64 protein-coding genes (1 of these 64 cut by a window edge) are annotated in these 55,468 nt (G+C 67.1%); 50 read left to right on the top strand and 14 right to left on the bottom strand.

Going from position 1 to position 55,468, the window contains the following annotated elements:
- The 33 genes from BGO46_RS10820 to BGO46_RS10660 all read left to right on the top strand — a co-directional run.
- On the top strand, positions 1-16 hold the 3' end of the coding sequence (locus BGO46_RS10820; protein ID WP_292897942.1) for a VanZ family protein. Its footprint begins 503 nt before the window's first position; 16 of the gene's 519 nt are visible here — the last part of the coding sequence; its start codon lies off the left edge, out of view; it ends in the stop codon at positions 14-16.
- A 54-nt stretch (positions 17-70) separates the two neighbouring features.
- The gene (locus BGO46_RS10815) at positions 71-283 is read left to right on the top strand and encodes an Rv0909 family putative TA system antitoxin (RefSeq protein ID WP_292897936.1); all 213 of its coding nucleotides are present in this window, start codon (positions 71-73) and stop codon (positions 281-283) included.
- A gap of 427 nt (positions 284-710) precedes the next feature.
- A complete protein-coding gene (gene rpsJ / locus BGO46_RS10810; RefSeq protein ID WP_005050520.1) occupies positions 711-1,019 on the top strand; it encodes a 30S ribosomal protein S10 in 309 nt (102 codons plus the stop codon).
- Positions 1,020-1,030: 11 nt separating this feature from the next.
- The gene (gene rplC, locus BGO46_RS10805; protein WP_292897934.1) at positions 1,031-1,690 is read left to right on the top strand and encodes a 50S ribosomal protein L3; all 660 of its coding nucleotides are present in this window, start codon (positions 1,031-1,033) and stop codon (positions 1,688-1,690) included.
- Positions 1,691-1,692: 2 nt separating this feature from the next.
- Complete coding sequence (rplD, locus tag BGO46_RS10800) at positions 1,693-2,355, top strand: 50S ribosomal protein L4 (protein ID WP_292897932.1); 663 nt, start codon at positions 1,693-1,695, stop codon at positions 2,353-2,355.
- Positions 2,352-2,660: a 50S ribosomal protein L23 gene (gene rplW, locus BGO46_RS10795; protein ID WP_292897930.1), complete on the top strand. Its 309-nt coding sequence runs from the start codon at positions 2,352-2,354 to the stop codon at positions 2,658-2,660. Before rplD ends, rplW begins: the two co-directional genes overlap by 4 nt.
- Before the next feature lie 24 nt (positions 2,661-2,684).
- On the top strand, positions 2,685-3,524 hold the full coding sequence (gene rplB / locus BGO46_RS10790; RefSeq protein ID WP_298044559.1) for a 50S ribosomal protein L2: 840 nt from the start codon (positions 2,685-2,687) through the stop codon (positions 3,522-3,524).
- Positions 3,525-3,536: 12 nt separating this feature from the next.
- The gene (gene rpsS, locus BGO46_RS10785) at positions 3,537-3,818 is read left to right on the top strand and encodes a 30S ribosomal protein S19 (RefSeq protein WP_045275479.1); all 282 of its coding nucleotides are present in this window, start codon (positions 3,537-3,539) and stop codon (positions 3,816-3,818) included.
- 39 nt (positions 3,819-3,857) lie between these two features.
- Positions 3,858-4,250, top strand: coding sequence for a 50S ribosomal protein L22 (rplV, locus tag BGO46_RS10780; protein ID WP_292897928.1), 393 nt, complete (start codon positions 3,858-3,860; stop codon positions 4,248-4,250).
- Positions 4,250-5,011 carry a 30S ribosomal protein S3 gene (gene rpsC / locus BGO46_RS10775; protein WP_292897926.1) on the top strand — a complete coding sequence of 254 codons (762 nt, stop codon included), beginning with the start codon at positions 4,250-4,252 and terminating at the stop codon, positions 5,009-5,011. The genes rplV and rpsC overlap by 1 nt, the downstream gene beginning before the upstream one ends.
- On the top strand, positions 5,011-5,430 hold the full coding sequence (rplP, locus tag BGO46_RS10770; protein WP_215486825.1) for a 50S ribosomal protein L16: 420 nt from the start codon (positions 5,011-5,013) through the stop codon (positions 5,428-5,430). Before rpsC ends, rplP begins: the two co-directional genes overlap by 1 nt.
- Positions 5,430-5,747 carry a 50S ribosomal protein L29 gene (gene rpmC, locus BGO46_RS10765; protein WP_292897924.1) on the top strand — a complete coding sequence of 106 codons (318 nt, stop codon included), beginning with the start codon at positions 5,430-5,432 and terminating at the stop codon, positions 5,745-5,747. Before rplP ends, rpmC begins: the two co-directional genes overlap by 1 nt.
- A complete protein-coding gene (gene rpsQ, locus BGO46_RS10760) occupies positions 5,747-6,073 on the top strand; it encodes a 30S ribosomal protein S17 (RefSeq protein WP_292897922.1) in 327 nt (108 codons plus the stop codon). Before rpmC ends, rpsQ begins: the two co-directional genes overlap by 1 nt.
- Positions 6,070-6,438 (top strand): 50S ribosomal protein L14, encoded by a 369-nt coding sequence (rplN, locus tag BGO46_RS10755; RefSeq protein ID WP_292897920.1) that lies wholly within the window; start codon positions 6,070-6,072, stop codon positions 6,436-6,438. Before rpsQ ends, rplN begins: the two co-directional genes overlap by 4 nt.
- Positions 6,439-6,442: 4 nt before the next feature.
- Positions 6,443-6,802 (top strand): 50S ribosomal protein L24, encoded by a 360-nt coding sequence (gene rplX / locus BGO46_RS10750; RefSeq protein ID WP_292897918.1) that lies wholly within the window; start codon positions 6,443-6,445, stop codon positions 6,800-6,802.
- Positions 6,802-7,389: a 50S ribosomal protein L5 gene (rplE, locus tag BGO46_RS10745; RefSeq protein WP_292678498.1), complete on the top strand. Its 588-nt coding sequence runs from the start codon at positions 6,802-6,804 to the stop codon at positions 7,387-7,389. The genes rplX and rplE overlap by 1 nt, the downstream gene beginning before the upstream one ends.
- Before the next feature lie 82 nt (positions 7,390-7,471).
- A complete protein-coding gene (gene rpsH, locus BGO46_RS10740; RefSeq protein WP_292897916.1) occupies positions 7,472-7,870 on the top strand; it encodes a 30S ribosomal protein S8 in 399 nt (132 codons plus the stop codon).
- Between the two features lie 6 nt (positions 7,871-7,876).
- Positions 7,877-8,413, top strand: a complete 537-nt coding sequence (rplF, locus tag BGO46_RS10735; protein WP_292678491.1) for a 50S ribosomal protein L6 — start codon at positions 7,877-7,879, stop codon at positions 8,411-8,413.
- A 2-nt stretch (positions 8,414-8,415) separates the two neighbouring features.
- Positions 8,416-8,775, top strand: coding sequence for a 50S ribosomal protein L18 (rplR, locus tag BGO46_RS10730; RefSeq protein WP_292678488.1), 360 nt, complete (start codon positions 8,416-8,418; stop codon positions 8,773-8,775).
- A 20-nt stretch (positions 8,776-8,795) separates the two neighbouring features.
- Positions 8,796-9,455, top strand: a complete 660-nt coding sequence (gene rpsE, locus BGO46_RS10725) for a 30S ribosomal protein S5 (RefSeq protein ID WP_292678485.1) — start codon at positions 8,796-8,798, stop codon at positions 9,453-9,455.
- Positions 9,455-9,640 carry a 50S ribosomal protein L30 gene (rpmD, locus tag BGO46_RS10720; RefSeq protein WP_292678483.1) on the top strand — a complete coding sequence of 62 codons (186 nt, stop codon included), beginning with the start codon at positions 9,455-9,457 and terminating at the stop codon, positions 9,638-9,640. Before rpsE ends, rpmD begins: the two co-directional genes overlap by 1 nt.
- Positions 9,640-10,209 (top strand): 50S ribosomal protein L15, encoded by a 570-nt coding sequence (gene rplO / locus BGO46_RS10715; protein ID WP_292678481.1) that lies wholly within the window; start codon positions 9,640-9,642, stop codon positions 10,207-10,209. The genes rpmD and rplO overlap by 1 nt, the downstream gene beginning before the upstream one ends.
- 132 nt (positions 10,210-10,341) lie before the next feature.
- Positions 10,342-11,670: a preprotein translocase subunit SecY gene (gene secY / locus BGO46_RS10710; RefSeq protein ID WP_292678479.1), complete on the top strand. Its 1,329-nt coding sequence runs from the start codon at positions 10,342-10,344 to the stop codon at positions 11,668-11,670.
- Entirely contained in the window at positions 11,667-12,260 is a 594-nt protein-coding gene (locus BGO46_RS10705; RefSeq protein ID WP_292678477.1) for an adenylate kinase, read from the top strand. The genes secY and BGO46_RS10705 overlap by 4 nt, the downstream gene beginning before the upstream one ends.
- A gap of 10 nt (positions 12,261-12,270) precedes the next feature.
- A complete protein-coding gene (gene map / locus BGO46_RS10700) occupies positions 12,271-13,113 on the top strand; it encodes a type I methionyl aminopeptidase (RefSeq protein ID WP_292678474.1) in 843 nt (280 codons plus the stop codon).
- A 354-nt stretch (positions 13,114-13,467) separates the two neighbouring features.
- Positions 13,468-14,148, top strand: a complete 681-nt coding sequence (locus BGO46_RS10695; protein WP_292678472.1) for a thioredoxin domain-containing protein — start codon at positions 13,468-13,470, stop codon at positions 14,146-14,148.
- 746 nt (positions 14,149-14,894) lie between these two features.
- Positions 14,895-15,116: a translation initiation factor IF-1 gene (gene infA, locus BGO46_RS10690; protein WP_005050493.1), complete on the top strand. Its 222-nt coding sequence runs from the start codon at positions 14,895-14,897 to the stop codon at positions 15,114-15,116.
- 72 nt (positions 15,117-15,188) lie between these two features.
- A complete protein-coding gene (gene rpmJ / locus BGO46_RS10685; RefSeq protein WP_005050492.1) occupies positions 15,189-15,305 on the top strand; it encodes a 50S ribosomal protein L36 in 117 nt (38 codons plus the stop codon).
- A 144-nt stretch (positions 15,306-15,449) separates the two neighbouring features.
- On the top strand, positions 15,450-15,824 hold the full coding sequence (gene rpsM / locus BGO46_RS10680; RefSeq protein WP_193596792.1) for a 30S ribosomal protein S13: 375 nt from the start codon (positions 15,450-15,452) through the stop codon (positions 15,822-15,824).
- A gap of 34 nt (positions 15,825-15,858) precedes the next feature.
- Positions 15,859-16,257, top strand: a complete 399-nt coding sequence (rpsK, locus tag BGO46_RS10675; RefSeq protein WP_292678471.1) for a 30S ribosomal protein S11 — start codon at positions 15,859-15,861, stop codon at positions 16,255-16,257.
- A 116-nt stretch (positions 16,258-16,373) separates the two neighbouring features.
- A complete protein-coding gene (locus BGO46_RS10670) occupies positions 16,374-17,363 on the top strand; it encodes a DNA-directed RNA polymerase subunit alpha (protein ID WP_292678469.1) in 990 nt (329 codons plus the stop codon).
- 42 nt (positions 17,364-17,405) lie between these two features.
- Complete coding sequence (gene rplQ / locus BGO46_RS10665) at positions 17,406-17,951, top strand: 50S ribosomal protein L17 (RefSeq protein ID WP_292678467.1); 546 nt, start codon at positions 17,406-17,408, stop codon at positions 17,949-17,951.
- A gap of 307 nt (positions 17,952-18,258) precedes the next feature.
- Positions 18,259-19,389 carry a GNAT family N-acetyltransferase gene (locus BGO46_RS10660; protein ID WP_292678464.1) on the top strand — a complete coding sequence of 377 codons (1,131 nt, stop codon included), beginning with the start codon at positions 18,259-18,261 and terminating at the stop codon, positions 19,387-19,389.
- A 6-nt stretch (positions 19,390-19,395) separates the two neighbouring features.
- Here BGO46_RS10660 and BGO46_RS10655 read toward each other — a convergent pair whose 3' ends face one another.
- Positions 19,396-21,540: an acyltransferase family protein gene (locus tag BGO46_RS10655; protein ID WP_292678461.1), complete on the bottom strand. Its 2,145-nt coding sequence runs from the start codon at positions 21,538-21,540 to the stop codon at positions 19,396-19,398.
- 94 nt (positions 21,541-21,634) lie between these two features.
- Here BGO46_RS10655 and BGO46_RS10650 point away from each other — a divergent pair, with 94 nt between their 5' ends.
- The 3 genes from BGO46_RS10650 to BGO46_RS10640 all read left to right on the top strand — a co-directional run bounded on the left by BGO46_RS10650 (position 21,635) and on the right by BGO46_RS10640 (position 24,265).
- The gene (locus tag BGO46_RS10650; RefSeq protein WP_292678459.1) at positions 21,635-22,651 is read left to right on the top strand and encodes a PfkB family carbohydrate kinase; all 1,017 of its coding nucleotides are present in this window, start codon (positions 21,635-21,637) and stop codon (positions 22,649-22,651) included.
- 30 nt (positions 22,652-22,681) lie between these two features.
- Complete coding sequence (gene truA, locus BGO46_RS10645; protein WP_292678457.1) at positions 22,682-23,515, top strand: tRNA pseudouridine(38-40) synthase TruA; 834 nt, start codon at positions 22,682-22,684, stop codon at positions 23,513-23,515.
- 66 nt (positions 23,516-23,581) lie between these two features.
- Complete coding sequence (locus BGO46_RS10640; protein ID WP_292678455.1) at positions 23,582-24,265, top strand: endonuclease/exonuclease/phosphatase family protein; 684 nt, start codon at positions 23,582-23,584, stop codon at positions 24,263-24,265.
- 366 nt (positions 24,266-24,631) lie between these two features.
- Here BGO46_RS10640 and BGO46_RS10635 read toward each other — a convergent pair whose 3' ends face one another.
- Together BGO46_RS10635 and BGO46_RS10630 are read right to left on the bottom strand one after the other, a co-directional pair.
- Positions 24,632-25,291 (bottom strand): peptidase M23, encoded by a 660-nt coding sequence (locus tag BGO46_RS10635; protein ID WP_292678453.1) that lies wholly within the window; start codon positions 25,289-25,291, stop codon positions 24,632-24,634.
- 846 nt (positions 25,292-26,137) lie between these two features.
- Positions 26,138-26,686 (bottom strand): LPXTG cell wall anchor domain-containing protein, encoded by a 549-nt coding sequence (locus tag BGO46_RS10630; protein ID WP_292678451.1) that lies wholly within the window; start codon positions 26,684-26,686, stop codon positions 26,138-26,140.
- 287 nt (positions 26,687-26,973) lie between these two features.
- On the opposite strand from BGO46_RS10630, the gene BGO46_RS10625 reads away from it, so the two are divergent.
- From BGO46_RS10625 to BGO46_RS10615, 3 genes are all read left to right on the top strand, one after another.
- A complete protein-coding gene (locus tag BGO46_RS10625; RefSeq protein ID WP_292678450.1) occupies positions 26,974-27,600 on the top strand; it encodes a hypothetical protein in 627 nt (208 codons plus the stop codon).
- Positions 27,601-27,856: 256 nt separating this feature from the next.
- The gene (locus BGO46_RS10620) at positions 27,857-28,579 is read left to right on the top strand and encodes a fructose 1,6-bisphosphatase (protein ID WP_292678448.1); all 723 of its coding nucleotides are present in this window, start codon (positions 27,857-27,859) and stop codon (positions 28,577-28,579) included.
- A 167-nt stretch (positions 28,580-28,746) separates the two neighbouring features.
- Positions 28,747-30,150 carry a glycosyltransferase family 2 protein gene (locus BGO46_RS10615; protein WP_292678446.1) on the top strand — a complete coding sequence of 468 codons (1,404 nt, stop codon included), beginning with the start codon at positions 28,747-28,749 and terminating at the stop codon, positions 30,148-30,150.
- Positions 30,151-30,191: 41 nt separating this feature from the next.
- Here BGO46_RS10615 and BGO46_RS10610 read toward each other — a convergent pair whose 3' ends face one another.
- The 7 genes from BGO46_RS10610 to BGO46_RS10580 all read right to left on the bottom strand — a co-directional run bounded on the left by BGO46_RS10610 (position 30,192) and on the right by BGO46_RS10580 (position 39,311).
- A complete protein-coding gene (locus BGO46_RS10610; protein ID WP_292678444.1) occupies positions 30,192-31,235 on the bottom strand; it encodes a response regulator in 1,044 nt (347 codons plus the stop codon).
- A 92-nt stretch (positions 31,236-31,327) separates the two neighbouring features.
- Positions 31,328-32,335, bottom strand: a complete 1,008-nt coding sequence (locus BGO46_RS10605; protein ID WP_292678442.1) for a glycoside hydrolase family 6 protein — start codon at positions 32,333-32,335, stop codon at positions 31,328-31,330.
- A gap of 43 nt (positions 32,336-32,378) precedes the next feature.
- Positions 32,379-32,939 (bottom strand): cell wall protein, encoded by a 561-nt coding sequence (locus BGO46_RS10600; protein ID WP_292678440.1) that lies wholly within the window; start codon positions 32,937-32,939, stop codon positions 32,379-32,381.
- 27 nt (positions 32,940-32,966) lie between these two features.
- On the bottom strand, positions 32,967-34,790 hold the full coding sequence (locus tag BGO46_RS10595) for a DUF4012 domain-containing protein (protein ID WP_292678437.1): 1,824 nt from the start codon (positions 34,788-34,790) through the stop codon (positions 32,967-32,969).
- A gap of 10 nt (positions 34,791-34,800) precedes the next feature.
- Complete coding sequence (locus BGO46_RS10590; RefSeq protein ID WP_292678436.1) at positions 34,801-35,946, bottom strand: hypothetical protein; 1,146 nt, start codon at positions 35,944-35,946, stop codon at positions 34,801-34,803.
- Complete coding sequence (locus BGO46_RS10585; RefSeq protein ID WP_292678434.1) at positions 35,943-37,598, bottom strand: PAS domain-containing sensor histidine kinase; 1,656 nt, start codon at positions 37,596-37,598, stop codon at positions 35,943-35,945. Before BGO46_RS10585 ends, BGO46_RS10590 begins: the two co-directional genes overlap by 4 nt.
- Before the next feature lie 21 nt (positions 37,599-37,619).
- On the bottom strand, positions 37,620-39,311 hold the full coding sequence (locus BGO46_RS10580; protein ID WP_292678432.1) for an ATP-binding protein: 1,692 nt from the start codon (positions 39,309-39,311) through the stop codon (positions 37,620-37,622).
- A 75-nt stretch (positions 39,312-39,386) separates the two neighbouring features.
- On the opposite strand from BGO46_RS10580, the gene BGO46_RS10575 reads away from it, so the two are divergent.
- Complete coding sequence (locus BGO46_RS10575) at positions 39,387-39,749, top strand: response regulator (protein ID WP_292678430.1); 363 nt, start codon at positions 39,387-39,389, stop codon at positions 39,747-39,749.
- 29 nt (positions 39,750-39,778) lie between these two features.
- Here the strand turns inward: BGO46_RS10575 and BGO46_RS10570 are convergent, their stop codons facing one another.
- From BGO46_RS10570 to BGO46_RS10555, 4 genes are all read right to left on the bottom strand, one after another.
- Positions 39,779-41,254 (bottom strand): sugar transferase, encoded by a 1,476-nt coding sequence (locus BGO46_RS10570; RefSeq protein ID WP_292678428.1) that lies wholly within the window; start codon positions 41,252-41,254, stop codon positions 39,779-39,781.
- A gap of 128 nt (positions 41,255-41,382) precedes the next feature.
- Positions 41,383-42,276: a hypothetical protein gene (locus BGO46_RS10565; RefSeq protein WP_292678426.1), complete on the bottom strand. Its 894-nt coding sequence runs from the start codon at positions 42,274-42,276 to the stop codon at positions 41,383-41,385.
- A 3-nt stretch (positions 42,277-42,279) separates the two neighbouring features.
- The gene (locus BGO46_RS10560; RefSeq protein WP_292678424.1) at positions 42,280-43,797 is read right to left on the bottom strand and encodes a polysaccharide biosynthesis tyrosine autokinase; all 1,518 of its coding nucleotides are present in this window, start codon (positions 43,795-43,797) and stop codon (positions 42,280-42,282) included.
- 49 nt (positions 43,798-43,846) lie between these two features.
- Positions 43,847-44,461, bottom strand: a complete 615-nt coding sequence (locus BGO46_RS10555) for a low molecular weight phosphatase family protein (protein WP_292678423.1) — start codon at positions 44,459-44,461, stop codon at positions 43,847-43,849.
- Between the two features lie 73 nt (positions 44,462-44,534).
- Between BGO46_RS10555 and BGO46_RS10550 the strand changes: the two genes are divergently transcribed.
- The 10 genes from BGO46_RS10550 (at position 44,535) to BGO46_RS10510 (ending at position 55,403) form a co-directional block, all read left to right on the top strand.
- On the top strand, positions 44,535-45,293 hold the full coding sequence (locus BGO46_RS10550) for a CPBP family intramembrane glutamic endopeptidase (protein ID WP_292678421.1): 759 nt from the start codon (positions 44,535-44,537) through the stop codon (positions 45,291-45,293).
- 395 nt (positions 45,294-45,688) lie between these two features.
- Positions 45,689-47,224 (top strand): sugar transferase, encoded by a 1,536-nt coding sequence (locus BGO46_RS10545; RefSeq protein WP_292678419.1) that lies wholly within the window; start codon positions 45,689-45,691, stop codon positions 47,222-47,224.
- Positions 47,225-47,311: 87 nt separating this feature from the next.
- Positions 47,312-48,343, top strand: coding sequence for a hypothetical protein (locus BGO46_RS14655; RefSeq protein ID WP_366246824.1), 1,032 nt, complete (start codon positions 47,312-47,314; stop codon positions 48,341-48,343).
- Positions 48,340-48,900: a sugar transferase gene (locus BGO46_RS14650; RefSeq protein WP_366246823.1), complete on the top strand. Its 561-nt coding sequence runs from the start codon at positions 48,340-48,342 to the stop codon at positions 48,898-48,900. The genes BGO46_RS14655 and BGO46_RS14650 overlap by 4 nt, the downstream gene beginning before the upstream one ends.
- Before the next feature lie 16 nt (positions 48,901-48,916).
- Positions 48,917-50,023 carry a glycosyltransferase gene (locus tag BGO46_RS10535; protein ID WP_292678417.1) on the top strand — a complete coding sequence of 369 codons (1,107 nt, stop codon included), beginning with the start codon at positions 48,917-48,919 and terminating at the stop codon, positions 50,021-50,023.
- Between the two features lie 246 nt (positions 50,024-50,269).
- A complete protein-coding gene (locus tag BGO46_RS10530) occupies positions 50,270-51,112 on the top strand; it encodes a nitroreductase family protein (protein ID WP_292678416.1) in 843 nt (280 codons plus the stop codon).
- A 2-nt stretch (positions 51,113-51,114) separates the two neighbouring features.
- Positions 51,115-52,350, top strand: a complete 1,236-nt coding sequence (locus BGO46_RS10525; protein WP_292678414.1) for a polysaccharide pyruvyl transferase family protein — start codon at positions 51,115-51,117, stop codon at positions 52,348-52,350.
- Positions 52,347-53,630: an oligosaccharide flippase family protein gene (locus BGO46_RS10520; RefSeq protein ID WP_292678411.1), complete on the top strand. Its 1,284-nt coding sequence runs from the start codon at positions 52,347-52,349 to the stop codon at positions 53,628-53,630. The genes BGO46_RS10525 and BGO46_RS10520 overlap by 4 nt, the downstream gene beginning before the upstream one ends.
- A gap of 220 nt (positions 53,631-53,850) precedes the next feature.
- Positions 53,851-54,828: a glycosyltransferase gene (locus BGO46_RS10515; RefSeq protein WP_292678409.1), complete on the top strand. Its 978-nt coding sequence runs from the start codon at positions 53,851-53,853 to the stop codon at positions 54,826-54,828.
- Positions 54,829-55,163: 335 nt separating this feature from the next.
- A complete protein-coding gene (locus BGO46_RS10510) occupies positions 55,164-55,403 on the top strand; it encodes a hypothetical protein (protein WP_292678407.1) in 240 nt (79 codons plus the stop codon).
- The last annotated feature ends 65 nt before the right edge of the window (positions 55,404-55,468 follow it).

The following is a 55,468-nucleotide window of genomic DNA, read 5'->3' as shown; positions in this document are numbered from 1 at the left end:
GCACGACGCACCATGATGGAGAACGGAGCGGCGCGGTGTCGCTCCGACCACCCACGGAGGGACAACGCGCATGGGTATCGACGACATCGTCAACAAGGGCAAGGAACTGTTCGAGGACGCCAAGGACAAGGCCGAAGAGGTCTTCGGCAGTGACAAGGTCGAGGAAGTCAGCGACAAGGTCCTCGACGGCGCAGCCGACGTTGCCAAGAAGGTCGCGCCCGAGCAGTTCCACGAGCAGATCGACCAGGTGCGCGACAACGTCGACGGCGCCATCGGTCAGTAACCACCAGATCTCCACAAGCGGGTCGGATGCCATCAGGCATCCGACCCGCTTCTGTGCGCAAGTCACGCCGATATACATCCCGCGACACGCCCGGGTTTGCGACACGCCCGGGCGACACGTAGACTAGTCAGGTTCCACATTCCTGCGCGCGCAGATCTGAGAAGAGAAGCGCCCGCGCGGGATCACTGCCAGGGCAGTGCATAGGACGTGCAGACGCACAGAGCCTAGGCCGCGGGCAGCAGAACAAACGACAACCCGATCCTCCTGGAAACAGGATTCGCGCGCGTGCGCGCGAAGGATCGGGACTGACATCAGAACAGCGGTGCAGCATCCATCGCAACAGCGATGTGAAGTGCCCAGGCGCCACCAGCGCCGTGTGCGTCCAATGCCCCCGAGGTAAGACGCGAGAAAAGAGAGTGAGCAGACAATGGCGGGACAGAAGATCCGCATTCGCCTGAAGTCGTACGACCACGAGGTCATCGACACGTCGGCACGCAAGATCGTCGACACCGTGACCCGTGCGGGCGCGACCGTCGTCGGCCCCGTGCCGCTTCCGACCGAGAAGAACGTCGTGTGCGTCATCCGGTCGCCCCACAAGTACAAGGACAGCCGCGAGCACTTCGAGATGCGCACCCACAAGCGTCTGATCGACATCATCGACCCGACGCCCAAGGCCGTCGACTCGCTGATGCGCCTTGACCTGCCGGCCGACGTCAACATCGAGATCAAGCTCTGAGGACGACGACCATGGCAAACATCAACGAAAAGGTTTCCAAGGGCCTGCTCGGCACCAAGCTGGGCATGACCCAGGTTTGGGACGAGAACGGCAAGCTCGTTCCCGTCACCGTCATCGAGGTCGCCCCCAACGTGGTGACCCAGGTGCGCACCCCCGAGCGCGACGGCTACAACGCCGTGCAGATCGGCTACGGCCAGATCGACCCGCGCAAGGTCAACCAGCCCCTCACGGCCCACTTCGAGGCTGCGGGCGTGACCCCCCGTCGTCACCTCACCGAGGTGCGCACGGCGGATGCCTCTGACTACTCACTCGGTCAGGAGCTCACGGTCGACGCCACGTTCGAGGCCGGCCAGCTGGTCGACGTCGTCGGCACCAGCAAGGGCAAGGGCACCGCGGGTGTCATGAAGCGCCACAACTTCAAGGGTGTCTCCGCTTCGCACGGTGCACACCGCAACCACCGCAAGCCCGGTTCGATCGGCGCATCGTCGACCCCGAGCCGCGTCTTCAAGGGCATGCGCATGGCCGGCCGTATGGGTGGCGAGCGCGTGACCGTTCTCAACCTCACGGTGCACGCCATCGACGCCGAGAAGGGTCTGCTGCTCGTCAAGGGCGCCGTCCCCGGTGCGCGTGGCCGCATTGTCTACGTCCGCAACGCAGTGAAGGGTGCCTGAACATGGCTGACTCGACTCTCGCGCTCGACGTCGTGAAGTCCGACGGCAAGAAGGCCGGCTCCGTCGAGCTGCCCGCCGCCATCTTCGACGTCAAGACGAACATCCCCCTCATCCACCAGGTCGTCGTCGCGCAGCTCGCGGCGGCTCGCCAGGGCACCCACTCGACCAAGCGTCGCGGTGAGGTCTCGGGCGCCGGCCGCAAGCCCTTCAAGCAGAAGGGCACGGGTAACGCCCGTCAGGGTTCGATCCGCGCGCCGCACATGACCGGTGGTGGCATCGTCCACGGCCCCAAGCCGCGTGACTACTCGCAGCGCACCCCCAAGAAGATGATCGCCGCCGCCCTGCTGGGCGCGCTCAGCGACCGTGCTCGTGGTGGCCGTCTGCACGTCGTCGACTCGTTCGGCATCGAGGGTGCGCCCTCGACGAAGGCCGCTGCCGCGGTTCTGACGCAGCTCGCTCCGACCAAGAACGTCATGGTCGTCATCGAGCGCGGCGACGAGCTGACCCTGAAGAGCGTCCGCAACCTCGGTTACGTCCACGCCATCGAGGTCGGCCAGCTCAACGCTTACGACGTGCTCGTCTCCGACGACATCGTCTTCACCAAGGCCGCCTACGACGCGTTCGTCGCGTCGAAGGCTGCAGCGACCGAGGAGGTCTCGGCATGACCGCGAACATTGCCGTGAACAAGGACCCGCGCGACATCATCCTGAAGCCGGTGGTTTCGGAGAAGAGCTACGGCCTGATCGACGAGGGCAAGTACACCTTCCTGGTTGACCCGCGCGCCTCCAAGACCGAGATCAAGCTCGCCATCGAGAAGATCTTCGGCGTCAAGGTCGCCGCGGTCAACACGCTCAACCGCGCGGGCAAGTCCCGTCGCACCCGCTTCGGCACCGGCAAGCGCAAGGACACCAAGCGCGCCATCGTCACGCTGAAGTCGGGCACCATCGACATCTTCACGGCCGTCGGCTGACAGCTGGGATAGAGGACAACCAACATGGCTATTCGCAAGTACAAGCCCACGACCCCGGGTCTGCGCGGTTCGTCGGTGGCCGACTTCGCCGAGATCACGCGATCGACGCCCGAGAAGTCGCTGCTGCGCCCGCTGTCGAAGACCGGTGGTCGCAACAACCAGGGTCGCATCACGACGCGTCACATCGGTGGTGGCCACAAGCGCCAGTACCGTGTCATCGACTTCCGTCGCAACGACAAGGACGGCGTCAACGCCAAGGTCGCGCACATCGAGTACGACCCCAACCGCACCGCGCGCATCGCGCTGCTGCACTACTTCGACGGCGAGAAGCGCTACATCCTCGCGCCGAACAAGCTGGCGCAGGGCGACATCGTCGAGTCGGGTCCGTCGGCTGACATCAAGCCCGGCAACAACCTGCCGCTGAAGAACATCCCCACCGGTACGGTCATCCACGCGATCGAGCTCCGCCCCGGCGGCGGCGCGAAGATCGCCCGTTCGGCGGGTGTCTCCGTGCGCCTCGTCGCGAAGGACGGCCCCTACGCCCAGCTGCGTCTGCCCTCGGGCGAGATCCGCAACGTGGATGCCCGGTGCCGCGCGACGATCGGCGAGGTCGGCAACGCCGAGCAGTCGAACATCAACTGGGGCAAGGCCGGCCGCATGCGCTGGAAGGGCGTCCGCCCGACCGTCCGTGGTGTCGCGATGAACCCGGTCGACCACCCGCACGGTGGTGGTGAGGGTAAGACCTCCGGTGGTCGTCACCCTGTCACTCCTTGGGGCCAGGCTGAGGGTCGTACCCGCCACCCCAACAAGGAAAGCGACAAGTACATCGTCCGTCGTCGCAACGCCGGCAAGAAGCGCAAGTAGGAGTAGAGGAAGATGCCTCGCAGCCTTAAGAAGGGCCCCTTCGTCGACGAGCACCTGCTCCGCAAGGTCGTCGTCCAGAATGAAGCCGGCACCAAGAACGTCATCAAGACCTGGTCGCGCCGTTCGATGATCATCCCCGCCATGCTGGGACACACCATCGCCGTGCACGACGGACGCAAGCACATCCCCGTGTTCGTGTCCGAGACCATGGTCGGCCACAAGCTGGGCGAGTTCGCGCCCACCCGCACCTTCCGCGGCCACGTGAAGGACGACAAGAAGGGCCGCCGCCGCTGACGCGGTGGTGATCCTGGAGAGGACTAGAGGAGGAGAGACATGGTGGATTCCATCGCACGCGTCAAGCACATTCGCGTGACCCCTCAGAAGGCTCGTCGTGTCGTCGCGCTCATCAAGGGCAAGCAGGCTCAGGAGGCCCTGGCCATCCTGAAGTTCGCCCCGCAGAGCGCCAGCGAGCCGATCTACAAGCTCGTTGAGTCCGCGGTTGCCAACGCACGCGTGAAGGCGGACCGCGACGGCGAGTACCTGGACGAGCAGGACCTGTACGTGCGCAACGCGTACGTCGACGAGGGCACGACGCTCAAGCGTTTCCAGCCCCGTGCCCAGGGCCGCGCGTTCCAGATCAAGAAGCGCACGAGCCACATCACCGTCGAGCTCGCGACCCCCGAGGTCGCCGCTGCCGGTACCGAGACCAAGAAGGCGAGCAAGTAATGGGACAGAAGGTCAACCCGTACGGCTTCCGCCTCGGCATCACCACGGACCACGTGTCGCGTTGGTTCTCCGACTCGACCAAGCCGGGCCAGCGTTACGCCGACTACGTCGCCGAGGATGTCAAGATCCGCAAGCTCCTGCAGACGCAGCTCGACCGTGCCGGCGTGTCCAGCATCGAGATCGAGCGCACGCGTGACCGCGTCCGCGTCGACATCCACACCGCCCGTCCGGGCATCGTGATCGGTCGCCGTGGCGCCGAGGCCGAGCGCATCCGCGCCGACCTCGAGAAGCTCACCGGCAAGCAGATCCAGCTGAACATCCTCGAGGTCAAGAACCCCGAGGCTGACGCTCAGCTGGTCGCGCAGGGCATCGCCGAGCAGCTCACCGCACGTGTGGCGTTCCGCCGCGCGATGCGCAAGGGCCTGCAGGGCGCCCAGCGTGCCGGTGCCAAGGGCATCCGCATCCAGGTCTCCGGCCGCCTCGGCGGCGCCGAGATGAGCCGTTCGGAGTTCTACCGCGAAGGCCGTGTGCCCCTGCACACGCTGCGCGCGAACATCGACTACGGCTTCTACGAGGCCAAGACCACCTTCGGCCGCATCGGCGTGAAGGTCTGGATCTACAAGGGCGACCTGACGGCCAAGGAGCTCGCTCGCGAGCAGGCCAACGCCCCGAAGCAGCCCCGCGGTCGCGATGACCGTGGCGGCGACCGTCGTCGCGGCCCGCGCAGCGAGGCCCCCGTCGCAGAAGGAGCGTCTGCCTGATGCTTATTCCCCGCAAGGTCAAGTACCGCAAGCAGCACCACCCGGGTCGCTCGGGTGCCGCCACCGGTGGCACGAAGGTGTCGTTCGGTGAGTTCGGCATCCAGGCCCTGACGCCCGCTTACGTGACCAACCGTCAGATCGAGTCCGCTCGTATCGCCATGACGCGTCACATCAAGCGTGGCGGCAAGGTGTGGATCAACATCTACCCCGACCGTCCGCTGACCAAGAAGCCGGCCGAAACCCGCATGGGTTCCGGTAAGGGTTCGCCGGAGTGGTGGGTCGCCAACGTCAAGCCCGGTCGCGTCCTGTTCGAGGTCGCGGGCGTGAACGAGGAGCTCGCACGCGAGGCCCTCACCCGGGCAATCCACAAGCTGCCGCTGAAGGCACGCATCATCAAGCGCGAGGAGGGCGACGCGTAATGGCTGTCGGAACCAAGACGCTCGCACCGAGCGAGCTCGACACGTTCGAGGACCAGCGCCTCGTCGAGGAGCTGCGCAAGGCCAAGGAAGAGCTGTTCAACCTGCGCTTCCAGTCGGCCACCGGCCAGCTCGAGAGCCACGGCCGCATCCGTGCGGTCAAGCGCGACATCGCGCGGCTCTACACCGTGATCCGTGAGCGCGAGCTCGGCATCCGTGCCACGCCCGCGCCCGCCGAGGTCGCGACCAAGGCGAAGAAGAAGGCGACGAAGAAGGCGGATGCCGCCGACGACGCCGCTGCGAAGGAAGAGGCTGAGTGATGGCCACCAAGAAGACTGAAGAAGTAGTCGTCGACGGTCACGAGCACGCTGCACACGACGTGCGTGACGCGGATGCCCGTGGCTACCGCAAGTCCCGCCGCGGTTACGTGGTCAGCGACAAGATGGACAAGACGATCGTCGTCGAGGTCGAGGACCGCGTGAAGCACCCCCTCTACGGTAAGGTCATCCGGCGCACGTCGAAGGTGAAGGCTCACGACGAGCTGAACACCGCCGGCATCGGCGACCTGGTCGTCATCGATGAGACCCGTCCGCTCAGCGCCACCAAGCGCTGGCGTCTGGTCGAGATCCTGGAGAAGGCCAAGTGATCCAGACAGAGTCCCGCCTCAAGGTCGCCGACAACACCGGTGCCAAGGAGCTGCTCACCATCCGCGTCCTCGGCGGCTCGAACCGCCGCTACGCGGGTCTCGGTGACATCATCGTGGCCACCGTCAAGGACGCGATCCCCGGTGGAAACGTCAAGAAGGGCGACGTCGTCAAGGCGGTCGTCGTCCGCACCAAGAAGCAGGTCCGTCGTCAGGACGGTTCCTACATCAAGTTCGACGAGAACGCCGCCGTCATCCTGAAGAACGACGGGGAGCCCCGTGGCACCCGTATCTTCGGCCCGGTCGGCCGTGAGCTTCGCGACAAGAAGTTCATGAAGATCGTCTCGCTCGCTCCGGAGGTGATCTGACCTCATGGCCAAGATCAAGAAGGGTGACCTCGTTCAGGTCATCACTGGCAAGAAGCAGGACAAGGGCGGCGACCGCGGCAAGCAGGGCAAGGTCCTCGACGTTCTCGTCGAGCAGAACCGTGTCATCGTCGAGGGCGTCAACTACGTCACGAAGCACACCCGCGTGGGCCAGTCCCAGCGCGGCACCAAGACGGGCGGCATCGAAACGATGGAAGCCCCGATCCACATCTCGAACGTCGCCCTCGTCGACCCCTCGACCAAGAAGCCGACCAAGGTCGGTCACCGCGTCGAGGAGCAGACGAAGGATGGCGTGAAGCGCACCGTTCGCGTGCGCTTTGCGAAGAAGAGCGGTAAGGACCTCTGATGAGCACCACCACTGCCGCGGCGGCTGGCAAGATCCAGCCCCGCCTGAAGCAGAAGTACAACGCCGAGATCAAGAAGGCGCTGCAGGACGAGTTCGGCTACGAGAACGTCATGCAGATCCCCGGACTGGTCAAGGTCGTCGTCAACACCGGTGTCGGTGAGGCTGCGCGTGACTCCAAGGTGATCGATGGTGCGGTCGACGACCTCACCAAGATCACCGGCCAGAAGCCGATCGTCACCAAGGCCCGCAAGTCCATCGCGCAGTTCAAGCTGCGTGAGGGTCAGCCCATCGGTGCGCACGTCACGCTGCGTGGCGACCGCGCCTGGGAGTTCCTGGACCGCCTCGTGAACCTCGCGCTGCCCCGCATCCGCGACTTCCGTGGCCTGTCCGGTGAGCAGTTCGACGGTCACGGCAACTACACGTTCGGTCTTCAGGAGCAGTCCGTGTTCCACGAGATCAACCAGGACCGCATCGACCGCGTCCGCGGCTTCGACATCACGGTCGTCACGACCGCGAAGACGGATGCCGAGGGTCGTTCGCTGCTGCGCCAGCTGGGCTTCCCGTTCCAGACTGCTGACGAGAAGTAACACCCCCGGACGGAAACGTCCATCAAGAAGGTCGGCTGTCTTGTAAAGGCATCCGAAACCACTGAACAAAGGAAACCAAGAAATGACGATGACAGACCCGGTCGCAGACATGCTGACCCGTCTGCGCAACGCGAACTCGGCGCACCACGACACCGTCGCGCTGCCGAGCTCGAAGCTCAAGACCAACATCGCCGAGATCCTCAAGCAGGAGGGCTACATCTCCTCCTGGGAGGTCTCGGACGCCCGCGTCGGCCAGACCCTGACGCTCACGCTGAAGTACGGCCCGAACCGCGAGCGGTCTATCGCCGGCATCAAGCGCGTCTCCAAGCCGGGTCTGCGTGTCTACGCGCGCTCGACCGAGCTGCCCACCGTCCTCGGTGGCCTCGGCGTCGCGATCCTGTCCACCTCCTCCGGTCTTCTCACCGACCGTCAGGCCGAGCAGAAGGGCGTGGGTGGGGAAGTCCTCGCCTACGTGTGGTGATCTGACATGTCGCGTATTGGACGTCTTCCCATCGACATCCCGGCCGGCGTCACCGTTTCGGTCGACGGCCAGGATGTCTCGGTCAAGGGCCCCAAGGGCGAGCTGACGCTCTCCGTTGCCAAGCCCATCGAGGTCAAGGTCGAGGAGGGCCAGGTTCTGGTCTCCCGTCCCGACGACGAGCGCGAGTCGCGTTCGCTGCACGGTCTGACCCGCACCCTCATCAACAACGACATCATCGGCGTCACCCAGGGCTACACCAAGGGCCTCGAGGTCGTCGGCACCGGTTACCGCGTCGCGCAGAAGGGTGCCGCCGTCGAGTTCGCGCTCGGCTTCTCGCACCCGGTGCTGGTCGAGGCCCCGGCCGGCATCACGCTGACCGTCGAGGGCAACAACAAGGTCACCGTCAGCGGCATCTCGAAGCAGGCTGTCGGCGAAGCCGCCGCGAACATCCGCAAGATCCGCAAGCCCGAGCCGTACAAGGGCAAGGGTGTGCGTTACGCGGGCGAGGTCGTCCGCCGCAAGGCCGGAAAGGCTGGTAAGTAATCATGGCTGTGAAGTCGAAGTCCGACGCGCGTTCGCGTCGTCACGCCCGCCTTCGCAAGAAGATCGTGGGTACCGAGGCGCGTCCGCGTCTGGTCGTCACCCGTTCGGCCCGCCACGTCTTCGTCCAGCTGGTCGACGACGCGAAGGGTCACACCGTGGCTTCGGCCTCGACCCTCGAGACCGACCTGCGCACGTTCGACGGTGACAAGACCGCCAAGGCCCGCAAGGTCGGCGAGCTCGTCGCCGAGCGTGCCAAGGCTGCCGGCGTCTCGGACGTCGTGTTCGACCGCGGTGGCAACCGCTACGCGGGCCGTGTCGCAGCGATCGCCGAAGGCGCCCGCGAGGGAGGTCTGAACCTGTGAGCGAAATCAAGGAGAACGAAGTGTCCGAGCAGGCCACTGAGGCTACGGCTGCCGCCGAGGCGCCCGTCGAGCGCGAGCGCGAGCCGCGTCGCGGCGGTCGTGAGCGCAGCCAGACCCGCGGTGACCGCGGGTCGCGTGACGCCGACAAGAGCCAGTTCCTGGAGCGCGTCGTCACGATCAACCGCGTGTCGAAGGTCGTCAAGGGCGGTCGCCGCTTCAGCTTCACGGCGCTGGTCGTCGTGGGCGACGGCAACGGTCTCGTGGGCGTCGGCTACGGCAAGGCGCGTGAGGTCCCCCTCGCCATCTCCAAGGGTGTCGAAGAGGCCAAGCGCAACTTCTTCCGCGTTCCCCGCGTCGGCTCGACCATCCCGCACCCCGTGCAGGGTGAGGCGGCCGCCGGTGTCGTGCTGCTGCGTCCGGCTGCTGCCGGTACCGGTGTCATCGCCGGTGGTCCGGTGCGTGCCGTGCTCGAGTGTGCAGGCATCCACGACGTCCTGTCGAAGTCGCTCGGTTCGTCGAACACGATCAACATCGTGCACGCGGCCGTTGAGGCGCTGAAGTCGCTCGAGGAGCCCCGCGCGGTGGCTGCTCGTCGTGGCCTCGACTACGACGCGGTCGTGCCCGCGATCATCATCCGCAACGAGGCCAAGGCCGCCGCTGCGCAGAAGGCAGGTGTCTGATGGCTAGCCGCCTGAAGGTGACCCAGGTCAAGTCCAAGGTGAGCGAGAAGCAGAACCAGCGCGACACGCTGCGTTCGCTCGGTCTGAAGCGGATCGGCGACTCGGTCGTCCGTCCCGACGACGCGCAGACGCGCGGCTACGTCAAGGCCGTCGCGCACCTCGTCAAGGTTGAGGAGATCGACTGATGGCCGAAAAGGCTGAGAAGGTGACCGAAGAGGTCGTCGAGAAGAAGGCTGCGGCAAAGCCCGCGGCGAAGAAGACCGCCGCCAAGGCTCCGGCCAAGGCTCCGGCCAAGAAGGATGCCGAGGCTTCGCGCCCCGGCGTGCTGAAGGTCCACCACCTGCGTCCGGTCCCCGGCGCCAACACCGCCAAGACGCGCGTCGGCCGTGGTGAGGGCTCGAAGGGTAAGACCTCGGGTCGTGGTACCAAGGGCACGAAGGCCCGCTACCAGGTCAAGGTCGGCTTCGAGGGTGGCCAGATGCCGCTGCACATGCGTACGCCGAAGCTGCGCGGGTTCAAGAACCCGTTCCGCGTCGAGTACCAGGTGGTCAACCTCGAGAAGCTCGCTGAGCTGTACCCGACCGGTGGCGACGTCACCGTGAGCGACCTCGTCGCCAAGGGTGCCGTCCGCAAGAACGAGAAGGTCAAGGTGCTCGGCACCGGCGACATCGCGGTCAAGCTGACGGTCGACGTCGACAAGGTCTCGGGTTCGGCCGAGCAGAAGATCGTCGCCGCTGGCGGTTCGATCAAGTAAATCCACGGCAGGGGCCGGTCCGATCTCTCGATAGGCTCGAGAACCGGTACCGGCCCCTGTTGCCGTACTCTGGGAGACGGTGTCCCCGGTCCCGTCCGGCAGGACTCCGTAAGACCACTGGAGGAAATCCCCTTGTTCAGCGCCATCGCGCGGGTCTTCCGCACTCCGGATCTCCGGCGGAAAATCGGCTTCACCCTGGCGATCATCGCCATCTATCGACTCGGTGCGCACGTCCCGACGCCGTTCGTGAGCTATCCGAACGTCCAGGACTGCCTCGCTGAGAGCGGCTCGGCCAGCGAGGGTCTGCTGTCGCTCGTGAACCTGTTCTCCGGTGGCGCGCTGCTGCAGCTGTCGATCTTCGCGCTCGGCGTCATGCCGTACATCACCGCGACGATCATCGTGCAGCTGCTGCGCGTCGTGATCCCGCACTTCGAGACCCTCTACAAGGAGGGCCAGGCGGGTCAGTCCAAGCTCACGCAGTACACGCGCTACCTGACGATCGCGCTCGCGCTGCTGCAGTCGACGACGCTGGTCACGGTCGCCCGTTCGGGTCAGCTGTTCGGCACGACCTCCATCGCGTCCTGCAACAGCCTGCTGACCAACGACGCCTGGTGGGCGCAGTTGCTGATGATCATCACGCTGACCGCCGGCACGGGCCTGATCATGTGGTTCGCCGAGCTCGTCACCGAGCGTGGCGTCGGCAACGGCATGTCGATCCTCATCTTCACCTCGATCGCGGCGACCTTCCCGGTCGCGATGTGGTCGATCGCGCAGAGCCGCAACTTCGAGACCTTCCTGCTGGTGCTCGCCGTCGGCATCCTGGTCATGGGCCTCGTCGTCTTCGTCGAGCAGTCGCAGCGCCGCATCCCGGTGCAGTACGCCAAGCGCATGGTGGGCCGTCGCACGCTCGGCGGCACCAACACCTACATCCCGATCAAGGTGAACATGGCCGGCGTCGTGCCCGTCATCTTCGCCTCGTCGCTGCTGTACATCCCGGCGCTCATCGCGCAGTTCAACCAGACGCCGGATGCCGATGGCAACGTCCCCGGCTGGGTGACGTGGATCCAGGCGTACCTGACCAAGGGCGACCACCCGCTGTACATGCTGCTGTACTTCCTGCTGATCGTCGGGTTCACCTACTTCTACGTCGCGATCACGTTCAACCCGGTCGAGGTCGCCGACAACATGAAGAAGTACGGCGGCTTTATCCCGGGCATCCGTGCGGGCCGCCCGACTGCCGAGTACCTCGACTACGTGCTCACGCGCATCACGCTGCCCGGCGCGATCTACCTGGGCCTGATCGCCCTGCTGCCGCTGATCGCTCTGGCGACCGTCAGCGCGAACCAGAACTTCCCGTTCGGTGGCGCGTCGATCCTCATCATCGTCGGTGTGGGTCTTGAGACGGTCAAGCAGATCGACGCGCAGCTGCAGCAGCGCCACTACGAAGGGCTTCTGAGATGACGGCACCCCGACTTCTGATCATCGGGCCGCAGGGCTCGGGCAAGGGCACGCAGGGCGAGCGCATCGCGCAGACCTACGGCATCCCGGCCGTCTCGACGGGCGACGTGTTCCGCGCCAACGTCAAAGAGGGCACGCCCCTCGGACTGCAGGTCAAGGCGATCATCGACGCCGGCGACCTCGTGCCCGACGAGTTGACGAGCGCGATCGTGCGCGACCGCCTCGCGCAGGACGACGCCGCGGGCGGGTTCCTGCTCGACGGCTACCCACGCAACCTCGGCCAGGTCGGCGACCTCGACGCGTTCCTTGATGGGCGCGACGAGCCGCTGACCGCCGTGATCGAGCTGTCGGTGCCGCGTGACGAGTCGATCCAGCGGCTGTCGCTGCGCGCCGCCGAGCAGGGCCGCGCCGACGACAACGAAGAGTCGATCGCCAAGCGTCTGTCGATCTACGAGTCCGAGACGGCGCCGATCCTCGACGTGTACCGCGAGCGCGGTGTCGTCGACGCCGTCGACGGCGTGGGCACGCTCGACGAGGTCTTCGAGCGCATCGTCGTCGCGCTGACCGCGCGCGGCATCGCCCCGTCGGCGTGAGCGCCTGACCGTGGGATTGCGCCGCTCGCTCTACAAGACGCCCGCCCAACTGCGGGCGATGGTCGAGCCCGGGCAGATCACCGCCGCGATGCTCGACGCCGTGCGCGCGCTGGTCGCACCCGGCGTCACGACGGGTGAGCTCGATGCCGCCGCTGCCGCCGTCGTTGCTGAGCGGGGTGCGGAGTCGAACTTCCAGCTCGTGCGCGGGTACCGGCACACGACCTGCATCTCGGTCAACGACCAGGTGGTGCACGGCATCCCGGGCTCGCGTGTGCTCGAGCCCGGCGACATCGTCTCGATCGACGCCGGCGCCCAGTTCAAGGGCTGGAACGGCGACTCGGCGATCACGCTCGTCGTGCCCGGGGGGCCGTCTCCTGTTGCCGCTGCGCGGCAGCGCCTGTCGGAGGTTACCGAGGGGTCGCTGTGGGCCGGGATCGCGGCGCTCGCGTCGGCGGGCCGCGTCGGCGAGATCGGCGACGCGGTGCAGGGCTACATCGAGCGGGCCGCCGATGCGGATGGCGCCGAGTACGGCATCCTGCGCGACTACGTCGGCCACGGCATCGGACGCCGCATGCACGAGGGCCCGACGGTGTTCAACTACCGTGTCGCCGACCTGGGGCCGGCTGTGCGCCCGGGCCTGTGTCTCGCGATCGAGCCGATGGTCACGTCGGGGTCGGATGCGACTTTCGTCGAGGACGACGACTGGACCGTCACGACGGTCGACGGCAGCGACGGCGCGCACTGGGAGCACAGCGTCGCCGTCCACGAGGGCGGCATCTGGGTGCTGACCGCCGCCGACGGCGGAGCCGCGGGGCTCGCCCCGTTCGGGGTTGTGCCGGTGGCTATCGCGTAGCGGGCTCGCGCTCGCCGGCGCTTGCGCCGTGTGGTCCGGCCGCTCGTGTGGACCGGCCGTTTGCTGCCCGCGTCGTGGGTTCGCGCGTGCCTGGGCTTGCGCGCCGGACTTGCGGCCGGCCGGTCAACGCCGCCCCACCGCAACAACTCAGGAACGGCGGTCTCCGCGCCCGCCGCGCGCCGCGGAAATCCGCGGCGCGTGCTTCGCGAGAGCGGCTCGGCTCCTGAGCTATTGCGGCGCGCAAGCCCCGCCAAGCGGCATTGGCACGGCGCACTCACGGGGAACGCATAGGCGCCCATGGGGGAAAATAGACAGGGTGTGCGCGCGGAGCGCGCGGCGATGAGAGAGGCGAGCATGGCACAGGCAGCAGCGGGGAAGCAGAACTGGTTCGCGATCTGGGTGAGCGTGGCGGTCGTCGCCATCGTCGCGCTCGTGATCGCGCTCGTGGTCTGGATGAACAACGCCGCGACCGACCCCGGTACGCCGCCGAGCGGCTCGGGCATCAACCAGGAGACCGGCGCGATCGTCGTCGGCAGCGGCGAGCAGACACTCGACACCTACATCGACTTCATGTGCCCGATCTGCAACCAGTTCGAGACGGCGTACGGCGACGAGATCCTGAGCCTCGTCAACGACGGCACGATCACGCTCAACATCCACCCGATCTCGATCCTCGACCGCTACTCGCAGGGCACAGAGTTCTCGACCCGTGCGGCCAACGCGATGTACTGCGTCGCCGAGGCTGATCCGGATGCCGCGGTGCCGTTCATGCAGGCGATGTACGAGAACCAGCCCGACGAGAACTCGACGGGTCTGACCGACGACGAGATCATCGCGATCGCCGCCGGCGTCGGCGTCACCGGAATCGACACGTGCGTGACAGAGCAGCGGTACGCCAGCTTCGTCACCGCGAAGACGAAAGACACCCCCCTGGCTCCGGGAAGGAGCCAGATCGGGACTCCCACGGTAGCGATCAACGGTGAGACCATTGCCGAGTTCCCCGCCGTTGGTTCTTTCGCTTCACTGTTCGAGTAGTGCGACTCGAACCTCTTGACGGTGACCGATTGCGAGCGTAGCGTCCTCGTTGTCAGACCACACGGGAGGACTGGATAATGCGAAGGAAGTTTGCAGTCGGCATCGTGACCGCGGCGCTTGTACTGGGGATCACCGTGGCAGGTGGTGGCGCGGCTCAAGCGGCGAGCTGCACCATCTCCTACGATCAAGGGGCTGGTGGTGGCGTTGTCAGTTGCTCAGGGTTCCCGATTCAGGCGGAAGTGAATGCATACGTCGTGTGCAATGCGGTGTCCCCATTCCCTTCGTGGACGAAGTACACCGGCTGGCGCTCGGCGGGGAGTTTCGTCGTCTCAAGTGCGACGTGGCCGAGTTGCCCCTGGCCCGCGAGCTATTCGGTCGGCTACGCGACCCGCTAGCCTCGGATCGACACGAGTCGCGTCGATGGGCGGTCGTCGGTGATGACACCGCGACACCAGGAGCACCTGCCGGTCGGTGGGGGCCTCCGGTCTGCGTCGATCGCGCGTTCGCTGATGACCAATCTGGGGGCCGACGACTGCCTTCGGCGCGCTAGAGGGTCCTCGTTCGCGACGCTCTTCAACTGAGCGCGGTGGCGCGCGCCGCGGCGGTTTGCCGGGGCGCGCACTATCACGTACACTAGATCTTTGGTGCCTTGCGCCTTCATTGGCGTGTCGCCGTGAAGGCGAGCAAGAGCACCGAACCCACCACCCATCGCAGACCGACCGGCCTGCACAAGCGTCAGCGAGGCTATGGCTAAGAAAGACGGTGTCATCGAGATCGAGGGCGTCGTGTCGGAGGCTCTGCCCAACGCGATGTTCCGCGTTGAGCTCACCAACGGACACAAGGTCCTGGCCACGATTTCCGGAAAGATGCGGCAGAACTACATCCGCATCATCCCCGAAGACCGCGTCGTCGTGGAGCTCTCGCCCTACGACCTCACGCGTGGTCGCATCGTCTACCGCTACCGCTAGACCGGTCGAGAAGTAACGAGCGGGCGGATGCCTCGGCATCCGCACGACTCGAAGACAGCGCAAGGAAACATCATGAAGGTCAACCCCTCCGTCAAGCCCATCTGCGACCACTGCAAGGTCATCCGTCGCCACGGTCGCGTCATGGTCATCTGCAAGTCGAACCCGCGTCACAAGCAGCGCCAGGGCTGAGTGGATGCCGCGCGAGCGGCACCCCTCGAACACAACTCAATACGCATACAGGCAGATCAGAACCCGCGCGAGCGGGGGACACCCCGGGTGGAGGCCCGGGCACCGATCCTGCTCCACACCTCCACTACTCCTAGGAGAAACCGCATGGCACGTCTTGCCGGCGTTGACATCCCGCGCGACAAGCGCGTGGTGATCGCCCTCACGTACATCTACGGCATCGGCCGTACCCGCTCGGTCGAGATCCTCAAGGCCACCGAGATCGACGAGTCGATCCGCGTCAAGGACCTCACCGACGACCAGCTGGTCGCTCTGCGCGACCACATCGAAGGCAACTACAAGGTGGAGGGTGACCTGCGCCGCGAGGTCGCCGCTGACATCCGCCGCAAGGTCGAGATCGGCTCGTACGAGGGCCTCCGCCACCGCCGCGGCCTGCCCGTGCGCGGCCAGCGCACGAAGACCAACGCGCGTACCCGCAAGGGTCCCAAGCGCACCGTCGCCGGCAAGAAGAAGGCGCGCTAAGCGCGGCCGCCTACAGGTTTAGGAGAACACTCACATGGCACAGGCCAAGACCGCCGCGCGCAAGCCGCGTCGCAAGGAAAAGAAGAACATCGCGCTGGGCCACGCCCACATCAAGTCGACGTTCAACAACACGATCGTCTCGATCACCGACCCGACCGGTGCTGTCATCAGCTGGGCATCGTCGGGTGGCGTGGGCTTCAAGGGCTCGCGCAAGTCGACCCCGTACGCCGCCGGCATGGCCGCCGAGTCGGCTGCCCGCCAAGCCGCCGAGCACGGCGTCAAGAAGGTCGACGTCTTCGTGAAGGGTCCGGGTTCGGGTCGCGAGACCGCGATCCGCTCGCTGCAGGCCGCCGGCCTCGAGGTGGGCTCGATCAACGACGTGACGCCGCAGGCGCACAACGGCTGCCGTCCGCCGAAGCGCCGCCGCGTCTGACTCTTCGCACGGATGCCACGTTCGCGTGGCATCCGTCGCGTCGTTCTTTCAACAACTCAACACCTCTTGAAATCGCACGTGTCATATAGCGGGCACGTGATGGAAAGGAACACATAGTGCTCATTGCACAGCGTCCCACCCTGACCGAGGAGAAGATCGGCGAGTTCCGCAGCCGCTTCGTCATCGAGCCGCTGGAGCCTGGCTTCGGCTACACGATCGGCAACGCGCTGCGTCGCAGCCTGCTCTCCTCGATTCCCGGTGCCGCGGTCACCAGCATCCGCATCGACGGCGTGCTGCACGAGTTCAGCACCATCCCCGGTGTGAAGGAGGATGTCACCGAGATCATCCTCAACATCAAGCAGCTTGTGGTCTCGTCCGAGCGCGACGAGCCCATCACGGCGTACCTGCGCAAGACCGGCGCCGGTGAGGTCACCGCTGCCGACATCTCCGCTCCCGCCGGTGTCGAGGTGCACAACCCCGAGCTCGTCATCGCGACGCTCAACGACTCGGCCCGCTTCGAGCTCGAGCTGACGATCGAGCGTGGCCGTGGCTACGTCTCGGCGACGCAGAACCGCAACGAGTACGCCGAGGCCGGTCAGATCCCGATCGACTCGATCTACTCGCCCGTGCTCAAGGTGTCGTACCGCGTGGATGCCACGCGTGCCGGCGAGCGCACCGACTTCGACAAGCTCGTGCTCGACGTGGAGGCCAAGCCCTCGATCACGCCGCGCGACGCCGTGGCATCCGCCGGTCGTACCCTCACCGAGCTGTTCGGTCTCGCCCGTGAGCTGAACGTCGAGGCCGAGGGCATCGAGATCGGCCCCGCGCCGGTCGCCGAGGTGCTCACCAACGAGCTGTCGATGCCGATCGAGGACCTCGACCTGTCGGTTCGTTCGTACAACTGCCTCAAGCGCGAGGGCATCAACACGGTGTCGGAGCTCGTCGCCCTGTCGGAGACGCAGCTCATGAACATCCGCAACTTCGGTCAGAAGTCGGTCGACGAGGTGCGCGACAAGCTCATCTCGCTCGGTCTGTCGCTGAAGGACTCGGTGCCCGGGTTCGACGGCGCTCACTTCTACGGCGGCTACGACGACGAGACCGTCTGAGTCCCGGCCACCTGCTGACATCTTTCACCTGGAGTAACTGATATGCCCAAGCCCACCAAGGGTCCCCGCCTCGGAGGCGGCCCCGCCCACGAGCGCCTGCTGCTTGCGAACCTCGCCGCGGCGCTGTTCACCCACCGCTCGATCACGACGACCGAGACCAAGGCCAAGCGCCTGCGTCCGCTCGCCGAGCGCCTGATCACGAAGGCGAAGCGCGGCGACCTGCACGCGCGTCGCAGCGTGCTCTCGGTCATCGGTGACAAGGAAGTCGTGCACGTGCTGTTCGCCGAGATCGCTCCGCTCGTCGCGGACCGTGAGGGCGGCTACACGCGCATCACCAAGGTCGGCAACCGCAAGGGCGACAACGCCCCCATGGCTGTCATCGAGCTCGTGCTCGAGCCGGTGAACCCGAAGCCGAAGTCGGCGAAGAAGGCCGCCGCCGCTGCGTCCGTCGAGGAGGCGCCTGCTGCTGACGAGGCCGCTGCTGAAGAGGCCGTAGAGGCTGAGGTCGTCGAGGCTGCGGAGGAGGCTCCCGTCGAGGAGGCCGCCGCTGCTGAGGCCGCTGAGGTCGTCGAGGAGAAGGCCGAGTAAGGCCCTCCCGCACTCGTCAAGAGGCCCGCACCCTTCGGGGTGCGGGCCTCTTGCCGTTGTGTGGACCGACTGTCGGTCGTTGAGCGAGGGAGCGAAGCGACCGAGACGAAACGTCGCAATCTCGCCGAGACGACTCACGACGTTTCGTCTCGCTGCGCTCGCTCAACGACCGGGTGGGGTGGGCGTTTCGTCTCGCTGCGCTCGCGGGGCGGCCGGGTGGGGTGGGCCGACCCCGGCCGTTGAGCGAGGCCCGCAGGGCCGAGACGAAACGTGGTGACCCGCACACCGACGCGAGTAGGGTGACCTGGTGAGCGAGAAGAGCCTGGTCCAGCGGTTGGCCGAACTGCGGGCGGATGCCCCGGTGAGCCTGCCCTCGCATCCGGATGTCGCCGTGTGGCGGGCGCCGACGGAGGCCGACATCGACGCGATCCACGCCGTCGCCGTCGCGGCCGACACCGTCGACCACCCGACGTGGACCACTCCGCGCGAAGAGATCGCCGACACGTTCGATCTGCCGCACATCGACCACGCCCGCGATTCGCTCGTGGCGCTGGATGCCTCGGGCACCATCATCGCCTTCGGTTCGTCCTTCCTGCACCCGGCCCGCGCGGGCGCGCTCACAGCGCACCTCGGCGGAGCCGTCCACCCGCAGTGGCGGAGGCGCGGCATCGGCACCGTGCTGCTGCGTTGGCAGCGCGCCCGCGGACTCGAGCAGCTCGCGCAGGCCGCCGCCGAGATCGAAGCCGCCGAAACCGACGCCGCAGTCGCAACCAGCGCAGCCGCCGACGAACCCGCAGCCAGCGACGAAGCCAACCCCACCACCCCCACCCCCCGGACGGCCGACCTCAAGCTGTACGGCGAAGAGAGCCAGCCCGATCAGCAGCGGCTCGCCGAGCGCGCCGGGTTCACGGCCGAGCGCTGGTTCACGTCGATGGAGCGCGACATGTCCGCGCCGCTGCCCACCCCGCCCGCGCCCGAGGGCATCACGATCGTCGCATACACGCACGAACGCGACGACGATGCGCGCCTGGCGCGCAACGACGCGTTCCGCGACCACTGGGGCAGCCTTCCGTCGCAGCCGGAGTCGTGGGCCAAGTTCGTCGGCGGGCCGTTCTTCCGCGCCGACCTGTCGCGGCTCGCGCTGGACGCCGAAGGCGCCATCGTCGGCTTCTGCCTGGCATCCGTCAACGAAGACGACTGGCAGACCCTCGGCGCGACCAATTCGTACATCGACCTGATCGGCGTCGTGCGCGCGCACCGGCGCCGCGGCGTCGCCCCGTTCGTCATCGCCGCGACGCTCGCCGCGATCGGCGAGGCCGGACTCGAGCGCGCCGTGCTCGACGTCGATACCGCGAGTCCCACGGGCGCGAACTCGCTCTACGAGGGGCTCGGCTTCGTCGCGACCGAGCGATCGGTCGCGCTCGTCACGCGCATCTGAACGGGCTCAGGGCTGCGGTTCGAACGTGCGCGTCGCCGCCCAGCGGATCAGCTCGACCTCGTACCGCACCTGCGCGTGCTGGTTCTCGACGCCGTTGACGGCGTCGGCGACGGTGTCGGCATAGACCTGCCCGCCGGTCGGTCCGGGGTGGATCTGGTCGCCCGCCAGATAGTCGAGGTGCGGCGCGATCGCGTGCGACCAGTCGGCGACGACGACGCGTGGATGCGACGCGGTGAAGGATGCCAGTTCGGCATTCACCCCGTCGATCCAGTTGCGCGGCGCGAAAGCGGTGACGAGCACGAGCGTACGGTCGGGGCCGATCGCGTCGTACACCTGCTGCAGTTCGTCCGCGCCGACCGGCCCGTTCGTGCCGAGTCCCACGACGACGTAGTCGCGCAGGGCGCCCGTCGCTGCGAGTGACGCGACGATGTCGGTGCCGGCCCACATCGACCGCGAGACGGCGGCATCGATCTGGATGCCCGGGAGTTCGTCGAGCAGCCCGCCCGCCGACGCGAGCATGACGGAGTCGCCGACCGCCGAGATCCGGTCGCCCGGGACGGCCAGTTCGGCGGGCGGAAGTGGGCGCCCGCCTGGGCCGGTGCAGGGGTCGGCGTCCGCGGCGGGCGGTGTGCTCAACGCATCGGCGCCGGCGGGGGCTGAAGCGTGCGCCTCGCTCGTGGGGGCGGCGGCGTGCGCCCCGGCGGCGTGGGTCGCGCACGCGGCGGCGGCAGGGGCATCCGACTCTGCGGCGGAGTGCTCGGCCGGGGCATTCGTCGACCCGGGGGTGGGCGCAGCCGCGGCATCCGCGTCGCCCGTACCGGTCGTCTCAGAGGCCGGCGCCGCCGACGCCTTCGCCAACGCGTCCATCCCCGCCTGCACGACGGCCTCACTCGAGCTGAGCGGGGGAGCGGCGGCGACAGCGGCGGAGGTTCCGCCGAGGGCGAGAGCTGCGGCGACGACGGTCGCGATCGCGCCGAAGCGGCGGCCGGGGTTGCCCGAGAGGCGCTGACCGAAGGCGCGGAGGGCGCCGCGGAATCCGAGGCGGCGCACGGGCTGCTCGAGGAACCGGTACGACAGCGCCGAGGCGACGACGGTGATCAGCGCGGCGAGAATCCCGACCGGGACGGGGATCGCCGCGTCGACGAACGAGCCCGTCGTCGCGACCGTCAGCAACACGACGATTGGCCAGTGCCACAGGTAGATCCCGTACGAACGCTCGCCGATCCAGCGCAGCGGCTGCACGTCGAGCGCGCGCCCGAAACGCGAGCTCGCGCCGACAGCCAGCGCGATCACGACGGCGGTCAGGACGGATGCCGCGAGCGGAATGTACGGATACAGGGATGCCCCGCCGGGCCACGCCGCGACGGCAATGAGCGCCGCGAGGGCCACCCAGCCGGCGACGCCGGCGACGATGGGGCGAGGCCCGGGCATCCGGTCGCCTGTCATTCGCGCGGCGAGCAACAGTGCCAGGGCGACGCCGATCAGCAGGCCGAACGCGTGGCTGTCGGTGCCGTAGTAGGCGCGGGTGAGCGCGCCGCCGGAGGCGCCCGACGCGCCGCTCGCGCTTGCCGCGCTCGTCACGCTCGTCACCAGGGCGACGGCCCAGAGCGCCGACGCGGCCGCGAGGGCCAGGGCGACCGTGAGCCGCAACCAGCGTCGGCGGACGACCAGCAGCACCGGCAGCAGCAGCGGCCACAGGACGTAGAACTGCTCTTCGACGGCGAGTGACCAGAGGTTGCGGAACAGTTCGGGCTCGGCTCCGCTGAAGTACGAGGCGCCGTCGGCGATGGCGACCCAGTTGTACGAGAAGGTCGCCGCCCCCAGCACCTGCCGGCCGAGGTCGACGAGCACGTCGCCGCCGACGAGCCACGCCGCGCTCGAGCTGACGGTGACGACGAGCGCGAGGGCGGGCAACAGGCGGCGGGCGCGGCGCGTCCAGAAGGCGCGCAGCGCGATGCGGCCGGATGCCGCGCGCTCGCGCAGCAGCAACGACGTGATGAGGAAGCCCGAGATGACGAAGAAGACGTCGACGCCGACGAATCCGGAGTGCAGGAACCACGCCGGGAAGAGGTGGTAGACGACCACCAGCAGGACGGCCACCGCACGAAGGCCGTCGAGCCCGGCGTAGCGGGGCGCGGCGGGAGAGGTCATGGCGAAGGCGGTGTATCTGGGTCGGGAACGGCCAAGTTTACGTGACGTGCCTGGGAGACACGCGGCGTGCGCCGCGATCGGGTAGGACTGAAGCATGGACATCGACGTGCTGGTCATCGGCGAGGCTCTGATCGACATCGTGGAGGGCTCCGACGGTGACCGCGAGCTCGTCGGCGGTAGTCCAGCGAACGTCGCGGTGGGCGTTGCGCGGCAGCGTCACGCGGTGCAGCTGCTGACCCGGCTCGGCCGCGACGAGCGCGGCTTCCGCATCGCCGACGAGCTCGCCGCATCGCTCGTGCGGATCGTTCCCGAGTCGTGGACGGATGCCCCGACCTCCACCGCCCGCGCGCGTCTGCGCTCCGACGGATCGGCCGAGTATGAGTTCGCGATCGCGTGGGGGGCGCCGGTGGTTGCGCTCGGCGAGGCCGGGGTGGCGGCTACTGCGGGGGCTGGTGCGGGGGCTGTGGGAGTGGCGGGTGTGGGGGATGCGGGCGTGGCGTCGGGCGCCGGGACGGCCGCCGGCTCGGGGTCGCTCGCCATCGGCCCCGTGCGTGCCGTGCACACAGGGTCGATCGCGCTGTTCCTCGAGCCCGGCGGCACGGCCGTGCTCGACACGCTGCGGGGCGCGGCCGGGCGGGTGCTCGTGAGTGTGGATCCCAACATCCGCCCCGCGCTCGTTGGCGACCACGCGACCGCGGTCGCGAGGTTCGCGGATGCCGCGGCATCCGCTGATCTGGTCAAGCTGAGCGACGAGGATGCCGCGTGGCTGTATCCGGGTCTGGGCGCGGCGGAGGTGCTCGAGCGGATCGCGGGGTACGGCCCGCGGCTGGCTGTCATGACGCGGGGCGCCGACGGTGCGGTCGGGCTCGGGCCCGGCGGGATCGTCGAGGTCGCGCCGCACGTCGTGACCGTGGCTGACACGATCGGCGCGGGTGACGCGTACATGGCGAGTCTGATCTCGAGCGCGCTGGACGAGCCCGCCGTGTTCACCGATGGGGATGCCTTCGCGGCGGCGCTGCATCGGGCCGCCGTCATGGCAGGCATCACGGTGTCGCGCGCCGGCGCCAACCCGCCGACCCGCGCCGAGCTCGCGGCGCTCGGGCTGCCGTAAGGCGGCGGGCGGCGCGGCTAGGCTGGCGGGGTGCGGTTGCGCCTTGATCTCGCCTATGACGGAACCGACTTCCGCGGATGGGCGCGGCAGCCGGGCTTGCGCACCGTGCAGGGCACACTCGAGGGTGCGATCACGCGGATCCTCGGCGGTGAGCCGCAGCTGGTCGTCGCCGGGCGCACGGATGCCGGCGTGCACGCCGCGGGCCAGGTCGCGCACCTCGACCTGAGCGACGCGCAGCGCGCGCGGCTCGAGAAGGGGCGCAACCCCGCGCCCGAGGCGCTTGCCGCGCGAATTACCGGCGTGCTCGGCCAGTATCCCGACGTGGCCGTGCATCGCAGCGCGGAAGCGCCGGAGGGTTTCGACGCGCGCTTCTCGGCCGTCTGGCGGCGCTACGAGTACCGCATCGCCGATGTCGAGACCGTCTACGACCCGCTCGAGCGCGGGCGGACGACGACCGTGAAGGCGCGGCTCGACGTCGCCGCGATGGACGAGGCCGCCCGCTCGCTGATCGGCCTGCACGACTTCGCGGCGTACTGCAAGTGGCGCGAGGGCGCGACGACGATCCGCACGCTGCTCGAGTTCGGCTGGCGCCGCGACGAGCAGGGCATTCTCGTCGCGAATGTGAAGGCGGATGCCTTCTGCCACAGCATGGTGCGCGCCCTCGTCGGCGCGTGCGCCGCGGTGGGCGAGGGCAAGCTCGAGCCTGAGGACGTCGCGGAGATCCGCGACGAGGGCGTGCGCACGAGTGAGACGAAAGTGCTCGCGGCGCGCGGACTCACGCTCACCGAAGTGGGATACCCGGCCGACGACCTGCTCGCCGCGCGCGCCGACCAGACCCGCGCGCGCCGCGCGCTCGACGACTGAACACAGTGCGCAATCCCCGCAACACCACAGCCGATCCGTTGGGTGCGGGCCTAGGCTGAAAACACGATGAAGCTGATCTCGTACAACCTCAACAAGCACAAGGCAGCGGGTGAGCTCGACGCCCTCGTCGAGACGACCGGGGCCGACATCCTGTGCCTGCAAGAGGCTGTCTCGAGTGACCTCCCGGCCGAGATCTCGGGGCTTCACCTGGCGGATGCCACGTCGCGCAACCGCCTCGGACTCGCGGTCTACTACCGGCGCAACACCTTCACGGCGCTCGAGTACCGCACGCTGTCGCTGAAGAAGTCGCTGCACGATCTGGTGCTCAAGCCCGCCGAAGAGCGCACTCTTGCCGTCCGGTTGCGCGACATCGACAACAACCGCGAGTTCATCGTCGCGAGCTTCCACGCAGCACCGCTGACGGCGCTCAACTCACTGCGTCGCCACCAGATCAACGCGGCGCTGGCCGAACTGTCCGGCCTCGGCGAGAACCTGCCGATCCTGATGCTCGGCGACTACAACTACCCCGTCTTCAAAGAGAACCTCGGTCAGAAGGTGCGTGAGGCCGGCTTCGAACTGAGCCTGAGCGACGCGCGCACCTACACGCGCTACAAGTTCTTCAAGGGGCATTACGACTTCGCGACGAGCGTCGGGTTCGACATTGACAGCATCACGACGCTGCCGCAGGGCCGGAGCGACCACCTGCCGATCCTCGTGACGGCGGCGCCGAAGATCGTCCGCGCCGCCTGACGACCAGCGCCGCCGAACGACCCGCGCCGCCGAGCCACCCGCGCCGCCGAAGGACCAGCGCCGCCGAACGACCAGCGCCGCCTGAGGACCCGCGCCGCCGAAGGACCAGCGCCGCCGAACGACCAGCGCCGCCTGACGACCCGCGCCGCCGAACGACCCGCGCCGCCGAAGGACCAGCGCCGCCGAACGACCCGCGCCACCGAAGGACCAGCGCCGCCGAACGACCAGCGCCGCCGAACGACCAGCGCCGCCTGAGGACCCGCGCCGCCGAACCACCCCCGCCGCCGAACGACCCGCGCCGCCGAACGGCCCGCGCCGCCGAACAACCCGCGCCGCCAAGGGCCCAGCCCGAGAGCGCCCACCTGGTTACGGCTGAAGCCCACTGCCCGACAACTCTTCGACCAGATTGCTGGCGATCGACCAGTACCGGGCGTAGTGGTCGGGGTCGCGGTTGATCTGCGTGCGGTGGGCGACGAGCGTCGGCTCGACCTGGTCGCGGTTGGGCACGCGGGCGAGCATCGCGCGGTAGAAGAGGGTCGCGGCGGTATAGGGGTCGAGGCGCTGCTCGCGCGTGCCCCAGGAATCCTGCTGCTGGAACAGTCCGATCGACGTCGTGCGCGTGCCGTCGGGATTGGTGACGCCGCTGGTCTCCCAGTCACCGTAGTCGATGTTGCGTAGCGACGATTCACCGAGCGCGGCCATGACGGCGATCGTCTGGTCGCGCGTCGAGAGTCCGAGATCGGCGCCTGCGGCGACGATGGTGACGGCATTGTCGCGCTGCTCCTGATCGAGGAGCTGCGCGGGTGCCTGCGCCGCGGGCGGATCGTCGGCCGGTGCGAGCGCGCTCGGTGCGACCAATGCGGGGGTCGAGACGACGAGGAAGGCGCCGCCGACGACAAGCGCGGCCACTATCAGCGGAACGGCGATGACCGTCGCGGCGATGCGGGCCCTTTTGCGCCGCGCACGGGCACGGCGACGAGTGGATGCCGGGTGCGCGCGCCGCGCGGGCTTCTTGCGCAGGGTCACGCCCGAACCGCCGGAGCTGGTCGTCCGGGAGGCGCCACCGGCCGCCCGGGAAGTGCCGGACTCACCGGCAGCCCGCGAACCGCCAGTGCCGGCAGTGGCCCGCGAACCGCCAGTGCCGCCAGCGGCCCGCGAACCGCCGGTGCCGCCAGCGGCCCTGGAACCGCCAGTGCCGCCCGTGCCACTGCCCACCCGGGAACCGCCAGTGCCGCCAGCGGCCCGAGAAGTTCCGGCTTCGTTGCGGGCACGGGGGGAGGATGCCGAGCGTGCCATAGGGAGCATTCTGACACGCGCCGCTGGCGCGCGGCTGTGCTCGATGCATTCCGCTGCGCCGGCGTCGAGCGTGGCCCCAGCTGGTGGCCGGTGCGGTGCGCCAGCGTACGACTGCCGGAGCGGACCGGAGTGGGCGGAGGTGTGCTGAAGTACTGCTCGGTGGTGCAGGAGTGCCCTCGCAACGTGTGCGAAGGATGCACCAGCCCCACTGAGCAGGACTTCCGCACGCGAGCGCCCCGCTCCTACCCACCCGCGGCCGACCAAAACCACCCGCCCCGGCCGACCAAAGCCACCCGCCCCGGCCGACCAAAGCCACCCGCCCCGGGCGCCCCGGCCGACCAAAGCCACCTGCCCCGGCCGACCAAAGCCACCTGCCCCGGCCGCCCAAAGCCACCCGCCCCGGCCGCCCCGGCCGCCCAAAGCCACCCGCGGCCGATCAAAGCCACCCGCGGCCGGCCGCCCAAAGCCACCCGCCCCGCTCCTACCCACCCGGGCGCACCAACCCAACAGCGACCCCTCACAAACGCAAGTGAGGCGCACCCCGTAGGGTGCGCCTCACTTGGCGAGAGTGGTTACTCAGGCAGCGGCGTGCTGACGGTTGCGGCGAACCGTCGTGCCGACGGCGATCGTGGCGCCGGCGAGCAGCAGAGCGCCACCACCGAGCCAGATGCCGACCAGCGAGTCGCTGTCGCCGCCGGTGCTCGGCAGCGTCGAGCCACCGGCCGCCGTGCCGACGCTGATGGTCTGCGTGGTCGTGCCACTCGTGGCACCCGTTGCGCTCAGCGTGTAGCTGCCCGTCGCGTTGCTCGGCAGCGTCACGGAGACGCTGACTGCACCCGCGGCACTGGCCGTCTTGGTGACCGGTGCCGAGGTCGACACCGCGAACTTCACGAACGCGAGCGATGCGCCAGCGCCGTTCTCACCGGTCAGGGTGAACGACACGGACTCGCTAGGAGCGAAGTTTGCGAACGCGACGGAGACCGTGCCGCCCGGAGCGATCGTGACGGCCGTGTTGCTCACGGGGGACGGGGTGTAGCCAGCGGCGTTCGCTACGGCGGGGGCGGCGAACACCGCGGCCGTGGCGATCGCCACAGCGGCGATTGCCTTGGAGATACGGTGCTTCATGATTTCCTGCTTTCGTTGCGCCTTGTTCTGGTTGTGAAGGCGAACCCCCCAACCCCCGACGCGACAAAGGACAGTCTGAACGCCGTTGGGGGGATCGTCCTTCCTGAAAGGACACTTAGAGTATTTCGGACATGCACGCCAAGATGCAACTCGAGGCGGTTTCGTGTATGTAAACAAACTTCATCCTTTTGGTGATCGAGACCGGCTGGAATCGCCGCAGCCGTGCCTCACCGGCTGATCGAACACCCCTATGCTTCTGTCAGATTCTGCCCGATTGGAGAGCTCCTGTGCCCAGCGCCGATCGCGCACGCCGCGCCCGTTCCCGGTACGCCCTCGCGTCAGCCGCAGCGCTCCTCGCCGCTCCGCTCCTGACTGGCTGCGGCCCGGCCCCCTGGTCAGCCGCCGGGACGGCGAGCCCCGTCGCGACCGCGATTGCGACGCCCGTCGCCAACGACCTTTCCGGCGGAGCAACCGAGCGCGAGGTGGTCGCAGGCGCCGTATCGGCGACGATCTCGTACTGGTCGACGCTGCGCATGGACCGGTGGACGGCGGATGCCGTCAAGCCGATCAGCCTGTCGATGGTGACCACGGTCACGCCCAACGACGGGCAGAAGGTGTATCTGCAGAAGGCGTCGATGACGGCCGTGCCGGCCAACTCGTCGCAGACCTTCGAGGCGCTGTCTGCGCAAGTGGATGAGGCGACTGTGACCCCCGGCTACCTGGTGCTCTCGCCCTACAGCTACTCGCAGACGTTCAACGTCGGTGCGGTGCCGGCCGAAGCAACCTACGTCACGCTGCAATTCCAGTACGACTACCTCGTGCAGACGACGCCGACCTCGAGCGAGTTCGCGAAGCAGACCGCGACTGACACCCTCACGGTCGCGATCACGCAAACCTCCACCGACGCCGGCTGACCCGCCCGGCACGCGGCCCCACCCGGCCCGCGGACCCGCCCGGCACGCGGCCCCACCCGGCACGCGGCCCCGTCCGGAAAGCGCCCCGCCCGGCCCGCGGCCCCGCCCGGCACGCGGCCCCGCCCGGACCCGGGCAGCGCGCAGAACCTCAACGTCGGGTCAAGATATCGCGCAGATATCCACAAGCCGGGCGGATGCCTGAGGGGCCGGCCCTATCGTGGAGGCACCCCCTTTCGTGTTCATTCAGAGGCCATTCATGCGATCTTCTCTCCGCCGCGTGCGTCTGCTCGCGGCCACCGGCGCGCTCGTGCTCGCGACATCCGTTTCGCTGACCGGCTGCGCCCAGGTCGTCGATGCCTTCAACAATCTGCAGAACGACACGGTCGCCACCCCGGCGCCGAACCCGACAGCGAGCACTGTCGAGATGGCGTACGACTCGCAGTTCACCTACGACGGCTCGGTGTCGCTGTCGTACGAGGTCGCGGAAGACCTCGAGGTGCGCGTCGATGTGTGGGCCGCCGATCCGAAGCGCACGAGCGAATGGACTCCCGATGCCGAGAAGACGTTCGGCTTCGCCGTCAACGTTTACGACCACCGGGTCGACGAGAAGGCGGTGCTGACACAGAAGCGTCGCGTCTATCTGTCGCTCGTGAGTATCACGTCGCAGCTGTCGCAAAGCGGGCTCGTCCAGAACCAGTTGCAGTCTCCGTTCCAGTTCTCGGCCGATCCGCGCACGCTGGTTCCGACCGATACGTTGCGCTCTGACCGGGGGCTGCTGCTGAACAGCTTCCAAGGTGGACTGCTCGTGCCCGAGACGACCATCCACCAGCTTCCGGCCGACACCTATGGCATCACGCTGCAGTTTGCGTTGCAGGTGTGGGTCGAGGGCGCCGCTGATGATGATTCGAGCTTCAGCCAGCAGACCGTCTATCAGGTGCTGCCCATCGCGATCTTTTCTCCGGACGCCGCCACTCAATAGAGTGCGAGTGAGAGAGAAACAGGGAAGCTATCGTGTCACTGCCGTACGAACAGGGTCGTCCCGCACCCGCGCAGCCGCTGATCTCGCGCGACCGGAGCGCAGGGTTGGGGCCTGTGGATGAGCGGCACACAGTGGATGCGTACGAGGCGGCTCATTCAGAGCTCCACTTGAGCTCACACTTCGACAGCGACGAGTTCGCCGCGGTGCTCGAGAACGCGACGGTGCACCGCTCCACGATCGGATGCATCATCCCCGCGTACAACGAGGAGGAGTCGATCGGCGACGTGCTGACGTCGCTGTTGGCCCAGACGCGCGTCCCCGACGTCATCCATGTCGTGGTGAACAACTCCAGTGACGGCACGGTGCGCATCGCGTCGCAGTTCGCGGGGCCGCACGAGATCACGACGGAGCTCGGCGAGCAGTTCACCGAGGTGTTCGTGCACGACATCGGCAAGAACCCCGACAAGAAGGTCGGTGCGCTCAACTACGGCTACGCGCTGGTCGAAGGCTACGACTATCTGCTGGGCGTCGACGGCGACACGACCGCCGACCGCCGCGCCGTGGAGTACCTCGAGGCGGAGGCGGTGGGGGATTCCCGCATCGGCGGCATCTCGGCGATCTATACGATCGATGACCGGCCGATTCAGGGCCTGGTCGCGAAATTCCTGATCGCCGGCCAACGCACCCAGTTCGCCGCGTTCAACATGCAGAACCTGCTGCGTGGGCGCAACATGGCGGTGCTCGGCGGGCAATTCTCGATCTTCTCGACGACGGCGCTGCGCGATGTGATGAAGGCCAATCACCAGAGTTCGCCGTGGGTCAAAGACAGCGAGGTTGAAGACTCGCTGCTGTCGTTGCAGATCAAGAGCGCGGGCTACCTCACCAAGATCTCGCCGTACGCGCGCGCCGACGTCGGCGGCATGACGACGCTCAAAGGCTACGACGCCCAGCAGGTCAAGTGGACGTATGGCGCAATCGAGCTCATGTGGCCGGGTCAGCGCGGCGACACGAAGGGGCAGCCGTTCCACCCCAATCTGCGTCTGCGCTGGTTCGAGCAGCTGTCGATGCTGACGAACCTGTTCGTGCGTGTCGCCTTCATCACGCTGCTGGTGGCGTCGCTGTCGATCGATGCGTTCGTGTTCTCTGCGTGGTGGCTGATTCCGCCGGTCGTCGCGACGCTGCTGAACCTGCGCATCGCCCGATCGATGCAGAACTGCAACGGGCGCGACCTCGCCTTTGCCGGACTGATCTTTCCCGCGGAACTTTTCATGTGGATCCGCATCAGTCACTTCTTGCGGTCGTGGACGCGCTTCTTGTCGCGCAAGAAGGTCGACAACTGGGCCATGCAGGCCAAGGCGGAGCGCGGTGGCGGCAGCCTCGGCCACTTCGTTCCGCTGATCATGCTCGCCATCGTCGCTGTCGGCGTCGCGGTGGGGTGGCAGCTGCTGAGCCCCGTGACGCAGTCGGCGATCCTGTGGGTCGGCTGGCCTGTCGTCGGCGTGGTCACGGTCACGCAGACCGTGCTCATGGCGCTCAAGCTCTTCCGGCGCAACCAGGGCTACAAGGTCTGATCGCGCCGCGCCGCGACGGCCGAGACTCTCAGCGCCCCGGCTCAGGCGGCGGTCTCGGAGGTCAGGCGATAGCCGACGCCGCGGACGGTCTCGATGTAGCGCGGGTTGTTGGGGTTGTCGCCGAGCTTGCGGCGCAGGTTGGTCATGTGCGCCTCGATCGCCCGCTTGTCGGCATCGCCGACGAAGTAACTCGTGACGTACGACTCGCCGCGCAGCACGAGCGTCAAATCGGCCTTGCTGCGCACGCGCCGCTTGGACTCCATGAGCGTCGTGAGCAGATCGAACTCGGTGCGGGTCAGCGCGAGGTCGTGACCTCCCACCAGAACGAGCCGCTGCTCGGCGTTGACGGCGAGGTCGCGGTGGTGGGCCCATCCCGGGCCGTCGGTGTTGGGCGGGCCGAGTGGGGCGAGCTCGGAGCCGGGCGTGTCCTGGGGGCCGACGGTCGACGGCACGATGATCGGCGATGTGTAGGTGGCCTCGCTGCTGAACACGGGCGAGGTCGGCTCGGCGTGCAGGTCGTCGGCGACGGGGGCCTGGCCTTGCGGTGTGGCCCACGCCGGAGGCACGGAAGAGGCCGGCGAGGCTTGCGGCGGATAGACCTGCGAGAACTCCTGCACCCGCGTGGCGGCCGGGCGGCTGCCGGGGAACGACGGACCCGAAGACTCCTGGCGCGGCACGGCGTTCGCGAGACTGGCCGCGGTCACGCGGGGGCGACGCAACATGGAGTCGATGCGCGCACGCAGTTCTCGGGGGCGGAACGGCTTGACGATGTAGTCGTCGGCGCCGGCTCCGAGCCCGACGACCAGATCGGCCTCTTCTTCGAGGCCCGTGATCATGATGATGAAGGTGTCGCTCTGGGCGCGGATGCGCCTGGCGGCCTCGAACCCGTCGATGCCGGGCATGTTCACGTCGAGCGTTGTCACGAGCGGCTGATATGAGGCGACGGCGCGCACCCCGTCGATGCCGTTGCCCACCGACACGGTAGAGAAGCCGGCCGCTTCGAGCACCTCGACGATGAGGTGACGGATCTCGGCGTCGTCCTCGATGATGACGGCTGTCTTCGACAGGTCAGAAGGCTCGCTCATGTCTTTGACGCTCCGGGGGAAGGGGGTATCAGTGCCTGTCATGCTACAGGCGGCGGCATGGGGTGACTCGAACGTTGCCGGGCGGATGCCTGTCAGCGGACATCTGTCGTGAGTTCTGCCGCGCCCGCGGGCCACCACACGCCGGCTGCAGGCCCGCCGTTGCATGTGCCATCGCTCTCGCCGGGCGGTTTGATCCACAGGTTCGTGTCGACGACGTCGTCGCTGAGCGTGCCCCCCGCGTCACCGACGCGCTGGCCCGGCGGGTTGCACCAGGTCGAGCCGGCGGATGCCACGCCGTTGCGCGACGTGTCGATGATGGCGTGCGTGCCGCTGAGCAGCGCCGATAGCTTGTGCGCGTAGGCGAACTCGTCGTAGCTGGACTGATAGTTCGAGACGTTGGTTGCGACCCCACGCACGCGGTCGATGACGCCGGTCTGGCGGATCAGATCGGCCATATCGTCGGCGCTGTGCCAGTTGCTGTGCCCACCGTCGATGTAGATCCACGTGTTGGGGGAGGCAAGGTCATCGACGGCGAGCGAGAGCTGCCTCGCCCGTTCGGTGATGTTGCCGCAGTCGGTCGCGAGCGCGATGCTGTCGGGTTCGAGGACGACGATGGCGCGCACGTCGGGGCCGGTCTCGAGCGCTGCCGAGATCTCAGCGATCCACGTGGCGTACTCGTCTTCGGCAAGACCCCCGGCCGAGTGGTTGCCGCAGTCGCGTTCGGGTAGACCGTAGATGACGACCGCGAGTGCGGCGGCCTGCTCGCGCGCTTGCGTGAGCAGTGACGCGACGGTCGTGCCGACCGTGCCGATGGGGTCTTGCTCTGGTGTCAGCCAGTACGCGGTGGGCTGCGCCGCGAGGTATTCGGTCGCGGCGAGGTCCGCGGCATCCATCTGCATCGTCGTCAACGCAAGGCGCGCTTTGGACTGTTCGGGTACGACGATCGTCGTACCGAAGGCCGGCGGCGAGGCGAGGAAGGTGTAGATCCCGCGCGTCGCGAACCAGCCGACAGCAGCGATGACCGCGATGACGACCGCGCTCGCGGCGAGGAGCAACGCAACCAACACCCTGCGCGACACTCGTCGGGGTTTCGTCCTCATCCCTGAACTCTAGCTGCCCACCACGGGCCGCCAGGCCCCAGCTCTAGAGGTCGCGGGCGTCGTTTCGTCGGCGCACCAGCACCGCGACCAGCACGACGACGCCAGCGAGCACGAGGGCGCCGCCGCCGATCCAGATGCCGAGCAGCTGGCCGCTGTCGCCACCGGTCGTGGGCAATCCGTCGGCAGCGACGATCGTCACGCTGGCGATGCCCCCTGCCGAGCCGGACGAGACGGCCGCGATGTTGTAGATGCCCTTCGCATCGGCCGGCAGCGTGATCGACACCGCGGGCAGCGTGCCCGTCGCCGACGAGGTGTAGGTGGCTGACCCGGTGGAGATGGCCATACGCACGAACGCAAACGTCGCGTCAGCGCCGTTCTCGCCGGTCACCGTGATGGTGACCGCTTCATTGGCGGCGAAGGTACCGCTCTGGCACGAAAAGCTGATCGTGTCACCCGCCGAAACAGTCACGTCCGCGACGCCGCAGGCATCGACGGGCGGATACAGGACGGATGCCTGTGCCGCCGTTGCTCCGGCGAACGCCAGTGCGCCCGCCATGATGATCGCGACGATTGTCGCCTTTACCGCCGTGATCCCACGTGTCATTCCGCGCTCCCCCGAGTCGGGATGATCCTAGTCGAGGCCACCGCATTTCGCCGAAACGACGGTGGGGAGGCTGGCGTCGGCGGTCGGTGTGACGAGTGCTTCCGCGTCGGCTGCCGCTGTGGTGGCACGCACGGCGATGGTCATCGTCTGCGTCTCACCCGGCAGCAGGCGCACGCCGAACGTGACGACGTCGTGCCCCGCATCGGTGCCGGTGCCGAATCCGCCCGCGGCGGTCGTTTCGGTGGAGACGAGGTCGTATCCGGTCGGCAGGTAGACCTCGCCGACGACCTGCGTCTCGCCTGCGGGCACCCCGAACCAGCCGTCGGCCGTGATGTAGGCGGGCAATGATGTGGCCGCGTCAGCCGGGGCCGTGCTGGTCAGGCTCAGTGTCAGGGTGAGCGTGCGGTCGGCGACGACTCCGGCTGGCTGACAGGCCTGCCACGTGAGAGTCGCGTCGGGGACGGTGTAGTAGCTCATCTTCGACCCGCCACCGTCGTTGAGGTAGACGCCGAACCGGGCGGTGTCGTTGTCGGTGACGGGCAGTCCGCCGGCGAGTGTCGTCGGGGCGAGCACCGCCTCCTCGTCGGGCACGGCGCTCCACAGCAGCAGGCGGCGCTCGGAGGCGGCTCGGCTCAGCGCGCTGATGAGGTCGCCCGACGACACGCCGCCGGCGGTCAAGTCTTGGAAGACGGCGGCGGCGGCGGCGGCGAAGAAGGCATCTTGATCGGCGGACCGCTCGTAGCGGAAGTAGACGTCGTTCAGCAGCAGCGGAACGGCGTTGTCGGCGCTGAGCTCATCGCCGGTGGGCAACGTGATCGGGCCGGTCGCCTCGAGCAGATACGAGAGCACGACCGGGTCGACCGCGACGACCCCGGTGACATCGACGCCCAGGGTGCGGCGCGCCATCTCGACGGCGATTGGGGCACCCACCGAGAAGTCGGGCACCTGTGTGACGTTCTGGATGAATTGTGCCGGCTTGGTGTCGTAGAGATCGATGAGCTCATCAGACAGCGAGGTGACGGGCTCGTCGTACCGACGGAAGTCCCTGGACGAGAACGTGCCCGTGAGGCTCAGCTGCCCGCCGTCGGCGTGCAGGATGAACCCCGCGCCGACGATGCCGCCGAGCGAACGCCACTCGGCGTTGTTTTGCACGAGCACGAGGTAGTCGCGCGGGCCGTCGGCGCCGAGCATCTTCGGCAGCAGCGTCGCCGTGCGGGCGAGCGCATCGGTGGCCGCTGCCACCTGACTGAATTGGTCGCCGGCGTCTGTGACGGCGCCCGCGACGACGCCGAGGAGGGGAGTGGTGTCGATGTGCTGCACCGAGGCGGCCGCGGCCGCGGCGGCATCTGCCCCCTGGCGGGCCGGTTCGGCGATGGCGGACAGGCCCGACGTGTCGATGCGCCCGTCGACCGGACGCAGAGTGTCGAGGCTGAGGTCACCGGCTGCAGCCGCGATGGGCTGCAGGCCGTCGCCGAGCATTTCGTCGGTCGCGGCGGCGACCGTCGCGAATGCGGAGAGCTGCGGGCCGATCCATGGCAGGCTTTCGCCGAACGCCCAGATCGGGTCGGAGGTGAGCTCGTGCGCGGCGGCAGCGTGCGCGGCGAGCGGCTGCAGACGTGCGAGCGCGGTGGCGGGATCTTCGGCCAGGCTGGCACCGACGCCCGCCGTGCCCGTCTGGACGGCGCGAATGTGGGTGTACGCGCCTGCGGCGCGCACGCCGATCCACACGGCTGCGGCAGCGCCCAGTAGCAGCGCGACGCCGAGCACGATCGCGAACACGCGACCCGCGGTGCGTGCGGCGGGAGGAAGCGGCGACGGACTCACCCGCACGATCTTACGTGGGTGAGGCATCCGACATGTTTCAGGGGTCGAGCGCTGTCGTGTGGCTCAGGCTGGCGCGCTCCCAGCGATCTCCGCCCGCGCGTGCGGCGCCGACGGCGGCGTCGGCGGCGGCAGTGAGAAGGCGATCGAGGTCGTAGCCGACGGTCGTCACCGATGCCCAGCCGATGCTGGCCGACGGGCGCAGGTTGAGTCCCTGGCCTTCCGAGGGGGTGGCGACGCGCTCGAGCAGTTGGCTCATGAGCGGGCGCACCGAGGGTTCGGGTCGGGGGACCAGCGCGATGTAGCGGGTTTCTGAGCGGCGATCGATGTCGACGTCGGCGGGCAGCGCAGCGCGCAGGTCATCGGCGAACCGGGCGACCACGCGGCTGTAGGCCAGGGAACTGGATGCCGCGCGGATCGCACCGGGCTCATCGAGGCGGATGTCGAGCAGCGACCACCAGCGATCGTCGTGCTGCTGCGCACGTTCGAGCCGATCTCGGGCGACAGTGTCGAAGGTGCGTTGCCGTGGACTGTCCGTGGGCTGATGTGCGCCGCGTATCAGCAGGAGAAGGGTCGTGAGAGCCGTGATCATGTACACGGCCACGCCGATGGCCCCGGCGGTCTGCCGCAGCACGATCTCGTCGACCGACAGCGGCGTGCCGCGCATCGCGCGGGTGACGCCATCGATCACCACGAGGGCTGCCAGCGCGACGTAGGAGAGAGAGGCGATCGTCAGGGGCAGAGACTCATCGCTGCGAAACGGCCGCAGCCGCATCAGTTCCCACGCGGTCAGCCCTGCGCCCACGGCCGTGATCGCGAGAGCCAGGTGCAGAAGGGCCGCCTGCCAGGGCTGCCCGGTCGACGCGACCGCCGCGGCGATGGCGACGACGTACACGAGTTCGGTGGGCACGAGGTAGACGCGCGTCGCACCGCGCCAGGCGCGCAGGCCGACCCAGATCAGGGCGCTGCCGGCCATCACGGCGACCGCGCCGGCCATGCGCAGACCGGTCAGGTCAAGCACGCTGCCGGCGAGCCACACGTAGCATCCGGCCATCGACACCGCGAAAGCGGCCGACCAGATCGCCGCGGCGCGCGATGGGTGGGGCAGGAAGCCCAGCGCGATCACGAGGATCGTGGTGAGTGATGCGATCGCGACGAGCGCGATGAGCGCCGGGTTTTCGATCATGGGGCGAGCTCCTCTGCGGATGGCATGTTCTGGGTCGAAGAGCCGTCCTTGCCGTCCACCGGCAGCGTGATGGTGACGGTGGTTCCGCTGGCGAGGGCGCTGCGCAGCGTGATCTCACCGTGGTGCTGCTGCACGATCTCGCGGCTGATTCCCATGCCCAGGCCCGTGCCTGTTGCTCCCGAGTCGATCGCAGTGTCGGCGCGGAAGTAGGGATCGAAGACGCGCTCGACATCGGCGGGCGCCATGCCGATGCCGCTGTCAGCGACGACGAGGGTCACGGTGGCGTCATCTCGACGTCCGGTGACGGTCACCGAGCCGCCGCGAGGGGTGTATTTGATCGCGTTGCTGAGCACGTTGTCGATGACCTGACGCATGCGGAATGCCGTGCCGGTGACCAGCAGATCGGGGGCGATGTCGGTCGTGATCGTCAGAGTGCGCGCTGCCGCCGACGGTGTGAATGCCGCCACTGAATTGCGGGCCAGCTCGCCCAGGTCGAAGGCCTGCTCTGTCGGTTCGGCCGGTCGCGTATCGAGCAGACGGCGGATGAGCGTGAGCATGCGCTCGGCGGCACTTTCGATCACGAGGGCATGCTCGCGCTGACTCTGGGTCAGTTCGCCCTCTTCGACCAGCAGATCGACGTGACCGAGTATCGCTGTGAGCGGGTTGCGCAGTTCGTGCGAGATGGCGCTCGCCGCTGAGCGTGCCGCCGCCTCTGACGCGACGACCGCGCTGTCGTCTTCAAACTCCAACAGGGCCCCGCGCGGGTCGTCGCCGGCGCGGTCGTAGATCGACAGCGAGAGGGCATGCCACTCGCCGTCCGCGTCATACAGCCAGACCCGTTCGCCCTGCACGCGCTCGCCGCGTGCGGCCAGAGCGAGCGAGGTCTGATCAGGGGGCAGAGCATTGCCGCGGTGCCCGTCGTATTCGACGCTGCGGGTCGGGTGGCGCGCATCGCCGTCAACGAGCGCATACAGTCGGCGGAACGCGGCGTTGGATGCGACGATGTGGCCCTCTTCATTGATGCGGGCCAGTGCCAGGCCGATGGTGTCGAACAGCCGGCTCGAGCTGCGTTCTTGAGCCTGCACGCGCTGCAGCGCGCGGTCGAGCTGGCGTGACTGCCGCTGCAGCAGGTGTCGGAAGGCTCGAGTGCGACTCGTGCCGATGGAGATTGTCGCGCCGAGGAATCCGAGTGCGAGCAGCACGATCAAGACGGTGAGGCTCGCCTCGCCGTCGCGCCCCGCCGTGATCCACCCGGGAGCTTGGGAGATGAGCACCACACCGAGGGTCGTGAGCAACGTGAACGTGCCGTAGTACGTGGCGACCCACGCGATCGGCAGCACCCAGAGAAACGCGAAGGGCTGCAGCGCGGCCGCCAACAGCCCGATCGCGACGATGTCGGCCAAAGGCACGGCCAGCACCGCGCGCCTGGACAGCCGCGCCCAGTGCACCGTGATGCTGAGAGCGCCCACCGTGACGATCACGATGAGCCCGGTGAGGAATCGGCCATCGCCGAAGAGCGAGATGTTGAACAAGGCGGCGATCATGCCCATGATCACGACGCAGAACGTCAAGATCAGCTGCCATTGCCACACCGACCGTGTGAGCGTGCCGATGAGCGCGTTATCAGCCCACCTGCTAGCACTTGTGTTCACGACGTCGTCCCTGCCCGCAGTTTATCCGGCGTCGTCGGTCGAGAGGGATTGACCGGCGCGGGCGGCGGGCAGCGCCAGCGTCGCCCGTGTGCCCACGCCGACCTGCGACACGATCGTGATGTCGCCGCCGTTGCGCCGGGCGAGGGTGCGCGCGATGGGCAGCCCCAACCCGAGACCGGGCGTCGAGCTCATCGCGGCACCGGGCGCGCGATAGAAGGGGTCGAATGCCTGTGCGACCTCGTCGGCATCCATTCCCGGTCCGTCGTCGTCGACGGTGAACACGACGTCATCGCCGACGAGCTTGGCTTCGAGGCGCACGGTGCCGCCGCGACCGCTGAACTTCACTGCGTTCGAGACGAGTTCGTTGACGAGGTGTCGCGCATCACGGCGGTCAGCGAAGATGCGGGGTGTGGTGTCGATGGGCGCCACCACGGTGCAGTCCGCTTCGTCGATCACGGATGCCAGGGCTTGGAGCACACCGTCGACCAGCTCGTGCGCGGCGATGTCGTCGGCGCTCGGCTCGTCATTGCGGGCCGCCCCGGCGACCGCGAGCAGATTGCTCAGCAACAGGCTCAGTCGTGCGGCGTTGCGCGAGATCGCACCCACCCACTCGTCGTGCGGCTTGGCCAGGGTCTCGTCGGTGAGCAGCGATGCATACCCGGCGATGATGGTGACGGGGGTGCGCAGCTCGTGACTTGTCGCCGCCAGGAAGTCTTCACGCTGCCGGTCGAGCTCGAGGTGCAGTCGGAGCGCTTGGGAGGTCTCGCGTTCGGCGGCGACGCGCACGCGAGCCGCGTGCAACACGGCGATCGTGTTGGCGGCATCGGAGTATTGCGCCGACACGACGGTGACGGTGAAGATCGCGATCGTGCAGAGGAAGGCGTCGGTCGTCACCGCCAGATCGACTGGCGCGAGGTCTGCCCCGAGAAATCGGCTGCCGCTGATGATGGTCAGGGCGACGACAGTGACAGCGAGGAGAGCTGACTGGGCGAAAGCGACGACGGGCGGAAAGCGCAGCGCGGCCCACACGAGCACCGCGAACACGAGGAAGCTCAGCGGCAGGGCCGAGCCGGGGCGCAAGGCGACGGCGACGGCGACGCCGAGAAGCACCGTCTGCAGGGCGATTTCGACCCAATGCAGGGGAGTGTCGAGACGAGGCGGCAGCAGCCCGAACGGAGCGATCAGCATGATGGCCGATGCGTGCGAGGCGGCCACGAGTATTGCGACCGTGGCGAAGTCGTGGGTGTAGGCGGCCGCGCCGATGCCGGCAACCACCAGGCCCAGAGCCAGCGCGGCGATCAGAGCTGCCACGCAAAACCGCGCGGCGTCGCGCAGTGACTGCAGCCGCAGGTCGGCAGCCCGCCAGAAGAGCAACGTGATCAGCAGGCCGATCTCCATCGCGTTCGCGGCACCGTACGCGAGGGCGATGGGCAGGTCGCGCCCGCCGATGAAGTTCGCGATCACGCTCGCGGCGAAGATCACCACGAGCGCGAGGATCATCGCGGGGCGCCCTGATCGCCGCGCGTGCAGAGCGAAGCATGCGGCGGCGCCCGCGGCGGGCCACCATAGGGCGACCGTCAGGTCGGCGACCAGCAAATGCGTGCCGACGACGGCGAGCGCGAAGACCGCGAGCGGGCCCGCCGTCCACAACAGCGCGCGGCGCAGGCCCTCGCGCGCCGCCGGCGCGGCAAGCGAGGGGGCAGTGGGGGGCATGCTCTGAAGATAGCGCCGATCATCTGCGCGACGTGTACGGTAGGCACAACATCCGTCCGCGTGCAAAGGACAGCTGTGGCTCACATTCTGGTTGTCGAAGACGATGCCGACGTCGCCGCGCTCGTGGAGACCGTGCTCGGCGGTGCCGGTCATGAGGTTGATCTCGCGATCGATGGCGCAGCGGGGCTCGCCCAGGCGCGTTCCCGTCACCCTGACATCGTGATCCTCGATTGGATGATGCCCCGCATGACGGGCATCGAGGTGTGTGAGGCGCTGCGGGCCGACGTGGCGTTCGCCGAGACGCGCATCATGATGCTGACGGCGCGGTCGTCGGCATCCGATATCGCCCGGGCGAAGGATGCCGGTGCCGACGACTACGTCGTCAAGCCGTTTCTGCCGCGCGAGCTGCGCCAGCGGGTCGCCGAACTCGTGGCGTGAGACGGGCAGGCCCGGAACGGCGCGCGAGGTCAGAACGCGGTTTCGCCGGGGGCGAGGGCCGCGCGCGCGGTCTTGAACAAGATGACGGCGTCGCCCAGGAACGACCAGTTCTCGACATACGACAGGTCGAGGCGGACGGTGTCTTCCCAACTGAGGCTCGAGCGGCCGCTGACCTGCCACAGCCCCGTGATGCCCGGCTTGACGAGAAACCGCCGGTAGACGTGCGTGGCATATAGCTCGACTTCGCTGGGCAGCGGGGGGCGCGGGCCGACGAGTGACATCGAGCCGCCCAGCACGTTGAACAACTGTGGCAGTTCGTCGAGGCTGTACTTGCGCATGATGCGGCCGATCGGCGTGACGCGCGGGTCGTTCTTCATCTTGAACATCACGTCGTTGCCGGCGTCGCGTTCTTGATCGCGGAGTTTCTCGAGCAGCTCTTCGGCGTTGACGACCATCGAGCGGAATTTCAGCATCGTGAACTCGCGGCCGTTCAGGCCCGTGCGGGTCTGCCGAAACAGGATGGGCCCCTCGCTCGAGAGGCGGATGGACGCAGCGAGGAAGAGCAGCACGGGGCTGATCACGATGATGCCGAGCGCCGAAGCCGCGACGTCGAGCGAGCGCTTCGCGAACCGCTGCCCGCCGCTGAATCTCGGCGTCTCGACGTGGATGAGGGGCAGCCCGGCGACGGGTCGCGAGTGGATGCGGGGACCCGCGATGTCGACGATGCTGGGGGCGAGCACGAGGTGCTGGCGGCCGGCTTCGAGCTGCCACGAGATCTCTTTGACCTTGTTGATCGGCAGTTCGTCGGTGCTCGTGACGACGACGGTGTCGGCGCCCGATACCTGCAGCGCTCGACCGATGGCGTTCACCGACCCCATGATCGGCAGGTCGATCTCTTCGATGACTTCGGCGACGGCGCCGCTCGGCACGCACGCCCCGACGACGCCATAGCCGGCGCCGCGGTTGCGTTGCAGCTCGCGCGCCACCGAGATCACCGACGACCGCGAACCGACGAGCAGCACGCGTGAGGTGTACTTGCCGACCGAGCGCTGCGAGAGCAGCCACTTGCGCCACAGCCAGCGCTCGAACAGCAGCACGAGGATGCCGATCGGCAGACTCAGCAGCAAGAATCCGCGGGCGACCTCGATGCGCGTGAGAAAGGCCACGATCGCGATGACGCCGAACAGCGTGATGCTCGACCGGGCGACGTACGCGTACTCGGTAGACCCGGTGCCGACGACGCGGTGATCGCGCGTGTCAGCGAGCGACAGTGCGGCCATCCAGGCGATGATCAACAGGGTCGAGAACGCCCAGTAGGAGATTTCACTGACGTCGTGGTTCTGCGCGATGACGAGGTCTACCTGGCCGGTGCCGAACCAGACGATCTGCGTGCCGAAGACGACCCATACGAGCACGGCGAGGTCGCTGAACCACAGCAACCGGCTGTAGTTCTCACGCCAATGACTGGGCTGTGGGGGGAGCTTCGTCGATCCGGTTTCGGTCAATTCGACCGCTTTATCGGGTGTCAACGTCACTCACTCTCTCCCCCGGCTCCGTGTGGTTCCCGATTACTGGGCTCACGTTAGCAGTCGTGTGCGTGCGCTGCGTTGCGAGAACGTGACACATCGAGGGCTCATCCGTCCGAGACGGTGCGGCTGATGCCCGCTGCGCTCCACACGACGACCTCATCGCCGTCGAGGTCGATTGCCACTTCGCCGGCGACATCTCCCTCAACGCAGCCAAGTATCGTTTCGGACTCAGCAAAGCGAGTCAGCTGCAGGCCCGCGCAGTCCTGCGTCACGTGGCCGACGACCACCCCGGCACTGTCCACGGTGATCGCCCGGGCCTGGGTCGTCAGCGCCTGCCAGCTGTTTCCGCCCCAAAGGTATGCCGTGCCGTCGCAGATCAGCACGGTGGTCGTACCGCTGGCGCGCACCGCCCAGGGCGTGGGGCAGGGGGCAGCGACATCGGCCCCGGTGACAACGACCGTGCCGGCAGTGCGTGGCGCGTAGGTCGCGGTGGCGAACACCTCGGCATTCGGCTCCCAGAAGCGCCCGTCGGTGAAGGTGCGCAGTGCCGTCGTCGCACAGGCGTCGCCGATGTCGCTGATGGCGGTGGCATTGACCCCGCCGAACGAGGTCAGCGCACGCACTTGCGCGATGTCCTGATACAGCGGCGTGACGTCGGCCCACGTCTCGCCCTCGTCACCAGACCGCTCGATCACGGGTGCGGTGACGCCGCATTCGCCTGCGGTCGCGCGCCACATCGCCGACGCGCCGACGGAAAGGAAGCGCTCTTCAGCACCCGGCGCGGGCGCTACGGCCGGTGTGGATGAGGGCGTGGCCGTGCTGTCGGTGCCGAAGGTGAACGTGGGGGCCGGGCGGGCAGTCTCGCCTGCGTCAGTCGGTTGCGTGCGCTGATATGCCAGCACGCTCAGCGCGCCCACCGCGATGGTCAACACCACCACGCCGATCACGCTGACGATCACGCCGCCGCGGCTGAGGCCGGGGCGGCCGAGGCCGGCCATGGGTCACGAGCTCCGATCAGCCTCGCGAGCATCGCGCCGCGTCTCGAAACCGAGCTCTGACATTGACGGCTCGTGCGGCACGGCGGCGACGGGGGTTGTCCGCCGTGCGGCAGCACCATCTTTCGCCTTCTTGGCTTTGCCCTTCGGCTTCTCTTGCGTGTACGCGCCGTAGCCGTACCCATATCCGTACCCGTAGGCGGAGTAGTACGAGTCCGCGCCGCGGGTGGGCACCATCGACATGACGAAACCGGCGAGCTTCGCGCCGACGGTCTGCAGCGCCTCGGCGGCGCCGGTCAGCTGGTGCTTCGTCGTTTTGCCCGCCGCGATGATCAGCAGGGCTCCGCTTGTCGCACGCGCCAGAATGGCCGCGTCGGTGACGGGCAGCAGCGGCGGGGCGTCGCACAGGACGACGTCGAAGTCGCGTTCGAGCACCTCAAGAAGGGTTGCCATCTGGTCTGAGCCGAGCAACTCGCTGGGGTTCGGCGGCACCTTGCCCGCCGGCAGTACGAACAAGCTGCGGCCACCCCACGGCAGCATGACATCGCCGACCCGGGCACGGCCGATCAAGACGTCGGTCAGTCCGACGCCGCCCTCGATGCCGAGGTATTCGGCGACCTTGGGCTTGCGCAGGTCGGTGTCGAGCAGCGCAACGCGCTTGCCGGCATCGGCGAGGGCGATCGCGAGGTTGATCGTCGTGGTCGACTTGCCTTCGCTCGGAATCGAGCTGGTGATCACGAAGCTCGCCCGCCCGCCCATGTCGAGGAACTGCAGGTTGGTGCGCAGCGCGCGGAACGATTCGGCCCGCGGGCTGAGCGGATCGGCGTGCACGATGAGTGGCCGGTCTTTTGCCTTCGGGTCGTAGGCGATGGCGCCGATCGAGGGCGCGGCGGTGATCTGTTCGGCGTCACGGGGGTTGCGCACCTTGTTGTCGAGCACCGTGCGCAGCACGGCGACGCCGATGCCGAGCGCGAGGCCCACAAGCACGCCGAGCGCGAGGTTGAGCGGCACATTCGGGCTCGACGGCGAGAGCGCGGGCTGGGCGTCACTGACGCGGGTCAGGCGCACCGGACTTGTGCCATCGGCCGATTCGGGCTCAAGCTGTGGCACGGCCGTCGCGAGGCTGGCGGCGATCGCGTTCGCAATGTCGGCCGCCATCACTGGATCGGGGTCGGTGACCGTGACGGTGATGAGGGTCGAATTAAGCGGTGCCGCAACAGACACCGACTCAGCGAGGGTGCGCGCCGTGACATCGAGGCCGAGCTCGGCGATCACCGGGTTGAGCACGACAGGTGCCGTCGCGAGGCCGACGTAGGTGTTGATGCGGGCCTGCGTGAAGCTCGACCCCTGCTGAAGCTCTTGCACCGTGCTGCCCTGCGTCGAGACGAAGACCGTGCTCGACGACTCGAACTCGGGGGTGCGAGTCAGTGAGTACGCTGCGGCCGCGCCGAGCCCCACGAGGGTCAGCACGACGATCACGAGCCAGTTCTTGCGGAGGATGCGGAGGTAGTCGCTGAGCTCCATGGTGCCTCTCGGTGACGCGGTGGCGCGAAGGCCCCGGGAAAGATCGGTTTCAGTCTGCCACAGTCGTGTTTCCTGCCAATGACAGACGGAACACGCGTGCGACGGCAGCGACGGCGGGGTCGAGTTCAGCAGCGGAGCGCTCGTAGGTCTGCATCGAGCGGCCAAACGGGTCTATCACGTCGTCGTCGGCGGGGTCGGCGAGAGGCAGCACGAGCCCACGTCTGCCGGCGACCAGCGCGATGGTGGCCGCGACACGGGCCGCAGGGTCAGCGCCCGCAGCGCCTGCCGCGGAACGCACCTCGTCGTCCGTGAGGTCGGCACTCAGCCGGGCGAACTCGCGGATCGTGAACGCGGTGCGCAGGCGCGTCGGATCGAGCTCGACGATCTCGCGCCGGTGTTCGCGCGCCATCGCGAGTACGAGCACCGGCGCGTGCAAGTGGGCGGCGGTCAGATAGCGCGCGCGGTGGGCGCCAGACACACCGAGTGGGATGCCCCGGTGTGCGGCGAGCTGAACCGCTTCGGGTGTCATCGTTGCCCCCTCGCGCGCGCGAGCGCCGGCGCTGGTCGCGGTGACATCGAGGTCAGCGAGGCGCGCGGAAAGCAGTTGCGCGGCCAGCGGAGAACGGCAGATGTTGCCAGTGCAGACAGTGAGAATCTCGAGCACAGCGGCCTTCCCGGCGGAGGGTGGAGGGAGTCGTGGTGCAGGGGCACAGTGCTCAACCCGATAAATTGGGCGCGTGCCAGACCAGCTTACTGACGTCGCCGAGGTTGAACGGCCGGGGCGCCGGCGCCGCAAGCGCACTGATTGGCGTCAGGGCGGCCGCACGGTGCGCCCGTGGGACGTGACCGTGCTCGCGGTCGCGCTCATCGGCGTCGGGCTGGGCGTCGTCGGTGGTGGGTTGCTGGCGCGTGCGCCGTTGCCGTGGGCGCCGTTCGCGTCGACGCTCGTGCTGTGGGCCGGCATGCTCGCCGCCGTTGTATTCGCGTTCGCTCGGTCGCGCCCGGCGGGTCTGCTCAAGGCGCGCCCGATCGACCTGCTGTGGGGCGTGGGGCTGGGTCTCGCGCTGCGGCTGCTGCAGGGCTGGCTGAGTGGGGCGGATGCCTCGGCGTTCCCCTCCGCGCCGACGCTTGACGGTTCGCTGCCGACCTCGTGGTGGCTCACCGAGGCGCTGCCGGCCGGCCTCATCGCTCCGCTGGTGGAGGAGTTCTTCTTCCGCACCGTGGTGCTCGTGGTCGTGTTCCAGCTGCTGCGGCGCCCGGTCGGGTCGGTTGCGGCGGGGCTGACGGCGCTGCTCGTCTCGGCGGGAGGATTCGTGCTGCTGCACGGCGCTGCCGGCGCGCTGACGCTGACCGACGGCATCCAATTGTGCGCCGTCGGCGGCACGTGCGCGATGCTCGTGTTGCTGACCGGGCGCATCTGGACAGCAGTGCTCACGCACGTCGTCTACAACCTCAGCTACCTCGTGCTGGTGGTCGTCGGCACGACCCTCGCCTGACCCCCTGCGGCTGTCGCCGATGCTTCGTCGAGTTGCCACCAAAAGTCGGATGAGAGGCCCCTCATCGTTCTCTAAGCTGTGGGTTCGTCGAGCGTCACCAGCGTTCACTGTGATACACGCCTGACACATTCGGGTGATACGCTCCCCGAGCCGGGGGGCTCAGAGAGGTTCAATGAAGGAGGATGCCGAAGTGTCGACCGAACTCCAGGTCGATGCGACGACGCAGTCGCCTCACGAACCTCCTGAGGCAGGAGCACCGGACACCACCTCCGACAGGACAGACGCGCGCGGGCCTGTTCGGGTTACCCTCCACTCCACCATGATCCTCCCACTGCGCCCGCATCGGCGATTGGCGTCGCCGCGTTCGGCGCCGCCTCGTTGTCAGCGTCCTGCTCGTGCTCGTGTGGGTCGTCTTCGGCACCCAGATCGCCCGGTTCGGCCTCGGCAACGCGCAACTGGCGATCATGCAGGATTCGCGTATCTCGGAGGTGTCGTACTGGGTCTTCTCGGCGTCGCTGATCGTCGTGTGGATGGGCGCGCTCTCGTGGAGCGACTCGCGGAGCACGCGGGTACTGGGCTCGGGCCCCACCGAGTATCTGCGAGTCGTCGATTCGAGCCTGCGCGTGTTCGGGGCGATCGCGATCCTTGCATTCCTGACGAAGATCGACGTGGCGCGCGGCTTCCTGCTGATCAGTCTTCCGGTCGGCATCCTCGTGCTGCTGTTCACGCGATGGCTGTGGCGGCAGTGGCTCATTGCGATGCGCAAGCGCGGAACATACTCGGCACGGGTGCTGCTCGTGGGGTCCATCGATTCTGTCGCGCAGATCGCACGCGAGCTCGGGCGCAGCCCGAGCTCCGGGTACCTCGTGGTGGGGGCGTGTACGCCCAGTGGAACAGTCGCCGATGTCGTACCCGGGACCGAGATTCCCATGATGGGTAGCGTCAACGCGATCGAGCGCGCGATGGAACTCACCGATGCTGACACCGTCGCCGTGACCAGCACCGACGAGCTGCCGCCAGACAAGGTCAAGCAGATCTCCTGGAACCTGCAGGCGGGGCGTCAGCACCTGGTTCTTGCGCCCAGCATCGTGGACATCGCAGGGCCGCGCCTGCACACGCGTCCGGTCGCGGGCCTGCCTCTCATCCACGTGGAGACGCCACGCTTCAGCGAGGGCCAGAACTTCCTCAAGCGGGCGCTGGACATCTCGGTGAGTCTCGTCGCTGTCGTGCTGCTGAGCCCCGTGCTCGCATTCCTCGCGATGACGGTTCGACTGACCTCGGAAGGGCCGGTCCTGTTCCGACAGGTGCGGATCGGCCGCGGTGGCCGGGAGTTCACCATGCTGAAGTTCCGCTCAATGGTGACGAACGCAGAGGAGCTGCTCGAGAATCTGTGGCGCGAGCGTCAGGAGCAGGGACTGGACTCGGGCAACGAGGTCATGTTCAAGATGAAGGACGACCCGCGGGTGACTCCGATCGGCGAGTCGAAACGCCGCAACACCCGCGCCTACCTGCTCGCCTACACCCTGCTGCTCACAGGCATCGCCTTCTGGCCCGTGCCCGTCGACCAGGGCGCCGGGCCGCTGCTGCGCCTCATCACGCGGGCGATCCCGGTACTGACCTACGACCGCATCGAGTTCGCGGCGAACATCCTGCTGTTCGTGCCGCTGGGCCTGCTGCTGACGCTCATCCTGGTGCGCAACCGCTGGCTCGTGCTGCCGGTCGCGTTCCTCGCGACGGTCACGATCGAGTGCGTACAGGCGCTGCTGCTGGATGCCCGGACCCCGAGCGTTCTCGACATCGTCGCCAACACCACCGGAGCCTGCATCGGAATCCTGATCGCCGTCTTCATAGACGCACTGCGCGCAGTTACCGTCCTCGACGTTTGGATGAGGACTCCCTCATCCACGAGAGCTAATCTGGGAAATTGCTGACCAGCTCCCCCCTGGGCCGACATGACACACGACACATCACCGAAACCTGCACTCGATACGATCGCGCCTGCCGCATCGATTTCGGAGGTGACCAACGTGACAGTGGAAGCGCTGCGCGCCGCACCTGCCGAGCAGCTGTCGTCGACCGTCGGGCACATGCCGACTTCTCACGTCGAGGCACCAATGGGTGAACCCAGCGCCACCACTGCGCCGACGCCGACCGCCCCGCCTCTGGACCCCTGGCGAGAGCGCTATGCCCGCCGCCTGCGCATCACCGACTTCCTCGTGCTGGTGTGGGTGGTCTTCGGCACGCAGCTGGTGTGGTTCGGCCTGGGCAACGCTCAGGTCTCGATCCGCGAAGACAGCCGTCTGAGCGAGTTCTCGTACTGGGCGTCCTCCGGCGTCCTCATCGTCATCTGGATGCTCGCCCTCGCCCTCGCCGACTCACGCAGCGAGCGCGTGATCGGCGTCGGCGCGAGCGAGTACGCGCGCATCGTGCGCGCCAGCTTCGGCGTCTTCGGCGCGATCGCGATCCTCGCCTTCCTGCTACGCATCGACGTCGCGCGCGGCTATCTGCTGATCTCCCTGCCGCTCGGCATCTTCATGCTGCTGCTCACCCGCTGGCTGTGGCGCCAGTGGCTCGTCGCGCAACGTCAGATGGGACGCTACACCGCGAAGGTCCTGCTCGTCGGGTCACGTCAATCGGTCGCCCAGACCGCCCGTGAGTTGCGTCGAGCGCCCTCCGCCGGCTACCGCGTCGTCGGCGCCTGTGTGCCGTCGGGCAAGATCGCCGACACGATCGAGAGCACCGGAATCCCGATCATGGGCAGCGTCGACCGCGTCGAGCGTGCGCTCGCGATCACCGGCGCCGATACGGTCGCGGTCACGAGCACCGACGACCTGCCCGCCAACAAGGTCAAGCAGATCTCGTGGAGCATCGAGGCCGGCAGGCAGCACCTCGTGCTCGCCCCGAGCATCACCGACGTCGCCGGTCCGCGTGTGCACACCCGACCGGTGGCCGGCCTGCCGCTGATCCACGTGGAGACGCCGCGGTTCAGTAGCGGCCAGCAGTTCACCAAACGCGCGGTGGATCTGCTGCTTTCGGGGGTGGGGGAATGATCGTCATCAGTCCGCTGTTGCTGGTCCTCGCCTTGATCGTGAAGCTGTCGAGCCCCGGCCCCGTGCTCTTCCGCCAGACCAGGATCGGCTACCGCGGCCGTGAGTTCTCAATGCTCAAGTTCCGCTCGATGGTAGTCAACGCGGAGGATCTGCTTGCCGATCTCAAAGCGCAGCAGGCACAGGATGCCGGCAACGAGGTGCTCTTCAAGATGACCAACGACCCTCGGGTCACTCGTGTCGGCCGGTTCATGCGCCGGTTCAGCCTTGACGAACTCCCTCAGCTGTTCAACGTGATCGGCGGCTCGATGTCGCTGGTCGGCCCTCGCCCGCCCCTGCCCTCTGAGGTCGAGCAGTACGCCGACCACGTGCACCGCCGGTTCCTCGCCAAGCCAGGCATCACTGGACTATGGCAAGTCTCGGGCCGCTCCACCTTGTCTTGGGACGAGTCGGTCCGCCTCGACCTCGGCTATGTGGAGAACTGGTCGCTCGTAGGCGACTTTGCGATCCTTCTCAAGACAGTGAAAGCAGCGATCGCCCCCAATGGCAGCTCGCACTAGCAATCGGACATCATTCGTGCCTTCAGTTGCAATCATCGGTACTCGCGGCTACCCGAGCTACTACGGCGGGTTTGAGACAGCCGTGCGAAAGCTCGCGCCCCATCTCGCTGATCAAGGCTGGGACGTCACGGTCTACAGCAGACCAGGAGCAACGAAACTAGACGACCCAGAACGAGATCCACGGGTGGAGGTGATCACAACTCGTGGCACGGAGTCCAAGTCCATGAGCACCTTGTCGTATGGCCTGACGGCATCACTCGATGCTGCACGCAAGCGCCCGGACGTGGCGCTCGTCATGAACGTGGCGAACGGCTACTATCTACCTCTCTTGCGGGCACGCGGCGTCCGGACCGTCGTAAACGTGGACGGCATCGAATGGGACCGCGCGAAGTGGGGCCGCATCGCGAAGACGATTTTCAGGCTTGGGGCCTGGATGACCGCTAAGTTCGCCGACACCCTCATCTTCGACTCTCACGAGATCGCTCGACGCTGGGGACAAGACTTTAACCGTGACGGCATATATATCCCCTACGGAGGCGATGAGGTCGCTGAGCTGCCACTCGAGTCCGGACTCGAACACCGAGGATATGTCCTGGTGGTCGCGCGGTTCGTTCCTGAGAACACCATTCCGGAGTTTGTCGAAGCCGCCGAAGAGATCGCGAAGACGGTGCCTGTCGTGATCGTTGGCTCGTCAGGATACGGAGGCGAGCTCGACGAGAAAGTAGCGACGCTCGCGGCAAACAACGACCACGTCACCTGGCTCGGCCATCTCAGCGATGACCGACGGCTATACTCGCTCTGGCAACACGCTGCCGTGTACTTTCACGGGCATAGCGTCGGCGGAACCAACCCCACGCTGGTGCAAGCCATGGCAACCGCGACACCTATCGTCGCGCGCGACACCGTCTACAACCGTGAGGTGCTCGGGGCAGGAGGTCGGTTCTGCGACCCAACGCCAGAATCGATAGCCACCGCGGTCCTCGCGCTTGCCTCGGATGCTGACGCACAAGCCGAATCGTCCGCGGTCAGCCTAGCCCGCTCTCGACAGGCGTTCACGTGGCCCCTCGTGTGCTCCGCATACCAGAGCGCACTGGGGAGTAGTGCCGGCACGCACACGGCCTAGCGACATGCGACTGGAGCAATCGCATTCCTTTCGCTTGAGGGCCGACATAAGAACCAACGCAAGAAAGCAGGTGCACTGATGGTGTCCTTCCGAGACTTCATACCCAGCTCAATGCACGGCCCACTGCGTCGTGCCATTCACCGTGGCCGGGCAGTGCAACTTACCTATAACGACCATCTCTTGTATCACAAGCATGCCGCCCCAGCGGGCCAATCGATCAACGTCAGGAACGATCGTGCGCTGATCATGTACTACACGCACTCAATTGAGAAGGGGCTCACGCGCGAGGACTTTCGACCGTCATTCGGCAACAGGCCGCTGACGGCTCTCGCCCAGCTGCTCAATCGATGGATTGATGATGGTCGCGACCCCCGCGATACATTCTTCGACGCCGCGTGCGCTACTCTACGTACCTACTTCAGCCGACACGATGATCTCGGGGTGAATGTAGGCGACAAACTCGCACTATTCGCACCCGAGGTACAGAAGCTGATACTGGGTAGCAGCACAGCTGGCGGGTTCCGCACAGTCCGCTTCGATCGGCAGCGGCACCGGTCGTTTGGCGAGCTCACAGCCGATCGCGTGAGTCTTCGTGAGTTCGAGCCCGGACCGGTTGATCTGGGCTTAATATCCGATGCCGCCTCGATCGCTTCTAGGAGCCCCTCCGCCTGCAACAGGCAGTCCTCTCGGCTTCATGTCGTGACCGACCCTGGCCTGATTGACAAGATACTGAGGATTCAAGCCGGGCTCGGGGGCTACGACCGCCCACCGGTGCTCCTGTTGGTAACGAGCGACACTTCGTACTACGTCGAGGCGACCGAGCGAAACCAGCCGTTTGTCGATGGCGCTCTCTTTGCGATGACGCTGATGTACGCGCTCGAAGATGCAGGGGTGGGTACGTGCCCCCTCACAGCAATGCTGTGGCCACGATCCGAGAAGAAGGTCCGCGCTCTACTTGATCTGCCCAAATCGGAAGCACTCGTGACTTTCGTCGCAGTCGGCCGCCAACCTGCATTGACACGAGTCCCGTACTCACGGCGCGAGAGCGTCGAGTCCATCATGACCCTGCACGAGTCTGGAGATCGTTGATCGTGGATCAGTCACCTGAGCCGGCCCTGGCGAACATCCAGGTCGCCACGCTCAACTTTCACTTCGCCCAGAACTATGGGGCCGTTCTCCAGGCGATCGCACTCCAGGACCGGTTGGAGTCGCTTGGTGCCGAGGTCCGTGTCATCGACTACCGCCCGCCGGGGCACTCCCAACACTACGCCCCGCTCCCCAACCCCGTGCTCAGCGCTGTTTGGAAGTTTCGCGGCGCGACCGCGACCGGCGCGAGCGTGTCTTCTGCCGCCAAGCAGGCTCTTGCCCGCGCAATCCGCTCCGTGCTGCTCTGGAAGACGCAAGGGCAGCGCCGTAGTCAAGCTAGACGCTTCGAATCGTACCGGTCTCGACATTTCGAGATGACTCGACGCTACAAATCGATGCGACAGCTCCGCGCTACACCTCCCGAAGCGGATGTCTACGTCGTTGGCAGCGACCAGGTGTGGAACCCCACGAACATGGGTGGAATTGACCCCGCCTACTTCCTGTCTTTCGGAGCCGCCCACGTCGTCAGGGCGGGATACGCAGTGAGTACGCCGCAACTCGATCCAGCGCGACACCAGCGTGCCCTCGCCTCGCTTGTTCCTCCGATCGACCATCTTTCCTTGCGGGAACCTCACCTGATGGCTCCGCTCTCAAAGCTGGCGACCACGCCGGTTCAGCTCGTCCCGGACCCTGTCATGCTGATGACGGCGAGTGACTTTCAGAAGTACAGTGACGAGGCGAGCGTCCCGCGTCGTCCGTACCTCCTGCTGTACGCGGTGAACACGCACTCAACGCGCGCATCGCTGATTCGGCTCGTTAATCACCTTCGAGCGTCCCTTAGCGTCGAGGTCGTTGACGTCTCGCTGGAGCCCGCCGCGTGGCCGTTCCCGGTGACGCGGCCGGTGGACCTGACTCCTGGGACTTTCCTCTCCTACATCTCGGAAGCACGATTCGTCGTAAGTAACTCGTTCCATGCAACAGCGTTCTCGCTGCTGTATCAACGGGACTTCGCTGTTGTGTCCGCACCGGGGACCGGGGGCCGAATGAGCGAACTGCTGACTCGCGTGCGCCTTACCGAGCGAATAGTCTCCGAGCAGACTGACTTGTCAGCCTTCGATACACCTATCGACTATCGAGATGTCGAGATCCACCTGACCGAGATGCGGTCCCGCGGTATGTCCTTCCTTCATACCGTGGTCGACGAGTCCGAGAACAGACGTCGCAAGTGCGTGGTTAGGTGATCACCCTTCTTTGGGCGTTCGTCGAACGCCTCGCTCCGCGGGCAGGCACAGCCCTCCTCATGGTCATCTTCGCTGCCACGAGCGATCCAACCACCGTCGGCTACTACGCGGCCATGATGACGGGCTACGCGATCCTGCAAGCGATCACCGATGGGGCGGCGAAGCGAATCGCGACGGCCGCTGTTGCAACGACAACGGGAACGAGATTCCTCCGAACGTACCGAGTCTGGTACCCGATCCTTGGAACTCTCTTCCTCGCGTGTACCTTAGCAATCGTCGGTTGGTGGGGTGCGCCCGTCCCGGATCTGTTGGCGATGACGCCCATGCTTGCGCTCCCCACAATCATGGCCACCAGCATTGTTCCGCTTGCTCGCCTACAGCGTGCGGGCAGCTGGAAACTGATCTCCGGCATCTCCGGGTCATCTGCAGCGATCGCTCTGCTCGCGGGAGTCCCCTTGGTGCTGTGGCTGCACAACGCGCTCGGCTCGGTCACACAGCTCGTCCTGACCGAGCTGTTGTTCTCGATCGGGCTGCACCTAGCAGCGAAGAGAACACTTTCCCCACAGATCTTGATCGAGTCAGAGGAAAGCTACGCCGCAGCATTTGCGTCAGCTGGCGGGTTCATCATCAGCATGCAGGCGCAGTATCAGCTTGATCGAATCGCAGTCGGTGCGCTCGGGGGGGCGGGAGCACTGGGGGCCTTCAACCTTGGTTGGTCGCTGTCACGGAGCATTACAGACTCGCTGTCTACCAGCACCCTCAACGTCATTCAATCGCGCGTCATGGACGCACGCGAGAAGTCCGCTGACGAAATTCGAGAGATCATTATGGACTCACTACCTCACGCAATACGAGTGGGTGGAGTAGTCGTCGCCGCTACTTACGTCGCGGCGAGGTTTGTCGCGCCCGTCATACTGGACGCTTCTTGGGACGACATGCTCCGGGTTGTTCCGTTGATGAGCGCGACCGCCATTCCCTCGATAGTCTGCTATTGCCTGCTCCCGGCACTCATGTATTTCGGGCGAATGCGATGGGCCATCACGCCAAGGCTGATCGGACTTGCATTCTCGCTAGGCGTCGGCTGGGCGGTGCAGTATTCCCTCGACGCGGCGATCTGGTTCGCGATGGCGCGTGAGCTGACTGCAATGACCATCATGCTGATCGGTGCGGCTGCGGTCGTCGAACGTCGAATGGTGCTTTTGCCAATCATCGCCACCACGGTGGCCTGCGGCGGGATAGCAGTCGCGGACTTCGCGCTCTCAGCCATGGGCGTGCTGTGAACAACGCCTGTCCAGCCTGATCCCGCGAATCAACTCAACCTACACGGAGAACACATCTGATGAGATCGAATCCAGCCACTGTAGCTGCCCGCGTGAAGGGCGTCCTTGGAAACAGTCCCCGCATCGCCGTCTCCTCCGCGTCTCGCGAGACCCGGTCGATGCACCCCGCCGTGATTCAAGGGACGCGCGGCTGCCTTGCGGCGCTCGCCAGGGACTGCTGATGGAACTGCGCTACACCAATCCACTTGTGTCGACGTTGGCGCACTACGAGTTGGAGCTTGAGGAGACCCTCGAACGACATGGCGTGACCGCTACAAGGAACCCGGCGCGGCCGGTCGAGGGTTTGAGCGGGTTGCCCGGCAAGGCCCAGATGTTTGCGAACGCCGCCCTCAACATCGCCAAGTTCAGACGTGGCGGGTCTTCGAACGTGCAAGTCTGGCCCAGTCTGGGGCTTCTGGAGGCCAGGCTGTGGAGCAACTCCAATGCTACGCACGCGATGATCCTGCACGACCCCGTCCCACTTCGTACTCAAGTTGGGTTCAGTAAGCTGGCACGGAGGTGGGCATCCAGCGCGAACCCCAGCACGGCACCGCTGATTATCGTTCACTCATCGCATGCACACCGTGAAGCGGCGGCGTTGTTGCCACATCACAGGATTGTCGATGCTCTCCACCCAATACGCACAACCCAGGAGCTAAGGCCGAAGACGGCAGCGCCGTCCATCGTCGTGGCCGGACAGTACAAGCCAGAACGTGACCTCGCTCTACTAGCCCGCCTAGGGCCCGAGCTTTCCAAACGCGGCATCGAAGCCAAGATCCTCGGACGAGGATGGCCCGAAGATCTACCTGGCTGGAAGGTTTCAGCGGGCTTTATACCAGACCGCGAACTTGACTCTGCATTGGCGGAGGCTTGGGCGGTGCTGTTGCCCTACAACCTGTACTTTCAGAGTGGGATCGCTGTTCGAGCCCTGGAGCTTGGAACACCAACGGTTGGAAAGCAGACCTCGTTCCTCGCAGATCTGGCCGGTGAGCAGCGCGAACTCGCCTGCATCGACAAGGACGAGGGTGAGGAACTACCACGGGTGCTGAGTGCGCTCGAAGCACTGGATGCTCAGAGCATGTTCAACGCTTACGCCCGCCTTGTGGACGAGTCCTGGGCTCGGCTGCTCGAGGACTTGCTCGGTCCCGCGGCAGCATAGCGATGCCATAGTGCCTACTCGTTTGGCTTCACGCCGAGGGCCTGCCCCGTTGCATTGACCCGGAGCCGAGCGCCACTGTGCCCGAGATCGGAATGACGCCAGAACCCCTGCGGGTTCTCTCGTCAGGACTCAACCAACGTTCCTGCCACTGGCCTGACGCCATCCGTCTCCAGGTGAATATTCGCTTCTCTGAGCGCCACGAGTATTGCGGTTGAGCGCCACCTGCTCGTGGGCGCGTTCGCGTCGTTGAGCGCCACCGAGTATTCGGGTTCGGCGCCACCTTCCTAGGCTCCTTCTGCCGCGTGGCTGATCACGCGGCAGAAGGAGTAGTTCGGATGGTACGCAGGATCAAGGCGAAGCTGGTGTTGAGGCTTCGCGCGGAGGGGCTCACGGGTCGGCAGATCGCGGCGCAGGGTGTGTCTCGGCACTCGGTGTCGGCGGTGCTCGACGCCGCTGACCGGGAGGGCGTCGGCTGGGACGACGTCGCGGAGCTCGACGAGGCGGACGTGTATGCTGTTAAGAGGCTCTTCGCAGTTGAGGGTGTAGTCGAGGGTCGGCGGCTGGTTCGCGGATAGACGTCGAGGTCTTCCAGGATGGAAGTTCTCACACTGCCCATCTGCCGGAAGACCTCGACTTGCAC

The organism is Microbacterium sp. 70-16, from assembly GCF_001898315.1.
Lineage (GTDB): Bacteria > Actinomycetota > Actinomycetes > Actinomycetales > Microbacteriaceae > Microbacterium.
The sequence above is the reverse complement of the archived record's forward strand: the minus strand, read 5'-3'. Positions and strand labels throughout refer to the sequence as shown.

Coding starts and splice junctions, on each gene's coding strand:
- rpsC (WP_292897926.1), top strand. CDS start 4,250: ATGGGACAGAAGGTCAACCCGTACGGCTTCCGCCTCGGCATCACCACG.
- rplX (WP_292897918.1), top strand. CDS start 6,443: ATGGCCAAGATCAAGAAGGGTGACCTCGTTCAGGTCATCACTGGCAAG.
- BGO46_RS10510 (WP_292678407.1), top strand. CDS start 55,164: ATGGTACGCAGGATCAAGGCGAAGCTGGTGTTGAGGCTTCGCGCGGAG.
- BGO46_RS10560 (WP_292678424.1), bottom strand. CDS start 43,797: ATGGAGCTCAGCGACTACCTCCGCATCCTCCGCAAGAACTGGCTCGTG.
- rpsQ (WP_292897922.1), top strand. CDS start 5,747: ATGGCCACCAAGAAGACTGAAGAAGTAGTCGTCGACGGTCACGAGCAC.
- rplP (WP_215486825.1), top strand. CDS start 5,011: ATGCTTATTCCCCGCAAGGTCAAGTACCGCAAGCAGCACCACCCGGGT.
- BGO46_RS10605 (WP_292678442.1), bottom strand. CDS start 32,335: ATGAGGACGAAACCCCGACGAGTGTCGCGCAGGGTGTTGGTTGCGTTG.
- rpsJ (WP_005050520.1), top strand. CDS start 711: ATGGCGGGACAGAAGATCCGCATTCGCCTGAAGTCGTACGACCACGAG.
- BGO46_RS10630 (WP_292678451.1), bottom strand. CDS start 26,686: ATGAAGCACCGTATCTCCAAGGCAATCGCCGCTGTGGCGATCGCCACG.
- rplW (WP_292897930.1), top strand. CDS start 2,352: ATGACCGCGAACATTGCCGTGAACAAGGACCCGCGCGACATCATCCTG.
- rpsH (WP_292897916.1), top strand. CDS start 7,472: ATGACGATGACAGACCCGGTCGCAGACATGCTGACCCGTCTGCGCAAC.
- rpmJ (WP_005050492.1), top strand. CDS start 15,189: ATGAAGGTCAACCCCTCCGTCAAGCCCATCTGCGACCACTGCAAGGTC.
- BGO46_RS10705 (WP_292678477.1), top strand. CDS start 11,667: ATGACGGCACCCCGACTTCTGATCATCGGGCCGCAGGGCTCGGGCAAG.
- rplR (WP_292678488.1), top strand. CDS start 8,416: ATGGCTGTGAAGTCGAAGTCCGACGCGCGTTCGCGTCGTCACGCCCGC.
- BGO46_RS10565 (WP_292678426.1), bottom strand. CDS start 42,276: ATGGCCGGCCTCGGCCGCCCCGGCCTCAGCCGCGGCGGCGTGATCGTC.
- rplV (WP_292897928.1), top strand. CDS start 3,858: ATGGTGGATTCCATCGCACGCGTCAAGCACATTCGCGTGACCCCTCAG.
- rpmD (WP_292678483.1), top strand. CDS start 9,455: ATGGCTAGCCGCCTGAAGGTGACCCAGGTCAAGTCCAAGGTGAGCGAG.
- BGO46_RS10610 (WP_292678444.1), bottom strand. CDS start 31,235: ATGAGCGAGCCTTCTGACCTGTCGAAGACAGCCGTCATCATCGAGGAC.
- rplD (WP_292897932.1), top strand. CDS start 1,693: ATGGCTGACTCGACTCTCGCGCTCGACGTCGTGAAGTCCGACGGCAAG.
- BGO46_RS10620 (WP_292678448.1), top strand. CDS start 27,857: ATGCGATCTTCTCTCCGCCGCGTGCGTCTGCTCGCGGCCACCGGCGCG.
- BGO46_RS10600 (WP_292678440.1), bottom strand. CDS start 32,939: ATGACACGTGGGATCACGGCGGTAAAGGCGACAATCGTCGCGATCATC.
- BGO46_RS10695 (WP_292678472.1), top strand. CDS start 13,468: ATGGCACAGGCAGCAGCGGGGAAGCAGAACTGGTTCGCGATCTGGGTG.
- infA (WP_005050493.1), top strand. CDS start 14,895: ATGGCTAAGAAAGACGGTGTCATCGAGATCGAGGGCGTCGTGTCGGAG.
- rpmC (WP_292897924.1), top strand. CDS start 5,430: ATGGCTGTCGGAACCAAGACGCTCGCACCGAGCGAGCTCGACACGTTC.
- rplO (WP_292678481.1), top strand. CDS start 9,640: ATGGCCGAAAAGGCTGAGAAGGTGACCGAAGAGGTCGTCGAGAAGAAG.
- rplF (WP_292678491.1), top strand. CDS start 7,877: ATGTCGCGTATTGGACGTCTTCCCATCGACATCCCGGCCGGCGTCACC.
- BGO46_RS10590 (WP_292678436.1), bottom strand. CDS start 35,946: ATGATCGAAAACCCGGCGCTCATCGCGCTCGTCGCGATCGCATCACTC.
- rplE (WP_292678498.1), top strand. CDS start 6,802: ATGAGCACCACCACTGCCGCGGCGGCTGGCAAGATCCAGCCCCGCCTG.
- BGO46_RS10530 (WP_292678416.1), top strand. CDS start 50,270: ATGTACTACACGCACTCAATTGAGAAGGGGCTCACGCGCGAGGACTTT.
- BGO46_RS10650 (WP_292678459.1), top strand. CDS start 21,635: ATGGACATCGACGTGCTGGTCATCGGCGAGGCTCTGATCGACATCGTG.
- BGO46_RS10595 (WP_292678437.1), bottom strand. CDS start 34,790: ATGCCTCACCCACGTAAGATCGTGCGGGTGAGTCCGTCGCCGCTTCCT.
- BGO46_RS10580 (WP_292678432.1), bottom strand. CDS start 39,311: ATGCCCCCCACTGCCCCCTCGCTTGCCGCGCCGGCGGCGCGCGAGGGC.
- rpsM (WP_193596792.1), top strand. CDS start 15,450: ATGGCACGTCTTGCCGGCGTTGACATCCCGCGCGACAAGCGCGTGGTG.
- BGO46_RS14650 (WP_366246823.1), top strand. CDS start 48,340: ATGATCGTCATCAGTCCGCTGTTGCTGGTCCTCGCCTTGATCGTGAAG.
- rplB (WP_298044559.1), top strand. CDS start 2,685: ATGGCTATTCGCAAGTACAAGCCCACGACCCCGGGTCTGCGCGGTTCG.
- rplC (WP_292897934.1), top strand. CDS start 1,031: ATGGCAAACATCAACGAAAAGGTTTCCAAGGGCCTGCTCGGCACCAAG.
- BGO46_RS10640 (WP_292678455.1), top strand. CDS start 23,582: ATGAAGCTGATCTCGTACAACCTCAACAAGCACAAGGCAGCGGGTGAG.
- BGO46_RS10515 (WP_292678409.1), top strand. CDS start 53,851: ATGGAACTGCGCTACACCAATCCACTTGTGTCGACGTTGGCGCACTAC.
- rpsK (WP_292678471.1), top strand. CDS start 15,859: ATGGCACAGGCCAAGACCGCCGCGCGCAAGCCGCGTCGCAAGGAAAAG.
- BGO46_RS10815 (WP_292897936.1), top strand. CDS start 71: ATGGGTATCGACGACATCGTCAACAAGGGCAAGGAACTGTTCGAGGAC.
- rpsS (WP_045275479.1), top strand. CDS start 3,537: ATGCCTCGCAGCCTTAAGAAGGGCCCCTTCGTCGACGAGCACCTGCTC.
- BGO46_RS10655 (WP_292678461.1), bottom strand. CDS start 21,540: ATGACCTCTCCCGCCGCGCCCCGCTACGCCGGGCTCGACGGCCTTCGT.
- rplQ (WP_292678467.1), top strand. CDS start 17,406: ATGCCCAAGCCCACCAAGGGTCCCCGCCTCGGAGGCGGCCCCGCCCAC.